A 40,604-nucleotide genomic window follows, 5' to 3' on the forward strand; every position below is an offset into this window, starting at 1 on the left:
GCTGGTGCATCCGCTGGTATAATGTACTCGTATTTAATCGAACAAGCGTTTAGTGGAGACTTACGGGAATTTGCCCAATCTTTCCGCTCACAAAGGGCATAGTTATAGACTCGACGACATTGTTCTAGCCACTCAGCAAAACTGGCGACTTGAGCGGTAGTTGGTTTTAGCTTAAACTCGTAAATCAGATTAAACACTTGCTCGACAATATACAATGTTTGCTAACATTATAATACACTATTAATTGAGGAGAGTCAGAAAAAAATACACTCGCAACTCAAGTGGCTAGGCTGGACGCCTTGCGGCAATTGAGCTTGTCGAAATTCGGTTTCATCCCTCGGATAAATCACGAGGACTTTCACCATCGCTTGTACTGTAACCTTTCGACAGGGCGATAGAGGTACTGATTTGGGTTTCATCCCTCAGATGAATCACGAGAGTTGTAAGATGCGATCGCCGGTTCGCATCTAAAATTAATTAGCCAAACCGATAGCCGAAGCCACGAACGGTAATCAAGTATTCCGGTTGACTGGGGTCTTTTTCTAATTTTTCCCGCAGCCAGCGAATGTGAACATCGACAGTTTTGGTATCTCCCAGAAAATCGGCTCCCCAAACCTGATCAATTAACTGTTCCCGAGACCACACCCGCCGGGGATACCCCATAAACAATTCCAACAGTCGGAATTCCTTGGGTGAGAGATTCACCTCCTCGCCCCGCACCGTGACGCGGCATTCTTCGGGGTAGAGGGTAATGTCCCGTAACTGTAACGTCGGCGTTTGCGGTATGGAATTATAGCGGTGACGACGTAGGAGGGCGCGACACCGGGCGATTAATTCCCGCATACTAAAGGGTTTAGTCAGGTAGTCATCGGCACCGACTTCCAACCCTAAAACCCGATCCGTTTCACTCGCTTTGGCGCTGAGAATCAAGATGGGAATAGAATTCCCTTTATACCGGATCAAGCGACATAGATCGAGTCCGTTCACCTGAGGCAGCATCAAGTCTAGAATCAACAGGCTAAACTGGCACTCCTCGTCATTGGCATCGCCCTCGGACAGAAGGGTTAAAGCGGTACGACCATCAGCAGCCGTCACCACGTCATAACCTTCCTCTTGTAAGGACAACATCAGCATTTCTCGGATGAGAGTCTCGTCTTCTACGACCAGAATGCGGTTGGATTGTGCCAGTTCTGGAGTAGAAGGGCTTTGCGGTAGATCGACAGAAAGCATAAATGGTAAGGAAATTGGGTATCTGAACTTCTAAGCCAAGATATACACCAAAATCATGGTGTTGCAACGATATAGAAATGGAACTCTACGTCTAGAGTGACACAAGATTCGGCTGGTGTGGTTATACCCTATGAATATTTTGCAGACTTAAAACAATTTGGGTAACTTTATTGCCGATTTCCCCATGGTGACCTACACTAAGGATAGTGTAATACATGTCATACGCAAGTATGACAGAATGAGGGGTCTTACAGAAACAAAGCAGGAGGCTGGTAACCCTAGTCCCCCTGCTTTCACTTTTTTAGAAGGGATAATGCTGCTACATTTGATGACCTGGATCGAGGTTGAGGAGTATTTGAAGCGATCGCCAGGGATTATTCTGCCGATTGGTTCAACTGAACAACATGGACCAACGGGATTAATTGGTACTGATGCGATTTGTGCTGAAGCGATCGCCCGAGGGGTAGGTGAAGCGACGAATGCGATCGTTAGTCCCACAATTAGCGTGGGGATGGCGCTGCATCATACAGGGTTTCCTGGTACGATGAGCCTGAAACCTAGTACCTTAATTCATGTCATCCAAGATTATTTAGTCAGCTTAACCCGGGCTGGATTTACCCGATTTTTCTTTATTAATGGTCACGGTGGTAACGTGGCGACGCTGAAGGCAGCATTTTCTGAGAGTTACGCCTATCTCTGGGATCTCCACATTCCCAACAGCGATCAAGTCAGATGTCGCCTTGCTAACTGGTTTACCTGTAAATCGGTTTATCAGTTAGCTAAACAATGGTATGGTGATCAGGAAGGATCTCACGCCACACCCAGCGAAGTTGCTTTAACTCAATACCTTTATCCTGAAGCGATCAAGAATGCCCCTTTAGCCGCTAATGTCGCCTCTGGACATCCAATTTACGGGGCGACAGACTTCCGCCGCCGCTATCCCGATGGGCGCATGGGGTCTAATCCCGCTTTAGCCAAACCGGAACATGGTCAACAATTGTATGAGATGGCGGTGAAGGAAATGAGTCAAGCCTATCTGGAATTTTTGCATACCGAGTAACCTTTCACCCATCAAATCAAAGATACAGATATCAGAGGTTATTCGGGACTACATTAAACGATTACCCCACAATTCCTCTCAACGCTGAATCTCTCATATTACAGCGTGAGCCTCCTTGCGGAAAGAAGGTGACAGTCTGCTAGAGACAGGTTAGACTCTTAATTAAAACACGCCTGCTGGTCAAACCAACAATAGGGCATGGTGTTTCCTCGGTGTATTTGCTACAAGCGAGCAGATTGGGATTGGGGAGAGAGCGATCGCTCGACTCCAGCTCACGATTCATTGAGTGGAAGAGTTATTCCCCAGAGGAAGATGAGAGGCATGAGCGCGATCGACTTTACTGTCGCGATTTGTACCTATAACGGCGCGAATCGTTTAGCAGAGGTTCTGGATAGGTTGCGATCGCAGGAAGGGACAGAGCCTATTTCCTGGGAAATTATTGTCGTTGATAATAATAGCACCGACGATACGGCTAAGGTCGTTCAGGAATACCAAGCCAACTGGTCTGAATCTTATCCCATTCATTATTGCTTTGAACCGAAACAAGGACTAGCATTTGCCCGACGATGCGCCATCCGAGAAGCCAAGGGTACTTTAATCGGTTTTCTGGATGACGATAATTTACCCGACTCGAATTGGGTAGCACAAGCTTATCAGTTTGGACAATCTCACCCAAAAGCTGGGGCGTATGGAGGACAAATCCATGGCAAATTTGAAGTAGAACCCCCGCCAGGTTTTGAGAGAATTGCTCGGTATTTTGCGATCCTGGAAGGAAAAAAGACGTATTGTTATAACGAAAAGTATAAAAATACGCGGAAGAAACTGTTTCCGCCTGGAGCTGGAGTAGTCATTCGCCAGGAAGCTTGGCTAAAAAGTGTTCCCGAACATCAGAGTATTAGTGGGGTATCTGGAAATTCTCTATCAACGAAGTGTGAAGATGTAGAGATGTTATCTTATCTTTTTTATGATGGTTGGGAACTTTGGTTCAATAAGGATATGCATATTTATCATAAAATCCCTAAATCTCGTTTTCAGAAAGATTATTTAATTCGTTTCTTCAAGGGAGTCGGTTTAAGTCGGTATCAGACGCGGATGATCGCCTACAAAAATTGGCAAAAGCCCTTTGTTGTGCCGCTCTATATGGTGAATGACTTAAGAAAAATAATCCGGCATTTTGTTAAGTATAAAACTAGATTGAAAACTGATGTAGTTGCTGCTGGAGAAATGGAGTTGCTCAAAACTATTCTTTTGGGGTATTTCCACTAAACTATACACATTAGTCAGAAGATGAACTGACAATGAATACTTTGAATAGAAGGGATCATAAAGAAATTAGCTTACAAGCCGATCATATCCTAGGTTTTGTAATTGTTAGAAATGAAGTACATCGATTAGCTTTTTTTTTGAAGTACTATCGAGAAAAAGGGATATCAAAGTTTTTAATAGTCGATAATGATTCGGAAGACAATACCCTAAACTATCTGGTGCAACAAGAGGATGTCTATGTTTGGCATACTTGTGAATCGTTTAAAGAAAATAAAAGAACTTGGTTAGAATGGTTACTCAAAAATTATGGTCAAAATCACTGGTGTTTAATCGTTGATGCCGATGAAATACTCTATTATCCCGATTGTGAAACTCGAAGCCTAAACGATTTTTGTCGCCAAATAGAATGGCAAGGCAAAAATGCCGTTCAAGGGATTATGTTAGACATGTATTCGCAGCAACCTGTTCAGGAAGCCTACTATAAGCCTGGAGATGACTTTTTAAAGGTCTGTCCCTATTTTGATAGACAGTATTATCATCACCAGGAAGGAACAATCAGAGATTATTATTGGGGAGGATTGCGACAACGTATCTTTGGCAGTGACGATAAACGAGGCAAGAAGCCCTACTGTTTAACCAAGTTCCCTTTGCTTAAATATAATAATACAATGATATTTTATTCAGAACACGTCACCAAAAACATAAAAGTTTCTTCGACAACGGCGTGTTTGCTACACTTTAAATATTTTTCATTCTTTATCGATTATGTTAAATCAGAAATCCAGCGGAATCAGCACTGGCAAGGAGCAGTCGAATACCAAAAATATGCTCAACTCATTGCCGAAAATAAGCCACTAAACCTGTACGATCCAAAAATTTCCGTGCGGCTGAAAAATAGTCAGCAGTTGATCGATATGGGAATTATAAATCGGGGAGTTATTCTGGAGAAACGGTTAGGATGTGTAAGCTTATTGTTAGAATTATTTTATGACACTAAAATACTAGGACGTGCATTCCTTAAAGTTTTGTCCCCAAAATAGCCTCTGCGGGAGTTATGGTGATCAGGAAAAGTTATTAAATTGACTCAAATGGCTTTTTCTCTTCTCTAAAAATTAGAGTTCAACCACAAATACCAAAGAGTCATCTGTATCTACCCAGATCAAAGTAAAACTGTTTCGTTATTACATAAAAACAAATGCAATTAATGCATCCGGGTCTGAAAGACATTCTGCTCATTGAGCAATACATCAAGACTAAAAAAATAGGGTTTTTATCTATAGAAACCCCTTTACCCCCTTGGTTCAAAAAAATCAGCCAATCAATTCCAAATTACTCTATAGGACTGCAACTTCGCCGCGAGTACCGCCACATTTCAATGGGCATTAGAGCCTTTCGGCTTAAAGATATCGATACAATTTTTATATTTGAAATCTATAACCAACATTTATTAGGAGTTCTGCCTTTACTGGCTTTAACAGGAAAACAGGTATTGATTAGCTTACATGGTAATCAACAATTTGCCATGACTAGCAAAATCAAATTATTCGGATTAGTCTATTTAAAAAGGTATCTGCAACTTTTCAAGAATTTAAAAGTCGTTTTATTTGAAATCGATGATCATGTTATCCCAGATAAATTCCGCTTACCCGCGTCATCCAAGATAATTATCCCTCATCCAATCCTTAGCGAAGTCACGCCCAACCTGAGACTCGGTGAACGCTTGCCTATAGATGCCAAAATTAAGATAGGGGTGGTGGGGATGATTCGACAGGATAAACCTATCTCAAAACTAATTGCCAGATTACAGGAATACATCAGCTCAAATTCTGATCAATGCGAACTAATTATAGGTACACCCTTTGGTCAAAAACCAAACTATTTAGATCAACTGGGAGTAGCCCTCTACGATACCACTAAAGAAGAGGACTATATCCGTGTCTTAAAACAGATTGATATTTTGGTCATTCACTATGACAAAGATCGTTATTACTACCGCACCAGTGGTGTAATTAGCGATGCCGGATCGTGTGGTTGTTATATCATTGCCTCTGATTATCCAGTTATCAATCATCAAGTGAATTTCCCTGTCCAAATTGGTGCAACATTCTCAACTTTTGACGAAATTGGTTCCCTAATTGATCAAGCCATCACTCACATTCGCCAGAAGGGACAGGATAACCACTGGATTTGGCGAGAACAACGTTCCGCAGCAGCGATCGCAAAACTTCTCTTCCCTTAAAATACATAGGGGTTGCTGTAGGGAGTCTGTGGTGGGGGTAGGGAGCAGGGGAAGCTGGGGAAGCTGGGGAAGCTGGGGGTGATGGAGAAGATGAGGAAGATGCGGCTTTTAGGCAAAATTCCCCGTTCTAACATCGTCCTTAAATTGCTGTAGTCTTGTCTCTAGTTCATGGGTAAGACGCTCAACGATGAACTCATCGCTTAAAATAGGTTTGGCTGTTTTGGCAATATCCATAAGTTGTCGGGCTACTCGCTGATTGGGATCACCGCCAATTTGATTAAATACGCTTAATTGTTCCTGTTTTAACCAATCTATCCAGTAATTAATTTCTGGGCGAATACGCAAGCGAGTCGAAGGAGCCTCAGGAAACACAGGATAGAAATCCCAGAGGGGCATAACATACTGAGGTTGGTATTCAATACCTAGAGAAAGACACCAATCTTGCCATTTAAAGGAGTTAATATTGGCACTGGTTTTGATCGGAATCCAAGGCACTCTCAGGGCATCCGCAATGATAGCACCATGCATGGCTTCAGCGAGTAATACCTCAGTTTGGCTAATTGCTGATAAAATGTTTTCAATTGACCAACGCGGATCAATATAGGCGAATCCCAGTTGTTCGCAGATAGCACTCCAGGCTGCACTGGCTGGGGTAGCGTGCTTGAAATGAGGCATAAAAGCAAAGCGCTGGGTTTTAGAATGATTCGCCTGAAATAATCGCCTGACGAGTAAAGCCGCATCGGTAACGGCGACTTCTTTGGCAACACCAAGCGCTTGGGCAGACAGGGGTCCTCTGAGGCAATATATCGTCCAAGAATCATTAATTTTGGGTACAGTTCCATATCCATATCCCACACCCGTTCCGAATACAATGGTTTTCTCTGCCTTGGGTAATTTTCTGTTGAGTAACGTCCCAATTCCTACAAAGAGGGTTCGTTCGTCTTCATCCAGAATGTTGGGTATTAATTGGTTCCAGAGCCAAGGGTTGAGTTCATCGCCAAAATTGGCGTATTCATCGGATTTGTAGTAGTAGAGCTTCATTTTTCATTTTATTGTTATCCCACATTCTGTACGCCCAAAACTCTAAAAGTCGTCTTCCTCTTCCTGATTGGCATCATTTGCCTCATTTGCTGAATTCTGGCGCAATCCTCCTGGTAAAGCAGCAATAATTGCATCCAGTACCCTGGAAACCGGGATCACCTCAATATCCAGATCCGGTAACACTTGACCCTTGGGAACGATCGCGCGTTTAAATCCTAACTTTGCCGCTTCCTTTAACCGTAGTTCCATCTGCGACACCAGCCGCACCTGTCCCCCTAATCCCACTTCGCCAATCATCACCGTGCGCGGATCAACCATGCGATCGCGAAATGACGCCACGACTGCAATGGCAATCCCCAAATCTGCCGCTGGTTCCTCGACGCCCAACCCGCCAGCCGTAGCGACATAAGCATCTAATTTAGACAGGGGAATTCCTACCCGTTTTTCTAATACGGCTAAAATTTGCTGTAATCGACTATAGTCTACCCCTGTAGTTGAACGACGCGGCGACCCATAACTAGCAGGGGACACCAACGCCTGCAACTCGACTAAAATCGGACGAGTGCCTTCACAAGCGACTACCGTCGCCGTACCTGGACTCATTTCATCCCGATTGCCCAAAAATAGTTCTGACGGATTCACCACCTCCTCCAACCCCTTATCCACCATTTCAAAAATCCCGATTTCGTGGGTAGCACCAAACCGATTTTTCACTGATCGCAGCAACCGATGAGACGCAAAGCGATCGCCCTCAAAATACAATACCGTATCCACCAAATGTTCCAGCACCCTCGGTCCTGCGATCGCGCCTTCTTTGGTTACATGTCCGACAATCAGTAAGGTAATATTTGCCCGCTTTGCCACCTGCATCAAGGCTGAGGTACATTCCCGCACTTGCGCCACGGAACCCGGTGCTGAGGTTAACGCGGCGAAGTACAGCGTCTGGATACTGTCAATAACGGCAACTTGGGGTTTAAGTGACTCCAACTCCCGTAATACCTCTTCTAAATCCGTCTCTGCCAATACATACAGATTTGGCTCATGATCCCCAGCGGATTTACCCTGATTCGCGGTTTTCGACTTTGCCGACTTCCCCCGCTTTTTTGCCGCCCCATTACTCGTCGCCTCACTATTATTATCTGCCGCCTCCTGAAGCGGATCAGCACAAACCCCCAGACGAGAGGCTCGCAGTTTCACCTGTTGTCCCGACTCTTCGGCACAAACATAGAGGATACGATGCTCCAGTGCCAGTTGATTTGCCACCTGTAGCAGCAACGTGGATTTGCCAATCCCTGGATCACCGCCAATCAACACCAACGAACCCGGCACAATCCCGCCCCCTAGTACCCGATCCAATTCACTATATCCAGAGGCAAATCGGCTCTGGACATTATTGGAAATTTCTGAGAACTTAAGTGAGGAACGCGGTTGAGCGCGTCCGGAGGTTGGCGATGGAGTCAAGGCGCGGGTATTGGATTGCCAACCCCCACTCCTCAAGTTAGTCGCTGTTGAGAGCATACTCTCCTCTAAGGAGTTATACGTGCCGCAGGAGGAGCATCTGCCGAACCACTGGGAGTGTTCTGCCCCACATTGATTACAAACATAGATGGATTTAGTCTTAGGCATCCTGATCTCAAGGTGCTAGGAATTTTCAATACTTAAACCAATCTTAAAAAGTCGTAAGAAAAGGTCAGACGAAAGCATTATGACTTAAAAAAGCTTCGTATAACGTTATATCTTAGAGATAAGCTACTGATAAATTAACATTTCGTTGACTGTAAATTAGGAGTCTTGAATCAATTGGAAACTCATAAGGAAAAAATTCTGGTTGTCGATGATGAAGCGAGTATCCGCCGGATCTTGGAAACTCGCCTGTCGATGATTGGCTACGATGTCGTCACCGCCGCCGACGGGGAAGAAGCCTTAGACACCTTCCGCACGAGTGAACCTGATTTAGTGGTGTTAGATGTGATGATGCCCAAGCTGGATGGCTACGGCGTCTGTCAAGAGTTGCGAAAGGAATCGGATATCCCCATCATCATGCTAACGGCATTGGGTGATGTTGCCGACAGAATTACTGGCTTAGAGTTGGGCGCGGATGATTATGTGGTCAAGCCCTTCTCTCCCAAAGAGTTAGAAGCCCGGATTCGTTCGGTGTTGCGGCGGGTGGACAAGGTAGGAGCGTCCGGGATTCCCAGTTCTGGGGTAATCCATGTCGCTAGTATCAAAATTGATACAAACAAACGACAGGTATATAAGGGAGACGAACGGATTCGGCTCACGGGGATGGAATTTAGTCTCCTGGAGTTATTAGTCAGTCGCTCTGGAGAACCTTTCTCTCGGTCAGAAATTTTACAGGAGGTGTGGGGGTATACCCCAGAACGCCATGTTGATACCCGCGTTGTCGATGTGCATATTTCCCGACTGCGAGCCAAGCTGGAAGATGATCCCAGCAATCCAGAGTTGATTCTCACCGCACGAGGGACAGGATATTTATTTCAACGGATACTCGAAGATGGGGAGACATAAATTTTGAGTGTTGGGTTTTGAGCGGTGAAGGTTGAGTGTTGTAGCAACCGCTACAACAGTTAGGACAGGCTTGCGTTCATCGAAACAATATAACGCTGTGGAAAGAATGGCTAAACCTGATCAAAATTCTGTGTTGCGACAATTACCGTTTATTGTGGGGGGATTAGGCGGAACGCTATTGTTAATCAATCGCTTGCTGACTCCCCAACTTACGGAATCTCAGGCGCGTTCAGACGCACTGGGAGTTATTCTGAGTGCCATATTGATTTTGACAGGTTTGCTGTGGCAGCAAGTGCAGCCGCGATCGCCAGATGCGGTAGATTTGGTTGGGGAGGAAGGCTTTGAACTGACACCAGAGTTACCGGAGGCGGCAAAAACGGAACTGGCTTGGGCGTCACATTTATTATTAACCAATACCGTGACGCGATCGCTGGTTGTGTTTTATCAGGGAAAAGTGCTACTAAGGCGGGGAGTATTGGGAAAAAAGCCAGAGGTAAAACCCGGTGCTATCCTGAAGCGGGTTCTGGAACAACAAAAACCCATTTACTTGGTTGACTTGAAACTCTATCCCGGACGAATCGAATTTGACTACTTACCAGAAAATACCCAAGGACTCATCTGTCAACCTCTGGGCAATCAGGGTGCTTTAATTTTAGGCGCGAATGCTCCCCGCAGTTACACCAAACAAGATGAGCGCTGGATTGAGGGGCTAGCTGATAAACTAGAAAATACGTTGAGTCAGTCAGTACAGTCGAACGTCAACAGTTAGGATCGTCATTTGTCCTTTGTCTTATGTAAGGGTTTGAGGAACGTTGACCTTAATATATATCGTTAATATCGTTAAGTTTAGATGTCTATCACTTTGCTCTACTGGATATTAATTGCCCTGATGCTCGTGGGTGTAGTGGGTGCTGTAGTCCCTGGTCTTCCCGGTTCTAGCGTAATTGTTGTGGCAATTTTAGTCTGGGGATTTGTCCAAGGGTTAAGTGCGATAAGTTTGGCATTGGGCGTTGCTGTTGGGGTATTACTCCTCAGTGTCGGCATTGATTTTTTAGCCACCTACTGGGGAGCAAAACGGGCAGGGGCGAGCAAGTGGGGGCAAATTGGTGCAATTATTGGCTTAGTCTTGGGGATTTTAGGGCTACTTCCAGCGTTACCTGTGGGAGGTCCTCTGTTAGGAATTTTAATTGGTCCACTGTTGGGAGCGTTTATCGGTGAATTTTTATCTCGCCGTCAGTTGGAATTAGAGCTACGGTTAAAGGCGGCGTTGAAAGCGAGTGTAGGAATTGTAGTCGGTTCGCTGGTGGGGAATGTCATTCAGGGCGCATTGGCGCTGGCGACGGTGATTGTTTTTGTGGTTACCACCTCCCCCCCCTGACAGGTGGAGGTTTTTTACTTTAGGGTGGGGTCAAGACAAGGAGGACAAGGTTGACAAGAGGACAAGGGAGGAAAACCCTACAAAATCTTGTTCGGTCAAGTTAACGTCTAAAAGCTGAAAAGCCTTGTTTTTTGGTGAACATCTTAACAGGGAACAGTAAGGGTTTGAGGGCGATTTACTTGCACTTAATACAGTACCGTTTTCTTTTGTCCGACTACTTATTCAAAACTGGCAAACTTATCCGTCGCCTCAATTAACGCACTACGAATCCCCGGTTCTGTTATAGAATGTCCCGAATCTGCAACCACAACAAACTCAGCTTCTGACCAAACCTGATGCAACTCCCACGCCGATATCATCGGACAAACCACATCATATCGTCCCTGAACAATCACCCCAGGAATATGACGAATCCGATCAATATTTCGCAATAACTGATCCTCTGATTCAAAAAAGCCTTTGTTGATAAAATAATGACACTCAATTCTGGCAAAAGCATCGGCAAAATCACTTTCACTAAACTTTTGCATTAAGTTGGGGTCTTGCAACAGTCTACTGGTACTCGCCTCCCAAACTGACCAAGCCCGCGCAGCTACTTGCCGAATTTTGGGATCAGGACTGGTTAAACGCTGATAATAAGCTGAAATAAAATCATCCCGTTCCGCCTCTGGAATCGGCTTAATGTAGTGTTCCCAAGCATCAGGAAAAATATAGCTAGCCCCCTCCTGATAAAACCAACGCAGTTCCTTTTGTCGCAGCATAAAGATTCCCCGTAGAATCAATCCTCGACAGCGTTCGGGATGGGTTTGACTGTAGGCGAGGGACAGGGTACTCCCCCAACTTCCGCCAAATACCACCCACTGTTCAATCCCCAAATGGAGGCGCAGTTTCTCAATATCGCTGACTAAATCCCAAGTAGTATTCTCTTGCAGTTCCGCATGAGGTGTACTTTTACCACTCCCACGTTGGTCAAACATAACAATTCGCCATTGATTCGGATTAAAATATTGGCGGTAAAAGGGTTGGCTACCTCCCCCAGGTCCACCATGTAACACAACGACCGATTTACCTTCCGGATTCCCTGACTCCTCATAGGAAATCCTGTGTAGGTTACTCACCTGTAGCATTCCTTGGTTATAAGGTTCGATGGGGGGATAGAGTTCGCGCATAATTTTCGATTACAGTAACAAAGGTGGTGGCGCTTTTATCGCCGACGACGAATGGTGGTGCGATCGCCTATAATTCTTTCCTAGTTTTTACTATGCCAAATTCTAGGCAATTGACGACAACGATAGACGCGAAAGCGGGTTATATTTCTATCCAGGACTCTCACTCTGACACCCGAAAGGCTTACTGGCGGCGTATCCCCAGGATTCAGTGGTTGGTGATTCTCACAGTTTTGGGACTGGGTTTGTTTGGCTGTAAGTCCTCTAAATCCCCCGAAAATGACCAGAGTCCCTCACCCCCCGTATCAGAAACACCCGCTGATTTTTCTTTTCCCTTGATTACCCCGAATGTCTCACCCCTTCCTACAGAAACACCAACAGTCTCACCCCTCCCCACGCCCACGATTTCATCTGTGCCCCCAGAGATAGTTGTCTTACCGACTCCTGAACAAGTCCCTAATACACCCTCTGTCTCCCCTGAGATAACTCCTGCGCCCACTCCAGAGGCTTCTAAAGCTGTCCCACCCCCTTTACCCAAACCACCAGGCGTTGATAACCGTAAGCCGACGATTACAAATTTACCCGATGGCAATTATTTTTATGGCGAATCAGCGGAATTTGACCGTCCGGGTAGTCGGTATTTAGTGTTTGTAAAAACTGATAATGTGCTAATTGGACAGGAGTATTTTTTACAAACTGAGCAGAGTCGTTGTTTTAAAGGAATAGTCAATGAAAATACAGTCAAAAATGTTAAAGTCGCTTATCGCCAACCCTCTCTAGAGGCGGAAGATGCACAATGGTCATTTGAAGATATGAAACCGATAAGAATCAGCGATTTTCAGTCGATTAGCTGGGATAAAACTCCTGATTTTGCTAAGAATAATTTACAAGATTGCGTAAAAATTTTTAGTATTTTTAATGAATAATTAAAAATATAAAGATGGTTGATCGCAGAAAGTTAACGGTAAACTGTCATGCATTTAAATTGGGTATTAAGCTGTCATGCATTTAAATTGGGAATGGGTAGCGAGCAAGATGCAAAGCCTGCGGCATGGCTTCGCTAAACGCACTACAAGGATTTCGTCATTATTGACATTAAGGTTTAAATGCCGAACAGCTCGATATCCGTAGGCGTGTCCACACCCTTGTAGCGGTTGCAATACAAGGGAAGCGGCAGATCTGTTGTTAAGAGGGGGATCTAGACCAACCCCGACCGATGATAATCATATACACATTTCGTAATATTTTGTTAACATAGTTAAAAATCATCCTCTAGACCGATCACGTTTTACAGCACCTTCTTGCCAAACGTAGATACAGTATGAACTTCTTCAATCCCACAGAGCCAATTCTTCGTACCAAACAGCACGCACTCGACTACCAAGACCGTCAAGGATTGTTACGCCTGCATTGGCAACTCGGACGGAAGACACTGCTATCAGCCTTTTATACCCGTATCGACCAGGTATTCCTGTTCTGGGGTATAATTTGCGCCATGATTTTTATCACTGCCCAGTTTTTGCCGATTAGCTGGAAACTCCAAGCTGGACTGTGGTCAGGACTTACCCTAATTGGCACCGCAGCGATGGTGGTACTCACCAACTTTTGGGTAAAAGTTGAACGCCTCAATTGGCTACTTTATTTCTGGGGAGTCCTCATGATTGGTGGTGTCATTCTCACCGATTTGAGCATTTTCCTGGGTTGGGGACATTTGTTGATTCGCCTTTGTCACCTATGGTTGGGACTGTGCGCTGTGGGCTATATCGGTACAGGACTAGGGATGCGATCGCGTGCCTTTACTCTCGCAGGTATCATTCATTTACTGGGTATTGCGCTTTTAAACTATGTCGGAGGTTGGCAGTTTCTCACCACGGGTATCGTGATGGCTGCCTCTCTACTGATGTTTGCCGAAACCCAGTGGGATATGCGTCCTCCCATTGAGTACAAGCTGTTAACGCTAGAACAACGACAGTTCAATCAACAGCAGCATCAATTGCGTCAACTTTCTTTGTAGAACCGATAACTATACTCTTTTAGATGGATAGCAAATTGTTGTCCTTTATACCTAACGGTCGATAAACTGAAAGGGTTTAGCCGCTACTATGAGAAATAACAAAGGAATTGCACCGGATTGGGCGTTTTGCTGCTGTGGTCCATTGGTTGCACATCGAAGGAGAGCGACGTCAGATGTGCAAACGGTGCAACTGAATTGCTGAGCTAAGGTGGTGTGAAGTTTTTGTCGCTTCCTTCACTTTGTTACTACCAACGGGAGACGAAACTCTCCATCAGAGCGGTCGAAGGTAGTAGACACCGAATTAGTCAGCTTATCCAATCAAATTCCTTTATAAAAAAACCTAAATAAAAGTTGGTGAAGTAGTTTAACCTATCTTCACCAACTTAATTTTTGGAATGAACCCATGAACAATTACCAAACCGATTTTTTTACCGATTCTTTTACCGATTCTTATCGGAGGTTACCAATCCGCTCTTCTGGGTTCGTGGAAAGGTTCACCACTGAAGGGTTGCACGCCCGTAGACGGATAAGCATCGTCACTGGGACCGAAAATTCTCACAACCGCTTCTGATATATATTGGGTTATTTCTGCAAACAGTTTGGAAATATTCATAACCTTGTCCTCCTCATAGAGTAAATCTCAATCAGATTTAAATTGGGTGTATTGGTATGCAATTCACTTTAGATTATGAGGGATACACCCCAAAAAAACAGTATTTTGCAACATTTATTTGATTATGTTTGCAATACTTTTCCCAAGCTTCAGTCAAATGCCCGATTATTCGCTATTTGTATAAATTTTCGTTTACATCCTTGACATTCTGTAATGATTTGTTGCACTCATGCTGGGAAATCCTGACATTCGCTACGAGAGTTCACCAAACTTAAACGCCTGATCGTATAATGGCACAAGCAGGCTTAACTGCGGCTGCTGCACCGAAGTCTGCCAAACGCTCTACATTGATTAAGGCAAGTCATTGTGACTTGTTAGGTATAGTTATGCAGCCGAAAAATTTGCGCCGACTCCTGCGGGCACTGTCTCGACAGGGGTTGGATGTTCACTACAATCATCCGATCTACTCTGTACGTCTGCAAAATTCTGCCAATGCGCCTGTGGCAGAGGTTTTACTCCCAGAAGGGTTTCCAGTGGAAGCGAAAGCGTTTAAACAGTTGGCGAATCTGGCAAACATTCGTCATCCATCAGGGGGTCATGTTTGTCAGGTTTGCGCTACGCCAGATTTTCACCCCGGTGACGCCGGAGTTGCTATCGGTTCAGTCGTGGAAACGGAAGGGATGATTATTCCCGCTGCTGTTGGTTCTGATATCAACTGTGGGATGCGATTACATCTGGCGGATTTGTCGATTGATGACTTTTTAGAGAAACGCGATCGCTTTGTTGAGTTGATCAAAGGGGATTACTTTTTGGGTACTCGTGATGTCACCATGACAGCCAAAACCAGTCGGGCTTTATTTGAACATGGGATTCCAGGTTGGCTGGATGGGATGCTGGATTTACCAACGGGTAGTTTCGTCAACTCTGAACTGGATCAGTTAGCGGCTGAATGCGATCGCGTTTTCTTGGGTGGTTCCCTGGATGGGTCAATACGGTGGGCACCAGAGGAACTCGTTCCAGAGGAGGGATGGGTGCGAGATGGGGGATTGGGAACCATTGGCGGTGGCAATCATTTTGTGGAAATTCAGATGGTTGAGGCGATTGAAGATCGGGCAAGGGCGTTTGCTTGGGGAGTGCGAGAGGGACAATTGGCATTTATGGTGCATTCCGGTTCTCGGAATGTGGGCAAATTTATTGGGGGACTGTGGCGAACCCGTACTCAAGCGGTTTGGTTACAAGGACATCCTTATCCAGAGTCTCGGCTGTTTTCTCTGTCGGTTCACCGGAACCCTGATTTGGTGCAGGATTATTTGCAAGCCCAAGCAACCGCCGCTAACTATGGTTTTGTCAATCGGCTTGTGTTAGCGGAACTGTTACGGTTACGCTTACGGCAGGTTTATGGGGATATAGAAGCCCCCTTGGTTTATGATTTGCCCCATAATATTACATTGCCTCAAAAGGAATCCACTCAAATTCATCGGTGGATAACTCGCAAAGGCGCTTGTCCAGCTTATGCCGAACAGCCTGTGATTATTCCGGGTTCAATGGGAACACCCTCTTACCTAGTCGTTGGTAAAGGAAATCCCGCCTTTCTCTGGAGTGCATCCCATGGCGCAGGACGGTTGCGATCGCGCTTTGAACTGAGTCGTCGTGGGGCGGGTTACTGTGAGGAAACCTTAGGGTTAACGGGTGTTGATTGCATTACCCTGCGGGAAGAACGGCGGATTGAAGAAGCACCTGCGGCTTATAAGCCCATTCAGCCCATAATTGAGGCACAAGTTAAGGCAAAGATGGTCAGTGTAGTGGCGCGTTTACGACCGATTTTGACGTTTAAGGCGTAATTTGTGGGGGGGAAGTATTCGTGCCAAAAAATTGCTCCGATGCCAAATTTAATTCAGAAGGTATAGGGCTATTTGGGGGCTTGCTACTACAATTGAGCCGATTGCCGATTGCCGATTGCCGATTGCCTAGCGCTACGCGCTATACGTCTGATTTGTTCATGGTTCATGACAATCAACGCTGAACAATACCCATCTGAAACTTATGCCACAGGAAGATCAGCAACTCACTCTCACTCCAGCCGATTACAGCCTATTAACCGATCTCTATGAACTGACCATGGCAGCTTGCTATGTTGGTGAAGGGTTAGAGAATCGACGCGCCAGCTTTGAGTTATTCGTGCGACGTTTGCCTAACGGCTTTGGCTATTTAATTGCTATGGGATTAGCACAGGCGTTAGATTATCTGGAGAAGCTTCAATTCTCCGAATCCCATATAGAAGCGTTGCAAGCAACAGGGCTATTTGATCAAGTCCCAGAACGCTTTTGGTCAGTCCTCAAGTCAGAAGGATTTTCTGGCGATGTTTGGGCTGTACCTGAAGGAACTGCCGTATTTGCCAATGAACCTCTGCTGCGTGTCGAAGCCCCTTTGTGGCAAGCCCAACTCGTCGAAACGTATATTCTCAATACAATTAATTACCAAACCCTGATTGCAACTCGATCAGCGCGGATGCGAGATGTTGCTGGAGAGGATGCCAAGCTGTTGGAATTTGGTACCCGCCGTGCGTTTAGTCCACAAGGCGCAATCTGGGCAGCACGGGCAGCATTAGCCGCTGGATTTGATTCTACCTCAAATGTGGTCGCCGCGCTAAGGTTGAACCAAAAACCCAGTGGCACAATGGCACATTCGCTGGTGATGGCAATTGCTGCTGTATCTGGGAGTGAAGATGAGGCATTTAGTGCATTTCAACGCTATTTTCCCACTGCGCCTCTATTAATTGATACTTATGATACAGTTGTAGCGGCTCAACGTCTGGCAGAACAGGTCAAAGCCAATCAAACAAACGTTGCAGGTGTGCGCTTAGATTCTGGAGATATTGCTGATCTGTCTAAACAAGTGAACTCGCTGCTACCAGAAGCGAAAATCTTTGCCAGTGGTGACATGGATGAATGGGAGATTGCCAAAATTAAACAAGCAGGCGGTATTATTGACGGCTATGGTGTCGGTACGCGATTAGTTACAGGTAAGCCAGTTAATGGAGTGTATAAACTGGTGGAACTGGATGGCATTCCTACGATGAAACAGTCGAGTAGTAAAGAAACCTATCCTGGACGTAAACAAGTTTTCCGCCATTGCGTGGACGGGAAAATTAGCAAAGATCGGCTGGCAATGGTATCTGAATCTCCTCAAGCAAATGAACAACCATTGTTGCAACTCATGGTTCAAACGGGTAAACGGTTAAACCCACCGGAACCATTAGCGGACATTAAAAAACGCACAGCGGCAACTGTGGCAATGATTCCTGATGCAATCCGCCAACTTGATGATCCCCAACCCCTACAAGTAGAGATTTCGGATGAATTACAACAGCTTACTCAACAGACAGAAAAACGATTAGAGCAAGAAGCGACTGATGTCTAAATGTAGGAGGCATATAGCAGCTCAAAGAAAACCGATAACCTGAAAAAATACATTCTGAAATAGGGGTTTGAGTAAAGGCATGCGTGTCAACTTAAGAGGAAACGCAAGCTAAGTGGAATACCACTGACTTTAGAGTTTGTAGTAAGCGATGCGAGCGCTTCTGGCATGCTTCGTGCCTACTACGAACCCAGCTTAAGTCAGTGACATTCAAGGTAAGTGAGCCTTTGAATCTCGCTGCCTTAAAAATAACCCCCCTTAATCCCCCCTTGCTAAGGGGGGAAATCAAAGCCATTTTAGTTCTTCGTTCCCTCCTTACCCCCTTTTTTCTCCCGGTTCCCTCCCCTTGATAAGGGAAGGGTTAGGGTGGGGTTATATCAAGGTATTACTTTCGTTTTAAGCTTAAGTTGACACGGATGGAGTAAAGGGCGACCCGAGCAAATTGAGTGGATACAATTGTTGCTTTGTGCAAGCGGGTCGCCCCTACACGAGGATCAAAGATGACATGCTCTTTCCTTTGAGTAGGTTGGTGAAAATACACCCAACACTCCACCAGCGTGTAAATAGTCCTCAGACCCTTACAATAAGACGTAGCTTGCTTCTTTTCGGGAGCGAGTATGACAAATGACGATAAGATCCGTTAAATTTAATTGTTCCCAACTACTTATCTGTATCCTCCTGCCCAATCTATCATGACGATGCTAACGGACTTGATATGACAACTATTGCCTTATTCGGAACGAGTGCTGATCCACCCACCGCAGCCCATCAAACTATTCTTGAATGGTTGTCCAACCATTACGATAAAGTCGCTGTCTGGGCGTCAGATAATCCGTTTAAGTCTCACCAAACCTCCCTGGAACACCGTAAGCGGATGTTAGAGGTGTTAATTTCCGAAATTGAAACACCGCGAAATAATATTGGTGTGCATGAGGAGTTGAGTCGTAGTAGAACCCTAGAAACGTTAGCCAAAGCCAAGGAAATTTGGGGGGATGGGGTGGATTATACTCTCGTAGTGGGTTCGGATTTAGTCAATCAGATACCTAGTTGGTATCGAATTGAAGAATTACTCAGTCAGGTACAGTTGATGGTTGTACCGCGTCCCGGTTATGACATAGACGAGACAGGTGTAGAACGATTAAGGCAACTTGGCACTCAGGTGGCGATCGCGGATCTGAATGTTCCTGGAGTGTCCTCCACAGCCTATCGTGAAAAAGGAGACCCAGATGTCATAACCCCTTCTGTTCAAGAGTATATCAATCGAGAAAAATTGTACGCTTGATCAACGGTGACTCCGGAACAGGGACGTTCTTAGTTATACTTTTAGGGGGACTGTCACTTTTTTAAGTTCAAAACGTCACAGTTTTGGATAATCATGTCAGAACGCGGCATCAAACCGATCAACCAACCAGCGTTAGCTGACTTCAAAGTCAGTGTTGACACTGTTATTTTCTCGGTCGATACTCAACAAAACCGCGTCTTGGTGCTACTAATCATGCGCCAGGATGAACCTTTTTCCGATCAGTGGAGTTTGCCAGGAACGCTGGTGCGCCAAGGAGAATCCCTAGAAGATGCTGCCCATCGGGTTCTGGTGGAAAAAATTCGGGTGAATAATCTCTACTTAGAACAACTCTACACCTTTGGTGGTCCGCATCGTGATCCCAGAGAATCCCCGAAAAGCTTTGGCGTTCGTTATCTATCCGTTAGTTACTTTGCCTTAGTTCGGTTTGAAGAAGCCCAGTTTATGGCGGAGGGTATGAGTGGTATGGCTTGGTATCCGGTTAAGCAGATCCCTCCCCTAGCCTTCGATCATGGCAAAATTATTGAGTATGGATATCAGCGTTTGCGGAATAAGTTAGAGTATAGTCCTGTCGCGTTTGACGTATTACCCGATGTTTTTACGCTGAGTGATTTGTATCAACTCTATACTACTGTTTTAGGCGAAAACTTCTCAGATTATTCTAACTTCCGCACCCGTTTGTTGAAGTTGGGTTTTTTAGCCGATACGGGTCTAAAAGCCTCACGGGGAGCAGGGCGTCCAGCGTCTTTATACCGCTTTGATGCTGAGGCGTTTGCACCCTTGAAGGATAAGCCGTTAGTTTTTCTTTAAAAATACAGCATTTTATTGTAGTTTATATGTAATTCTCTATTGATAAAGATTATGACGAAATCGACGATTCAGTATACAACCAAACATTTAAAGGAACTGGGTTTATTTATCGAAGTCAGCGGCAGAACGGACAGCGATCGCAGTCGCAAAAAGGCGCTGGAAGAAATTGAACGTCGGATGGATGACCCAGAGGATACTAGCTTAGATGCGAATAGTTTTGCTGATGGGTTAAGCAGTGAAGATTTAATCGTGGTTGGACCCCCATCAGCCGTTGAATCGCCAGACGATGAACCAGAAATCATTCAAGCGGTGAAGGCGATCGCGAATTTAGCCAGCTTACGAGTTAGCTTAGAAGAGATACAACAGCAGGCGTTAGAGTTACGTCCGGTAATTGAGGCGCTCTTTCGCCCTGAACCCCTGACTCCCGAACAAATGCAGCAGGCGACAGATAAGAGTTTTGCCAAAACGTTAATTAAATTTGCCGAAGCGAAAGCTGCACGGGATCAATTTTTACCCGAAGCGCAACAAGCTTGGCAGATTTTAAAACCCGCTTTAGACAATGTTGATACTAATTCTAATCCGGTTCTTTCATCTGTACAAAACTCCAAAATTGATAAGTCATAAGTCATGAATTAATTATTGGGAATTGTAGGGTGCGTTAGGGAAGCGTAACGCACCGCTTCTCAAGGGCTTGAAATGTCTAAAAAAGTTAAACAAGAACAGACATAATCTCACAAACAATCAAATACGTTTGAATTAAAATACCACCAGTTTTTATGCACCTTGAGCATCAAGAGCATGTTGTTTAAGTTCACTCAAGGAAACATATTCTAACGCCGATGCATGAGTAGCCGACAAAACCACAGGAGGTGCAGCACCAGCTTCTAGGGCTTCTTGCCAACGAGATGCACATAGACACCAGCGATCGCCTGGTTTTAAACCGGGAAAATTAAATCCGGGAACGGGTGTACTCAAGTCATTCCCACGCTGTTTGGTAAATTCCAGAAACTCTTCAGTCACTTGAGCGCAAACAACGTGGGCGCCAAAGTCACCAGCACCAGTACTGCATTTGCCATCCCGGTAAAATCCAGTCATGGGAGATGTGCAACAGGTTTCTAGTTCCGTACCCAGGACGTTTTTTGCATTAGCCATGACAGCACCTTTTTTTACAGCCTTTCCATCAGTAGGATACAGAGAGATGCTTGTATCCAGCAAGACCTATATTGGTCATGCGTCATGCGTCATTCGTCAAAGAATCCTCGCACCTTGATCGGGGCGGGTTTAGTTACATCAGGGCGGGAAAAAAATGTGAGCAGTGAAGCCGACCCCTACAAGACCAACCAACGTACTATGCTGGATCTCTTCACCAAAACTGTTTTATCTCTCATCTGCCATCTTGATCACCCACTTGGCAGTAAGATAGGGACAGCAGTTTACCCAGTCGAGTGGTAAAGCAGTATTTAGTCAATCTGGGAGGGTGTTCGATGAGCAATAAACCTGAAAAAAACGTTATCAATGTAGATCCAGTCACGGTTGTGGCGGTTATATCTGCCCTTTTACTCGTGCCACTATTGATATCGGGGTTTATCTTCCAATAATTCTATGAGTTCTCGTCCTTTTCAATCTACCTCCGGTTTGCCCCTTGCTAAAGTCATCAAGCTGGTGGCAATAGTATTTGTGTGCTTATCGCTCTGGGTTGCACCAGCATCCGCCAAGGTTATCCGCTATTTTGATGGCAATTCGACGGATGTCAATGTTCCCGCAGGTATTGCTTTTGATTTAGGTGGCGGGGGGGCTGATGTGGATGAAGCGATTCAGTGGATGATTAATCAGGCGAGAGGTTGCACCGACTGTTCGGCTCAGGTTGATGTGGTGGTGATTCGCTCATCGGGTTCTGCTGGCTATAATGAACCGATTCTGGCGATGAATGGGGTGGATTCGGTAGAAACCTTGGTTATCCGGAGTCGGGATGATGCTAATTCTTCAGACGTTGCAGATACAATTCGCCAAGCTGAGGTGTTATTTTTTGCAGGTGGCGATCAGTGCGACTATACCCGCAATTTTAAGCATACGGCAACAGCAGACGCGATTAAATCAGTTGGCGCTAAAGGCGGTGGGATTGGGGGAACCAGTGCGGGGGCGATGATTCAAAGTGAGTTTATTTATAACGCCTGTTCGGATGCGGTTGATAGTGAATATGCCTTAGATGATCCCTACGAAGATATTCTGTTTAGTTATGACCTGTTCAACTGGTCGCTGATGAAGGGTACGATTATAGACACCCATTTTAGCGATCGCGATCGCATGGGTCGATTGATGACATTTATGGCGCGTCAACTTCGGGATGGAATCACTGATAGTGTCTTGGGGATAGGGATTGATGAGGGAACCTCGCTGGTGGTGAACCGGAATGGTATCGCTCATGTTATGGGAGAGGGCGCGGTGTATTTTGTTTTCGGGGATCATATCCCAGAAGATTGTGAACCCCAAACCCCGCTCACGTTTTCTGATTACAAGATTTGGAAACGGGAAAATGGTGAGGAATTTGATCTGAACAATTTACCCTCCAGGGGGTATCGTCGAGCGAGTGTTCAAGATGGTATTTTACAGAGGGGATAAAAGGGCGATTGGAAATCGCAGCTACACAAACAAAGTCCGCGTAGGCGGACTGAACTAGAAAATGAATAAGGTTTTATGCATTTAAATTGGGTATTAGTAACGAGCAAGATGCTCGCACTACAAGGATGGCGTTATTATTGACATTAAGGTTTAAATACCGAACAGCTTAATACACTCGAATTTGTTATATTGTCTGGGTGCTAACAATCTTGCCTAAAATACTTTTATATCATAAAAATAGATGAGAGTGTGTAGGGGCGACCCGCTTGCTTAAAGAAACAATTGGAGTTTATTCAAATGATTGGGTCGCCCTATATCACATGGAATTAATCATTGTAACGATCCCCGCTTAAATCCTGAACAGTAATTGTTTTTAATCCATCATCTTTCCAAAATACCACTGCATGCCAGTCTCGAAACATTCTTTGTTGGCTAGCGCCATTGAGTGGATAGGCTGGCTCTCGATAAATCCGTACTCCCCACCCCATACTCAACTTTTCCTGTTCAAGCATTTCCAGAATCGCATCCCGACGAGCCAAAAGAACTGTACCACGAGGAGACTGCCAACGTTCTCCTGAACGATTTAAGGTAAAGGCTAGAACTTCTCCGCTAGCGGATAGAAATTGTCCTGCCTTAAAATCCACAATACCCAGTGTTTCTCGGAGTCTTTTAGCTGGCATCCATTCCTCAGTCTCACCGCTTGCAGCTTCCCAATGAAACTGACAGGTAGCTGCCTGGATATCAAATTTTACAGGTTTTCCCGCTATATCTAAAGTGGGGTAATCAATTAATCCTTCTGCTTCCTGAATCCAGGAAGCCCATGCTAATTCACAGGGATCACAATAAGTTTGTACTGAGACGATGTCAGAACAGAACTCATAGAACCTGGGCAATACTCTCAACTGAACATCTTCTTCCAGAAGAGGTAATCCACTTGATGGAAATAAGAAACTCGATATCCACAAGACTGACTCAGCCTGACTATCTGCATGTCGTTCGGTAGCGACTGAACGTAACACCACCCATTCATAATTTCTTGCCCATTCAGGAAGCTGTTCCGAATTGGGGAAAAGTAAAGGTTGAACATCAGGTATAGGAGCCTTCTTGACCCACTCATTTGCTCGATTAACCTGAGTAGTTTCAGATAAATCCGTATCCGGAATCAGTTCTGAAAAATCTAAAAATTGATTTATTGGGGATTGACGAAAGCCTACATCTGAAGCTGGATTGGTTATCTCCGTAAACAGACCTATATCTATTGGAGGCTTCCAGTATTTGTTCCAAGTATACGCATCAAGACGATCAGCTAAAAATCCAGTTAATTCATTAGTAGCTGCCCAAACATATTTTTCAGCCAAAGTGGCAATAGAGCTTCGTGAGCCATGAGTTGCTGGAGTGTATTTGCGAGCTATCGCAATATCTGCACCGATAATTTCACCCGATTTACCACCATTCGGTGTTTTCCTAAAAATATCTTCAGACCAACCCAGTTGATTTGTATAGGCGACAACAAAACCGAAAGTAAAGTTTTTGGGGGTTAACTCTTGAAGATTATACTCAGCAATATAGCGTGACAAAAGAGCCTGTGCTGATGGCGAAAAACCAGACTTTGATTGGGTTTCATCGTGAACTTCAGCTAGTTCTTCCTCTTCAGCTTCGTCCTCAGTCCTTCCCCAGTGTTGTAATAATTCATGTTGTTCTTCATCTGTTGCGGTATCAAACGCTTTTCTTATTCCCTGCCATATTGCTTTTTCTATCAAAAAGTTTTCCACACGTTGGCGAGCTTGAGGTTCAGCAGACTGTCTCAATAAACCTTCGATAAATTTATACAGTATCGTTTTGTCAATATTTTCAATGTTATCAGCCTCTTTCTCTTTTTGTTGTTGGCTATGGTTTCTATGGGTTTTTGAAAGTCTGCTTTCATTAAAGAAACGTTTAATCGCTCTTGACAAAACATACCGATCCAGATTGTAAGTAACTCGTTTCATTATCAAATGTTTATTTACTTCAATAGCTGCTTGTCTATCAATAGGAAGCATTTCTTCAGGATCGACATGAGGGTGGCGAACATAAACTAGCCTGTCTTCATCAACTGGAACCTGACAAATAACACAACGTTCAATCATGCTTTTCGCACTGTGCCGAACAATTACATCATGGGTATAAAGTGGTGCATTTGGAACAAAGAAATTATCAATAATCCAGTTACATAGTGGTAGCCATTCTGCGTTGGGTCGAGTCAAACACGAAGCGCCATAAGCAGCGGAAAGGATATCCTCTCGCATCTGTGGGTCATTGGTTTGGCAAGCGCATTTCAGCAGATTCAGTAACTCATCAGGTTTGTTACTTCCCCAAACAGCAAGTTGTTCTCGAATGCGACGACGGAGGTTATTTTTGACTGTAGTTGTTGCCCAAGCTAATAATAATGGTGCAGCATCCCAGGGATCATCATCCGCTATTTCTAGTTTATCTAGTACCGGAGTTCCAAATCCTTCCCAGGGAGCGCCATGATTAGCAGGCAAGTAGTTAGGTCCCGACCAAAACAGATCGCGCTTGGCTACTTGCATGGGTAATAATGTATCGTGAATAAACTTGGCTCCATAGAAGTAACCAGGTATCCTAAGTCCGGGAATGACTAATCGCTCTAAAACTTTCCTGCAACTGGGCATATTTCGCTGGAAGAGTTCAACCACCCAGTCTTGATAAGCTAATCCTTTTTCTGGAGGCATCATCAAGATTGTTGTTAATCGTAATTCTTCCCGTTTTTGCTCACTTAAATCATTGCTCCACAATCCTGTAGTAAAGAAGTCATAGCCCTCTTTGCCAAGAAGATAGGCAGTAAGTACAATGGTGTTCTCCCGATCCTTTAAGTACGTTGGCATAGTGGGAGTATCTGGGTCAGTTTTTGCATTGTTGTAGGCTTCCCAAGCTAGGAGAAAATCGGTTAAGGTTTCGTAGGCAGGTTCCCACAATAATAGGTCAGGTTCTAATGGATCATCTGATGGCTGTTTTCTAAGTAGCAGCAGTCCATGATTCAGACAGTTATCAAGGATGCTTAACAACTGTGGTTTAGATAGAATACCTGGAGTTTTTTGTACCGCTTCAGCCACTTGTAAAGCCTTTTCCTGAGACAAGGCTTTTCCTTCATTCAAACAAGCTTTAACAATTCCCCGAAGAGTATCACGAACAGGAGTAATTGTGTCAAGCCAACCTTCTGGATCATTCTCTCGAATAGCACGCTCGGTATGCTCAATCTTTTTAAGTATCAGAGTAACCAGTGAGAATTCTTGGAGGGTGACGCTATCAATATGTTGACCTTGGTATAAATCAGCAAAAAGTCGAATAGCTAGGGGAGTCTGTAACGCCCAACGTAAAATTGGAGGACATTCAATTCGATTGACTTTGCAGTAGGATGCAAAAATATCCCTAAGCGGTGCATCAGAACCATTTAACCAAACTTGGCTGATGTCTTTGGGTATCGATAGGCGTCGATAAAGACTGGTGCGGAGTGAACAGATGAAAAGAATCCTGGGATATTGTTTGGCTAAAGGGAGTAGTTCTCCAAGTTTTTCCGCCCAACGTTCTGCTCTAGATGTCTCATCTAAACCATCAATAGCGACTAAGACACGAACAGATTTAAATTCTGAATCATCCGTAATATTAAAAGTGGCTTGAACTTCAGCTTGAATTGCTGCTGTCTTCAATGCATCAAGCACTTGACTTAGATTCCATCCTGACTCACCAACAGCATCAGCTAGCACAGTGTCCCAACTTTGGCTCAGATCAATATCTTTAGCACGAATTAAAATGGCGGGTTTTCCATCTTCTAAGTGCTGACGAACTGCATCAGCTAAGGCATGAGTTTTACCCACTCCCGGCTCACCAATATAGGCAGCAGGTTGCCCTAACTCTTGGAGCTTTTGAGGAGTCACTTCTCGCATCTCCCAACGATCTAAGGCATCCTCAAGCTGCTTGCCAATATCAGATGTTGTTGAGGCGGAACTACCCCACTGTAAGGATACATTATCGTGCGATAACACATCTATGAGCTGCCAAGTATCTGCCGGAGTAATGACTTCATATTCAAGATTGAGCAAAGGAAAACTATTATCTGGTGTCAGCCGTTTTTCGATTTCCTGCTGCTGGGCAATGGCAGATATTAACCAGGCTTCTGTTGCTGTAATCAGAGCTTCTGCATCATCTCGCTGCATAAACTCTGGATACCATCTGAGACGCAGAACCGCTCGATGAGCTTGTTCGAGAAGAATACGGATCTGGCTTACCTCTGATAACCATTTTGGGCGGGAAGCGGGTCCATTGAGTCGCAACTGTAGATCAGATTCTATCTGACCAGAGATCAATCGTGATATGGGGATACTGCTGATTCGATTCCTTGATAAAATTATCCCAGCGATCGCGTTCTGTTTTTGTCTGTCGCTTTTCTGTTTTTGCATCGCTTAAATCTCTAGGAATGGTGACAATGTAGCGGCTTAATCCGCTTCTATTCTCTGAGGCTGTCTTTAGAGACTTTCTAATCTGTTCTATCTGAGAAGACTTCAGAGGTTCTCTAAACCACTTCGCTTGCAATCCGATAACCTGATCATCCTTGAGTTGAGTATATGCCTCAACACCACCATCGCCACCCGCACCATTAACGAACATGACTCGCCTAATTTGACCCGCATACTCCCGATGACACCAGCGCTCAAATAGGGTTCCTGTCAGCGCTTCAAAGGCACGTTCAGGAGCATCACCATGAAGATTAAACCTAGACCAGTCCAAGTTCTTTGTCTCTCAAATTAGCGTCTACTCTCACCATGTTAATCAATCCAGGACTTATACCAAATCTGGGTTAGCTACCCCCTTATAACCCTGAGGCTTCACGGGAAACCACGAAACCGGCGAATCGGGGCGGGTTTAGTTGCATCTGGGTGCAATCGAAGAGATAGTAGTGAAACCCGCCCCTACACATTTACGTGCCATACCTGACGCTTCAGGGCGTTAGGTCAAAATTATGATATGCCGTGAAAAGTCAGCTTTAAGCTGTTCGGCGTTTAAACGCTAATGTCAAGAATAGAAAAATCCTTGCCGTAGTGCGAGCATCTTGCTCGCTACATTGAGCATCTTGCTCGCTACTAATACTTATAACCCAGTCCGCGCAGGCGGACTTTGTTTGTGTAGCAGCGATTTCAATCGCCATAGTTCAAATTAACTCTATACTATGAACCCACGCCAAAAACTGACTCACCATTATTTCGCCCTGGCTGGAATCATTATTCTGGGAACCCTCCTCCGATTTTGGCAGCTTGACTTAAAACCCCTGTGGCTGGATGAAGTTCTCACGGCTTTCTTTAGCTTGGGACGGGAGTATAATGATTTACCATTAGATATAGTATTTCCCTTGTCCACCCTCCAAGAATTCTTCACCCTCCAACCCGAAACTAGCTGTCGAGACATTGCCCAAACCCTTGCCCAACAATCCACGCATCCTCCCTTATTCTTTTGCTTAATGCATTCGTGGCTAAGGTGGATGGGAACCGAATCATTAGCGTGGGCGTTGCGTTCATTTCCTGCCTTAATCGGAGTCGGTGCGATCGCGGCAATTTACTGTCTCAATCGTCTCATCTTTTCGCCCATCGCGGGATTAATCGCTGCTGCGTTAATGGCGGTGTCTCCTTTTGCGGTTTACCTGTCTCAGGAAGCGCGTCACTACACGTTACCCATGTTGCTTATTATTCTGGCATTATTGGCATTAATCCCGATTCAGCAGCGTCTATACCATCAGCAAATGCCTTCCCCGTGGCTATGGTGCGGTTGGGGAATCGTCAACAGTATCGGTTGTTATGTCCATTACTTTTTTCTTCTGGCTGTCATTGCCCAAGTTTTGACCCTAATTTCCGGGATGATTGGGTATCGTCGGCGTCTACCCGGCGGGAGTTGGAGTGTTGTGGCGCTGGTAATGGCGGGAATGGCAGTGAGTTATCTACCGTGGTGGGGTATGCTTTTGGCAGATGTGGGGCGTCCAGAAACCAGTTGGCTACCGCCACCGGATAGTATTACGCCTCTGTTGCAATTACTGGTGGGTTGGTTCCTGATGGTGATTGCTTTACCCGTAGAAAATCAACCTTTGTGGATTGTGATACCCATGGGAGGATTAACGTTGGGATTGGGGAGTTGGATTATTTGGCGGGGAGGCGTGGGAGTGAAACGATTGCTGTGTCAGCCTTCAACCCAGTTAGCTACATTGACGCTATTCGGGTTTACTTTGGCTGTATTACTGCAATTTCTGGCAATTATTTACGGATTAGGTAAGGATATCTCCATTGTCCCCCGTTATAACTTTGTCTATTATCCGGCGATTTGTGCGTTATTAGCCGCGAGTTTAACTGTAAATGTAGAGACGCGCCATGGCGTATCTGGGCTTAGGGGTGCTGAAGTACAGGCAAAATGGGAAATCATCTTACCCTTAGCTATCTCTCTGGTGAGTACAGTTTGTGTGGTGGCGAATTTGGTGTTTCTCAAACCCTATCATCCTCAGCAGGTGGCGCAAAATATGACAATTGAACCGACTGTTCCCTTGATCATGGTGATGGGATATCAGGATCTTCAGGATGTAGGATTAGGATTGAGCTTTGCCTTGGCATTAGAGAACGTATCAGAGGGGGGGAGTCAGGAGGGCGATCGCACAGTAGCATTTTTAAGTCGCCAACAGGGATATGATAAAGTCTGGCAACAGTTATTGGAATTAGCCATACCTTCTGTGTCTCCGTTGAATCTATGGGTCATCGCTCCCGGCTTGAAGCGGCGAGACTATCCCCAAACTCTTGCGATCGCGAACCAAAAAACCTGTATCCTTGATCCGAGTCACCATTACCGGATTGGTATTCCCTATCAGTTATACCGATGTGGTTAAAATTTGGCGTAAGCTACACCAGAAAGGATGTTTTCGGCAACAGTTGCAATGAAAGAAAGTATTATTAAGTCTATTCGAGGACTCGCCGCTCTAATTTTGGCGTTGGTGTTGGTTTGGGTTCCCCTATCCGCCCAAGCAGCCAATCCCTCTGCCCGACAGCTTATTAATGACGGCGCATCTGATCTGAGTACCATGGATTTCTCCGGTCAAAATTTAGCTGAACTGGAGATATCTAAAATGAATCTGACGCAAACGAATTTAAGCAATACCGATTTACGCAGTGTGGTGATAAGTGATTCGACGATGACTGAGGCGAATCTACAAGGTGCAGATTTTTCATACAGCATTGCTTATAAGGTTAACTTCAAAGGAGCTGATCTAAGTGATGCGGTTCTAGAGGAAGCGATTTTGTTAGGTTCTCGCTTGGATGACGTTAAGATTACGGGGGCTGATTTCAGCAATGCAGTTTTAGATCGCTTACAAGTCCAAAATCTCTGTACTAGAGCCAGTGGGGTTAACTCAAAAACGGGGGTAGAGACTCGCGCATCCTTAGGATGTCGGTGAGGTAAGGGAACAGGGAACAGGGAACAGTTTCGACGCCCAGTAATCAGGAAGATTCTGCGATCGCTTTCTCCTTGCTCCCCTGTCCCCAGATCTCCCCATGCAACAGAAGCTACGCATCCTCTGACGCCCCGTGCGCTCTACCCCGACGTACTCAAACACAAAATTCAGGTGACCAGTCTTGATGACCGCGCTCAGGGTAACATTTGAACTGAGATCCTGCCCAAATCATCTGCCATTGTTCATTCGCTTGAGCCGAGGGATTTTTCTGGAACTCAACGCGATATCGGATACCTCTAACCGAATCATCCTTTAATCCAGTTTGAATTAGGGTAACAATTGCCTGATCCGGTTGAGGATAGGAAACATCGACGGTGGGTGAATCCGTGTCAGCGTCGCTAGTACCAAACGCTGAGAGTGCGATCGCCTTGGGATCACTCCCGGTTAAACTCGTCCTATCTGTCTGTTGGGATAGATCAATAGAACGATAGTTTTCCCGGTTAGCTGCTGGCGTCTGAGGCGATGAAAAATTTTGCTGGGGAGTTGAATTACCGGGAGAATCGGGGGATGGCTCAGTCGATGAGGAAGTCGTTTTGTCAGGTGAGGGATTAGCGGCTGTAACTGTCGCTTCTGGGCGATTACTGGTACAAGCCGTCAGCAGGATTACCATACCAGCGAGACTCACCAAAGAAATTTTGCCCGATTTGACCATCCAATCCATCAGCTTTCTATGTAAGCGGCTAATTCTATTGTAGGTTGGTATGGAGAAGCACCCAGATTTAGAGGCGGGTGGGTAATCCCTATTTCCTGTTCCCTGTTCCCTGTTCCCTGTTCCCCATTCCCCGTTCCCTCTTTTCGACCTCTATATATAGTTTGAGAACCCGTCATCAAGCTAAAATGCGATCTGGCAAATGCTATTGTTATTTAACGCCTAGTTCATAGGGAATACCACCTCATGATCCACGAAGTTTTCATGCCCGCCCTTAGCTCCACCATGACCGAAGGTAAAATTGTCTCTTGGGTAAAATCTCCAGGGGACAAAATAGAAAAAGGCGAAACCGTGGTAGTGGTTGAGTCTGACAAGGCGGATATGGATGTGGAGTCGTTCTATGAGGGCTATCTAGCCGTCATTACTGTACCCGCAGGTGAAACCGTACCTGTCGGAGAGGCAATTGCCCTACTAGCCGAAACTCCTGACGAAATTGAGACGGCTAAACAACAAGCCTCCCAATCCAGTTCCGCCTCAGACTCAGCCAGTACTCCGCCTGATCAAACGCCAACAGATCAAACGCCAAAACCTGAATCTGAACCTGCTACTGTTTCAGCCGCTTCCCAAGCGCAAGATACCCCTAGTCGTCGTAATGGACGCACTGTCGCCTCGCCTAGGGCGAAGAAATTAGCGAAAGAGTTGAAGGTTGAACTCGATACATTGACAGGTAGTGGTCCTCACGGACGCATTGTGGCAGAAGATGTGGAAGCCGCTGCTGGCAAAACGACCCAACCCGAACCCGCCGCTGCACCGCAACAGCCAACGCCTGAGCCTGCGACTCAACCGACGGCTACACCAACCACGCCTGTAGCTATACCCCAAGGAGAAGTGGTTCCCTTCAACACCCTGCAAAATGCTGTGGTGCGGAATATGGTGGCAAGTCTTCAGGTGCCATCCTTCCGGGTGGGGTATACCATCACCACTAATGAATTGGATAAGCTGTATAAACAAATTAAGCCTAAGGGCGTAACCATGACTGCCCTATTAGCGAAAGCCGTCGCTGTGACATTGAAACAACATCCAAAGATAAATGCCAGTTATACGGAAAAGGGGATTCAGTATCATGCTGGCATCAATGTGGCTGTTGCTGTGGCTATGGCAGATGGGGGACTGATTACACCAACGCTACAAAAAGCCGATGAGGTGGATATTTATTCCTTGTCTCGCACCTGGAAAGGGTTGGTTGAACGCTCCCGGCGCAAGCAGTTGCAACCGGAGGAATATAGTTCCGGTACGTTTACGATCTCGAATTTGGGGATGTATGGCGTTGACCGATTTGATGCAATTTTACCGCCGGGACAAGGGGCAATCATGGCGATTGGCGCATCACGTCCGCAAGTTGTGGCGACAACGGATGGCATGATGGGTGTGCAGAATCAGATGCAGGTGAATATGACCTGTGATCACCGGATTATTTACGGTGCTGATGCAGCAGCATTCCTGCAAGATTTGGCGAAGTTGATTGAAACCAATCCGCAATCGTTGACGCTGTAATCGGATTTTGTCCTGTAACACACACGATCAAATAGTGGCGAAGGGCGGGTTTTGCCTTTGAGGTTATCGGTAGATAGTCAAATTAAACGGCTAAACCCGCCCCTACAATTGACGGATGAATTTTTGACAGTCAAGGATTCAATTCCAAACAATTTGTAAATCTAAAATAAAGCCAGGTAAGCTGTTCGGCATTTAAACCTTAATATCAATAATGGCGCAATCCTTGTAGTGCGAGCATCTTGCTCGCTACTAATACCCAATTTAAATGCATGACAGCTTAGAACATCTTCTCCCGATAACTGGATAGGATTTTCCAGGATTTCTACGGTTTGCCCTTGGCGGTAAATTTCAACGCGACGAGTTGGTCGATAGAGTAACCAACCCAGTCTGACTTGATTATCCATGTATTCTTGCATTTTAGCTTGGGTTTCTGATAACGTATCGCTGGGTGACATTAACTCCAAAACAAAATCCGGAGCAATGGGTGGAAACTTTTCTTTTTGTTCCTCTGTCAGCGCATCCCATCGTTCTTGTTGAACCCAAGCCACATCGGGAGAACGGTTCGCCCCATTGGGTAGGTGAAAACAGGTGGAAGAGTCGAAGACTTCTCCCAATCCCGTTTGTCGATTCCAAATAACGAAATCAGCGATAATTCCAGCATTTCGTTTTCCCGTTTCTCCGCCTGTGGGGGACACGATGATTAATTCTCCTTTGGCATTGCGTTCAAATTTTACGTCGGGATTGAGTCGGCAAAGATGATAAAATTGCTCTTGATTCAGGTGAACAATTGGATTGAGGTTAATCGTAACGGCTGTCATAAGTAGTTAAGATAGAAAGCAATTGATACAGTTAAAGACTATTTTACGCGATCGCTTAATTTCCCTCGCCATCAACGCTCAGAACTGGTGCAGGTTTTACCATTACACCACCATCTGTCGGGAACCCTTGATGAACATTGGTGTAAACTTAAGGTTGAAAGCTTTACTTAATCAGAGATCCCCCCTAGCCCCCCTTCAAAAGGGGGGAACAAGAAAGGTAGGGTAAGCAAACGATGTCTGAACAGTTCGTCCAAGGTGAAACAATAGCCGCGATCGCAACTGCTGTCGTTCCCCAACAGGGGAGTGTGGGAATTGTGCGGGTGTCGGGCGAAAATGCCTTAGAAATCGCCCGTCAACTATTCCACGCACCAGGGCGTCAAGCTTGGCAGACTCACCGCATTCTCTATGGGTATGTGCGTCATCCTCAAACCCAACAGATCGTGGATGAAGCCCTACTCCTAATTATGCAATCCCCTCGCTCTTATACTCGTGAAGATGTCGTCGAGTTCCATTGTCACGGTGGGATTATGCCTGTGCAGCAGGTGTTGCAACTCTGCTTAGAGTTAGGCGCACGATTAGCCCAACCGGGAGAGTTTACCCTGCGGGCATTTTTAAATGGGCGGTTAGATTTAACCCAAGCTGAAAGTATCGCTGACTTAGTGGGTTCTCGTTCCCCCGCCGCCGCCCAAGCTGCATTGGCGGGAATGCAAGGGAAGCTAGCTGTACCGATTCGCCAACTCCGGGCGACGTGTTTAGATAACTTGGCAGAAATTGAAGCCCGTATCGACTTTGAGGAAGATTTACCGCCCTTAGATGAAGCCGGGATCGTTGCTCAACTGCAACAAGTATTAACGGATATTAAGCAAATTCTCGCCACCGCCGATCGCGGTCAATTATTGCGAACAGGCTTAAACATCGCCATTGTCGGGCGTCCGAATGTGGGTAAATCCAGCTTATTGAACGCCTGGAGTCGCAGCGATCGCGCGATCGTTACTGACTTACCCGGTACAACTCGTGATGTGGTAGAGTCGCAGTTAGTCGTTGGTGGCATCCCCATACAGGTTCTAGATACCGCCGGAATCCGGGAAACCGTGGATCAAGTCGAGAAAATTGGCGTTGAGCGATCGCGCCGTGCGGCTGAGGCGGCTGATTTAATTGTATTGGTGATTGAAGCGACGACAGGGTGGACAACAGAAGACCAAGAAATTTACACCCAAGTCAAACACCGCCCCCTAATTTTAGTGATTAATAAAACCGATCTCACCCCCGCCGATTCTGTCTCCTATCCGGATAGTATTGACCGAGTAATTACAGCCGCCGTCACTAAAAATGAAGGGATTGAGGCATTAGAACAAGGGATTCTGGAAGCCGTACAAACGGGAACCCTGCACGCGGCTGACTTAGATTTAGCGATTAACCAGCGACAAGCCGCCGCCCTAACCCAAGCCAAGATAGCATTGGAACAGGTACAAGAAACTATCGCCCAACAGTTACCCTTAGATTTTTGGACAATTGATTTACGTGGCGCGATTCAAGCCTTAGGTGAAATTACTGGGGAAGAGGTAACGGAATCCGTGCTTGACCGGATTTTTAGTCGCTTTTGTATTGGCAAGTAGGTTTCCTGATGTTACTCGAATTAAGGGGTTTATTAGTAAAGGCTAAAGCCTTTAAACTTTTAATTGAGTTTAACCGGACATGATATAAAGGGCGCAAGGATGATGCCCCTACAGACAGATATTCAGGTATTTTTAGAGCGAGAAAGGAGTAACTATGCCCTTGATAATTTAGTCCGCGCCAGCGGACTTTGTTTGTGTAGGCGTCACTTCCAGTCGCCGGGACAACTGATAGTCACTTTTTTTTCACATTTATCAAGGAACAATAGAGAAGAATCATCATACATGTTGCGACGGTGCTAACAATGAACTCTAACGAGATGAGGAATCAAGCCTCTATTACCAGCCCATCCAGGGAATTGAATCCAAACATCAAAGCCCCTGATCCGATTCCGGTAAATAGCGATATAATAAAAGCTTTACCGAGTCCCCTTGCCCTGCCGTTGCATTTTTCTTTGAGCATTTTGGAACCCAGGAACGAGGAATTAGACCAGCCCATCCAACCCCCAAGCGCCACAGGATGCTTAGGCGAAGATCAATTTGCCCTCGCCTTCCGCTTGTCTCCCAACGCCATGGCAATCAGCACCCTAGCTGATGGACGCTTGTTGGCGGTCAATGATCGGTTACTTCACCTAGTCGGGTATCAAAAAGACGAACTGATTGGCACAAGCACAGTCGAATTAAAGTTTTGGCTGCATCCAGAGGAGCGTACTCGCTTTATCCAGCAATTACAAACTCAGGGAACCATTCACAATTACGAATTTGATTTTCGTCTCAAATCAGGACAGGTAAAAACGGGGTTATTATCAGCAAATATTATTAACTTTAGTGGACAAGACTGCTTACTCAGTATCATTAACGACATCACTGAACGCAAACATGCTGAGGAACAAGTAACACGTCTAGCTAAAATGAGCCAAGCCATTAGTAGTGCGACGGATTTTCAGACTGCATTGGATATCGCCTTACATCAAGTCTGCGAAATTACAGGCTGGAGTTATGGCGAAGTGTGGATTCCCGCGACGGATGGTATGGCATTAGAATGTAGCCCAAGTTGGTATGGTAAACGTACAGATATCGATTCTCCAGACGCCACAAAATTCGACCAATTTCGAGAGTACAGTGCTGCCTTAACCATCTTACCCAATGAAGAATTACCGGGACGAGTATGGCATCGAGTTCAGCCGGAGTGGGTTGATGATTTAGCGACGTTTCCAGATGACCTTTTCCTGAGATTAGACCTCGCGGTTAAATGCGGATTTAACTCAGCATTTGCCGTCCCCATCGTGACACCAACCGCTGCTCAAGAACCCGTTTCAGTCTTAGCCGTGCTGGTATTTTTCATGGCAAAAAAATACCCACCTGACCATCATTTCTTTGAGCTAGTCACGGTTATTTCTAATCAGTTAGGTAGTGTGATGCAGCAGAAGAAAGCGGTCACAGAGATGCAAGCCCTTTTCGCCGCGATGACAGATGTGGTGTTGGTGATTGATGCCTCAGGACGATGCCTAAAAATTGCCCCCACGAATCCCCTGAGTGACTACAAGCCATCAGCCGAAATTGTGGGTAAAACCTTACACGAACAGTTCCCAGTTAAGCAAGCTGATTTTATTCTCCAAGCTATCCAAGAGGCTCTTTTAACTCAGCAAACGGTTAGTATTGACTATCAATTGACCGTTGCCGGACGAGATAGTTGGTTCGCGGCTAACCTATCACCTCTGTCTCATGATAGTGTGATTTGGGCAGCACGGGATATCAGTGAGAGTAAATTACTGGAAAATAAGCTGCGAACGTCGGAAAGTAAAATGCGCCTATTTTTTGAGGCGATGAATGCGATTGTTTTAATTATTGATGTTCAAGACCATACAATCGCAAATATCGAAATAGCGCCGACGAACCCCACCCGATTCTATGACTTTTACATTGACCCAATTAACCAAACAATCGAATATCTTTTTCAAGAGGAAACGGCTCAGGATTGGTTAGATAAGATTCAACAGGCGCTAACCACTCAGCACACGATCTATTTTGATTATAGTCTACAAAGTGAAGACAATACCGTATGGTTTGCCGCCAGTATTTCGGCAATTTCTGACCAATCGATTATTTGGGTGGCGCGTGATATTACCGATCGCAAGCAGGCAGAGGCGGCGTTACAGGTAGAGCAAGAAAAGTCTGAGCAGTTATTACTAAATATCTTACCCGAACTGATTGCCCATCGGCTTAAGCAAGATCAGAGGGCGATTGCAGAACATTTTGATCAGGTGACAATTCTGTTTGCCGATATTGTTGGATTTACACCGTTATCGGCACGTCTACAACCGATTGAATTGGTAAATATGTTGAATCAAATCTTTTCCACATTTGATCAGCTAGCGGATCAGTATGGGTTGGAGAAGATTAAAACCATTGGTGATGCGTATATGGTTGTTGGCGGTTTACCTCGTCCCCTAGACGATCATGCCACAGCGATCGCGCAGATGGCGTTGGATATGCAAGAAGCAATTCATGAATTTCAAAAGCAACAGGGGGAGTCGTTTGAAATTCGCATTGGGATTAACACCGGATCAGTCGTGGCAGGTGTGATTGGTAGGAAAAAATTTATCTATGATTTATGGGGAGATGCGGTTAATGTTGCCTCTCGCATGGAATCATCAGGAGAACCGGGTAAAATTCAAGTTACCGCTACTACATACCAACAGTTACAGCACAAGTTTATCTTTGAACAGCGAGGTGCTGTCAAAGTTAAGGGTAAAGGCGATATGATTACTTATTGGCTGCTGGGTAGGAGTAAATGATGACTGTTTAGCTTATTCATCCTTTCTAATCAGTTGAGCAATAAGAGGGGCAACTGAGACAATCTGCAACTGAGACCAATTCTCAGCGTTAATTGATATTGTATCCGTCGCCAAAATCTGTTGGATACTGTCATGACTAAGCTTCTGGCGGGCGTCTTGAAGAAATAGCCCATGAGTAACAGCAACTGTCATCTCTGGGCGGGCACCCGCATCGAGTAAGGCGTCTACCGTCTTAGCAATTGTACCCCCGGTGGAAATCATATCATCTATGATCAGGCAGGGGCGATCGCGCACTTCTCCCACGATCCGCGTTACCTGGGTTTGAGTCCCGCTTTGTCGTTGCTTATGCACTACAATTACAGAGGTATCAAGGATTTGGGCATACTCCGTCGCCATCGATACCCGTCCCGTATCGGGGGACACCACCACCACATCAGCAGGTAAGCGATCGCGCAGGGTTTCGCCTAAAATTGATACAGCCGATAAACTATCCACAGGAATGCGGAAAAAGCCCTCAATCTGGGGTGCATGTAAATCCAGGGTAATCACGCGATCGATCCCCACAGTCTGCATAATCTCAGCCACCATACTGGCGGTAATCGGTTCGTGACAACCATGGCGTTTATCTGCACGGGCATAGCCAAAGTAGGGAATAATCGCTGTAATTTGCCTCGCTGCTGCCCGACGACAGGCATCTGCAAATGCTAAGAGTTCCATCAGATGGTCGTTAACGGGGGGAGAAGTAGACTGGATGATAAAAACCGACTTCTGCCGCACCGACTCCTGTAATTGTACCGTGACTTCCCCATCTGGGAATTGCTGCGCCGTACAATTTCCCAAGGGTATATTTAAGTCTTGGGCGATCGCTTTCGCTAATCCAGGATTAGCCCTACCTGCAAACAGAATTATATTATTCATCGACCATCTCTATTTCAATCAACTCTTTTATCCTTAGCGCAACCGCGAATATTCTAAATCTGCTAGAAGTTAGATGCATTCTTAACCTGATGCAGGGCGACCCGATAAGATTGATAGGTCGGTTCTGCTATTTTTTACAGCGGGTTCTCCCTACATGTCAAATGTGGCGGTGTCAGATAATTCATGATAAGCGATTCAGGATGACGCCAATACAATTAATGGGTTGATTTTGGACGGTGGTTCATGCCGATTTTTATTTGAATTGGCGATACCTAATACAGGGCGACCCGATAAAATTGATAGGTTGGTTCTGTTCTTTTTTGCAGCGGGTCGCCCCTACATGTCAAATATGATGATGTCAGATAATTCATGATAGGTGATTCAAGGTGACGCCAATACAATTAATGGGTTGATTTTGGGCGGTGGTTCATGCCGATTTTTATTTGAATTGGTGATACCTGATGCAGGGCGACCCGATAAAATTGATGGGTCGGTTCTGTTATTTTTTGCAGCGGGTCGCCCCTACAGTTTAATTAATGCCAATAAAATCGATAGTTGGATTAATTTGTGCGGTAGATCATGTTTATATTTCATTTATTTCCAATATCTAATGCAATGCAACCCGATTGTATCCCTGACTTTTGGCGTGATAGAGTGCCTTATTCGCTCGTTGAATAATTACCTCGATGTTGGCATCGTCTAATTGATAACTAGCTACACCAACTGTTACCGTCATTTGCACCTGTTTATCGCCAATCCCTATAGTAATTTGTTCCAGCCGCTTTCTCAAACGTTCAGCCACACGTATCGCCCCACTACTATCGGTTTCAGGAAGTAATGTGACAAACTCTTCACCGCCAAATCGTCCACAATAATCTGCTTCACGCAATGAACCAACGATGCTTTTTGCTACACCCTTAAGCACTTCATCTCCCATCGTATGTCCATACTCATCATTGATTTGCTTAAAGTTGTCAATGTCAATCATCAGGATAGACATGAAACGTTTGTAACGAGAGGCTCGATTAAATTCTTGATAAGCAACAGTTAAAAAATGGCGGCGATTCCAGAGTCCTGTTAGGGGATCAGTAATCGCTAATTTTCTCAACAAATTCGTTAATTTATCGTGTTCTTTAATCAATCGATTCAATTCTTTTTGAGTCTGCTTCAATTCTAAATGGGTTCGGACACGGGCAAGAATCTCTGCTGGATTAAAGGGGTAAGTAATTGTATCGGCTGTACCCTTCTCAAATGCTTCAATTAAATACTCTTGTTCACGAATCGTCCGCATCAGGATAATTGGACTTGTTGTTAGGGGAGGTGGAGACTTAAGATAGTCGCACAACTCTAATCCACTCATATTGGGCATGGTTAAAGCCATAATAATTAAGTCAGGCTTATCAAGGTGTACACGCTCAATCGCATCCTGTCCGTTGCTGACAACAATCGTTTTGTAGCCTTCGGCTTCTAAAATGACATGCAGAATTTGTAAATTATTGGGATTATCATCAACAATCAAAATTAGGAATTTTTCCGGAAAGAATTTTTTCATTGGTCATTATCCTTCACCCTCGGCTATCTTGATATTTTATCGGAGAGTAAGGCAGAATAGTTAATGGAATTGTGACAATAAATGTTGTTCCTTGCCCAGGGGTTGAATGACAATGGATTTGACCTTTGTGTTTGTCAACAATAATTTGGTGACTAATTGACAAGCCTAACCCTGTGCCATTGCCAACAGGTTTGGTGGTGAAAAATGGGTCAAATATATTGTTGGACTTTGGACAAAAAAACTGCATTTGCGTAAAAGTTACGCAAATGCAGTTTTAACTAAATTAAGAGGAAATAATTTGACGATGACCGAAAATTTTTACTCGTCTTTAACTCCTTTATTTTTCCCAGAGATATCCGGCTCAGTTTCTCCTCCAAAACAAACATCTAAATAACTTGACTGGAGAGAATTAATAACTCTTTCCAATTCGTCGATAAGTCCTCTTCTTGTTACTTTTTCCACAGCATCAATATGAGCCTCACTTCC

At 45.2% G+C, this 40,604-nt stretch carries 33 protein-coding genes and 1 pseudogene; 20 read left to right on the plus strand and 14 right to left on the minus strand.

What is annotated here, in order from left to right; all coding sequences use genetic code 11:
• Together RID53_RS30280 and RID53_RS30285 are read right to left on the minus strand one after the other, a co-directional pair.
• The coding region (locus tag RID53_RS30280; protein ID WP_446391654.1) for a helix-turn-helix domain-containing protein at positions 1 to 197 on the minus strand (197 nt) is incomplete at its 3' end.
• Positions 198 to 477: 280 nt separating this feature from the next.
• Positions 478 to 1,230 carry a response regulator transcription factor gene (locus RID53_RS30285; RefSeq protein ID WP_006102719.1) on the minus strand — a complete coding sequence of 251 codons (753 nt, stop codon included), beginning with the start codon at positions 1,228 to 1,230 and terminating at the stop codon, positions 478 to 480.
• Between the two features lie 313 nt (positions 1,231 to 1,543).
• On the opposite strand from RID53_RS30285, the gene RID53_RS30290 reads away from it, so the two are divergent.
• From RID53_RS30290 to RID53_RS30305, 4 genes are all read left to right on the plus strand, one after another.
• Positions 1,544 to 2,290, plus strand: coding sequence for a creatininase family protein (locus RID53_RS30290; protein WP_446391625.1), 747 nt, complete (start codon positions 1,544 to 1,546; stop codon positions 2,288 to 2,290).
• A 312-nt stretch (positions 2,291 to 2,602) separates the two neighbouring features.
• Positions 2,603 to 3,556 carry a hormogonium polysaccharide biosynthesis glycosyltransferase HpsE gene (gene hpsE, locus RID53_RS30295; RefSeq protein WP_446391655.1) on the plus strand — a complete coding sequence of 318 codons (954 nt, stop codon included), beginning with the start codon at positions 2,603 to 2,605 and terminating at the stop codon, positions 3,554 to 3,556.
• Between the two features lie 32 nt (positions 3,557 to 3,588).
• Positions 3,589 to 4,596 (plus strand): glycosyltransferase family 2 protein, encoded by a 1,008-nt coding sequence (locus tag RID53_RS30300; RefSeq protein WP_446391626.1) that lies wholly within the window; start codon positions 3,589 to 3,591, stop codon positions 4,594 to 4,596.
• Positions 4,597 to 4,751: 155 nt separating this feature from the next.
• Complete coding sequence (locus RID53_RS30305) at positions 4,752 to 5,795, plus strand: glycosyltransferase family 1 protein (protein WP_446391627.1); 1,044 nt, start codon at positions 4,752 to 4,754, stop codon at positions 5,793 to 5,795.
• A gap of 108 nt (positions 5,796 to 5,903) precedes the next feature.
• On the opposite strand, the gene RID53_RS30310 is transcribed toward RID53_RS30305, so the two are convergent.
• Positions 5,904 to 6,836: a polysaccharide pyruvyl transferase family protein gene (locus RID53_RS30310; protein ID WP_446391628.1), complete on the minus strand. Its 933-nt coding sequence runs from the start codon at positions 6,834 to 6,836 to the stop codon at positions 5,904 to 5,906.
• Between the two features lie 42 nt (positions 6,837 to 6,878).
• On the minus strand, positions 6,879 to 8,462 hold the full coding sequence (gene radA / locus RID53_RS30315) for a DNA repair protein RadA (RefSeq protein ID WP_446391629.1): 1,584 nt from the start codon (positions 8,460 to 8,462) through the stop codon (positions 6,879 to 6,881).
• A gap of 174 nt (positions 8,463 to 8,636) precedes the next feature.
• On the opposite strand from radA, the gene rpaB reads away from it, so the two are divergent.
• The 3 genes from rpaB to RID53_RS30330 all read left to right on the plus strand — a co-directional run bounded on the left by rpaB (position 8,637) and on the right by RID53_RS30330 (position 10,743).
• A complete protein-coding gene (gene rpaB, locus RID53_RS30320; protein WP_446391630.1) occupies positions 8,637 to 9,365 on the plus strand; it encodes a response regulator transcription factor RpaB in 729 nt (242 codons plus the stop codon).
• Positions 9,366 to 9,471: 106 nt separating this feature from the next.
• Positions 9,472 to 10,134 carry a cofactor assembly of complex C subunit B gene (locus RID53_RS30325; RefSeq protein ID WP_446391631.1) on the plus strand — a complete coding sequence of 221 codons (663 nt, stop codon included), beginning with the start codon at positions 9,472 to 9,474 and terminating at the stop codon, positions 10,132 to 10,134.
• 81 nt (positions 10,135 to 10,215) lie between these two features.
• The gene (locus tag RID53_RS30330) at positions 10,216 to 10,743 is read left to right on the plus strand and encodes a DUF456 domain-containing protein (RefSeq protein ID WP_446391632.1); all 528 of its coding nucleotides are present in this window, start codon (positions 10,216 to 10,218) and stop codon (positions 10,741 to 10,743) included.
• 218 nt (positions 10,744 to 10,961) lie between these two features.
• Here the strand turns inward: RID53_RS30330 and pip are convergent, their stop codons facing one another.
• Positions 10,962 to 11,912 carry a prolyl aminopeptidase gene (gene pip, locus RID53_RS30335; protein ID WP_446391633.1) on the minus strand — a complete coding sequence of 317 codons (951 nt, stop codon included), beginning with the start codon at positions 11,910 to 11,912 and terminating at the stop codon, positions 10,962 to 10,964.
• A 26-nt stretch (positions 11,913 to 11,938) separates the two neighbouring features.
• Here pip and RID53_RS30340 point away from each other — a divergent pair, with 26 nt between their 5' ends.
• Both RID53_RS30340 and RID53_RS30345 read left to right on the plus strand, forming a co-directional pair.
• Entirely contained in the window at positions 11,939 to 12,835 is an 897-nt protein-coding gene (locus RID53_RS30340) for a hypothetical protein (RefSeq protein WP_446391634.1), read from the plus strand.
• Between the two features lie 395 nt (positions 12,836 to 13,230).
• On the plus strand, positions 13,231 to 13,923 hold the full coding sequence (locus tag RID53_RS30345) for a hypothetical protein (RefSeq protein ID WP_446391635.1): 693 nt from the start codon (positions 13,231 to 13,233) through the stop codon (positions 13,921 to 13,923).
• A gap of 460 nt (positions 13,924 to 14,383) precedes the next feature.
• Here RID53_RS30345 and RID53_RS30350 read toward each other — a convergent pair whose 3' ends face one another.
• Positions 14,384 to 14,536 carry a hypothetical protein gene (locus RID53_RS30350; protein ID WP_446391636.1) on the minus strand — a complete coding sequence of 51 codons (153 nt, stop codon included), beginning with the start codon at positions 14,534 to 14,536 and terminating at the stop codon, positions 14,384 to 14,386.
• A 386-nt stretch (positions 14,537 to 14,922) separates the two neighbouring features.
• On the opposite strand from RID53_RS30350, the gene RID53_RS30355 reads away from it, so the two are divergent.
• From RID53_RS30355 to RID53_RS30375, 5 genes are all read left to right on the plus strand, one after another.
• Entirely contained in the window at positions 14,923 to 16,377 is a 1,455-nt protein-coding gene (locus RID53_RS30355) for an RtcB family protein (protein ID WP_446391656.1), read from the plus strand.
• Between the two features lie 202 nt (positions 16,378 to 16,579).
• Entirely contained in the window at positions 16,580 to 17,956 is a 1,377-nt protein-coding gene (locus RID53_RS30360; protein ID WP_446391637.1) for a nicotinate phosphoribosyltransferase, read from the plus strand.
• Positions 17,957 to 18,668: 712 nt separating this feature from the next.
• Complete coding sequence (locus RID53_RS30365; RefSeq protein WP_446391638.1) at positions 18,669 to 19,235, plus strand: nicotinate-nucleotide adenylyltransferase; 567 nt, start codon at positions 18,669 to 18,671, stop codon at positions 19,233 to 19,235.
• Between the two features lie 93 nt (positions 19,236 to 19,328).
• Positions 19,329 to 20,063 carry an NUDIX hydrolase gene (locus RID53_RS30370; RefSeq protein ID WP_446391639.1) on the plus strand — a complete coding sequence of 245 codons (735 nt, stop codon included), beginning with the start codon at positions 19,329 to 19,331 and terminating at the stop codon, positions 20,061 to 20,063.
• 51 nt (positions 20,064 to 20,114) lie between these two features.
• The gene (locus tag RID53_RS30375; protein ID WP_446391640.1) at positions 20,115 to 20,687 is read left to right on the plus strand and encodes a hypothetical protein; all 573 of its coding nucleotides are present in this window, start codon (positions 20,115 to 20,117) and stop codon (positions 20,685 to 20,687) included.
• Between the two features lie 150 nt (positions 20,688 to 20,837).
• Here RID53_RS30375 and RID53_RS30380 read toward each other — a convergent pair whose 3' ends face one another.
• A complete protein-coding gene (locus RID53_RS30380) occupies positions 20,838 to 21,215 on the minus strand; it encodes a DUF2237 family protein (protein WP_446391641.1) in 378 nt (125 codons plus the stop codon).
• 450 nt (positions 21,216 to 21,665) lie between these two features.
• Here RID53_RS30380 and RID53_RS30385 point away from each other — a divergent pair, with 450 nt between their 5' ends.
• Entirely contained in the window at positions 21,666 to 22,682 is a 1,017-nt protein-coding gene (locus tag RID53_RS30385) for a cyanophycinase (protein WP_446391642.1), read from the plus strand.
• 326 nt (positions 22,683 to 23,008) lie between these two features.
• Here RID53_RS30385 and RID53_RS30390 read toward each other — a convergent pair whose 3' ends face one another.
• Together RID53_RS30390 and RID53_RS30395 are read right to left on the minus strand one after the other, a co-directional pair.
• Positions 23,009 to 27,043: a hypothetical protein gene (locus RID53_RS30390; protein WP_446391643.1), complete on the minus strand. Its 4,035-nt coding sequence runs from the start codon at positions 27,041 to 27,043 to the stop codon at positions 23,009 to 23,011.
• Positions 27,018 to 27,464 (minus strand): hypothetical protein, encoded by a 447-nt coding sequence (locus RID53_RS30395; RefSeq protein WP_446391644.1) that lies wholly within the window; start codon positions 27,462 to 27,464, stop codon positions 27,018 to 27,020. The genes RID53_RS30390 and RID53_RS30395 overlap by 26 nt, the downstream gene beginning before the upstream one ends.
• 439 nt (positions 27,465 to 27,903) lie before the next feature.
• Here RID53_RS30395 and RID53_RS30400 point away from each other — a divergent pair, with 439 nt between their 5' ends.
• Positions 27,904 to 29,595: a glycosyltransferase family 39 protein gene (locus RID53_RS30400; RefSeq protein WP_446391645.1), complete on the plus strand. Its 1,692-nt coding sequence runs from the start codon at positions 27,904 to 27,906 to the stop codon at positions 29,593 to 29,595.
• 48 nt (positions 29,596 to 29,643) lie between these two features.
• Positions 29,644 to 30,159, plus strand: a complete 516-nt coding sequence (locus RID53_RS30405) for a pentapeptide repeat-containing protein (RefSeq protein ID WP_446391646.1) — start codon at positions 29,644 to 29,646, stop codon at positions 30,157 to 30,159.
• Positions 30,160 to 30,310: 151 nt separating this feature from the next.
• On the opposite strand, the gene RID53_RS30410 is transcribed toward RID53_RS30405, so the two are convergent.
• Positions 30,311 to 30,877, minus strand: coding sequence for a hypothetical protein (locus RID53_RS30410; RefSeq protein WP_446391647.1), 567 nt, complete (start codon positions 30,875 to 30,877; stop codon positions 30,311 to 30,313).
• Positions 30,878 to 31,111: 234 nt separating this feature from the next.
• Between RID53_RS30410 and RID53_RS30415 the strand changes: the two genes are divergently transcribed.
• Positions 31,112 to 32,419, plus strand: a complete 1,308-nt coding sequence (locus RID53_RS30415) for a dihydrolipoamide acetyltransferase family protein (protein WP_446391648.1) — start codon at positions 31,112 to 31,114, stop codon at positions 32,417 to 32,419.
• Between the two features lie 161 nt (positions 32,420 to 32,580).
• On the opposite strand, the gene RID53_RS30420 is transcribed toward RID53_RS30415, so the two are convergent.
• Positions 32,581 to 33,237, minus strand: coding sequence for a Uma2 family endonuclease (locus RID53_RS30420; protein WP_446391649.1), 657 nt, complete (start codon positions 33,235 to 33,237; stop codon positions 32,581 to 32,583).
• 233 nt (positions 33,238 to 33,470) lie between these two features.
• Here RID53_RS30420 and mnmE point away from each other — a divergent pair, with 233 nt between their 5' ends.
• Positions 33,471 to 34,853, plus strand: a complete 1,383-nt coding sequence (gene mnmE, locus RID53_RS30425; protein ID WP_446391650.1) for a tRNA uridine-5-carboxymethylaminomethyl(34) synthesis GTPase MnmE — start codon at positions 33,471 to 33,473, stop codon at positions 34,851 to 34,853.
• Positions 34,854 to 35,155: 302 nt separating this feature from the next.
• Positions 35,156 to 37,648 (plus strand): adenylate/guanylate cyclase domain-containing protein, encoded by a 2,493-nt coding sequence (locus tag RID53_RS30430; RefSeq protein WP_446391651.1) that lies wholly within the window; start codon positions 35,156 to 35,158, stop codon positions 37,646 to 37,648.
• Positions 37,649 to 37,660: 12 nt separating this feature from the next.
• Here RID53_RS30430 and RID53_RS30435 read toward each other — a convergent pair whose 3' ends face one another.
• The 3 genes and pseudogenes from RID53_RS30435 to RID53_RS30445 all read right to left on the minus strand — a co-directional run.
• Complete coding sequence (locus tag RID53_RS30435) at positions 37,661 to 38,566, minus strand: ribose-phosphate diphosphokinase (RefSeq protein ID WP_446391652.1); 906 nt, start codon at positions 38,564 to 38,566, stop codon at positions 37,661 to 37,663.
• 607 nt (positions 38,567 to 39,173) lie between these two features.
• Positions 39,174 to 40,118, minus strand: coding sequence for a diguanylate cyclase (locus RID53_RS30440; RefSeq protein WP_446391653.1), 945 nt, complete (start codon positions 40,116 to 40,118; stop codon positions 39,174 to 39,176).
• Positions 40,119 to 40,131: 13 nt separating this feature from the next.
• Positions 40,132 to 40,335, minus strand: a pseudogene (locus RID53_RS30445) (sensor histidine kinase); the annotation flags it as partial.
• Positions 40,336 to 40,604 lie beyond the last annotated feature (269 nt).

Origin of the sequence: Coleofasciculus sp. B1-GNL1-01 (assembly GCF_040220235.1) — a bacterium.
In the GTDB taxonomy this organism is placed as follows: domain Bacteria; phylum Cyanobacteriota; class Cyanobacteriia; order Cyanobacteriales; family Coleofasciculaceae; genus Coleofasciculus.

What these genes read in the sequence shown, in the direction of transcription:
- RID53_RS30285 (WP_006102719.1), bottom strand. Translation starts at nt 1,230, where the DNA reads ATGCTTTCTGTCGATCTACCGCAAAGCCCTTCTACTCCAGAACTGGCA.
- RID53_RS30290 (WP_446391625.1), top strand. Translation starts at nt 1,544, where the DNA reads ATGCTGCTACATTTGATGACCTGGATCGAGGTTGAGGAGTATTTGAAG.
- hpsE (WP_446391655.1), top strand. Translation starts at nt 2,603, where the DNA reads ATGAGAGGCATGAGCGCGATCGACTTTACTGTCGCGATTTGTACCTAT.
- RID53_RS30300 (WP_446391626.1), top strand. Translation starts at nt 3,589, where the DNA reads ATGAATACTTTGAATAGAAGGGATCATAAAGAAATTAGCTTACAAGCC.
- RID53_RS30305 (WP_446391627.1), top strand. Translation starts at nt 4,752, where the DNA reads ATGCAATTAATGCATCCGGGTCTGAAAGACATTCTGCTCATTGAGCAA.
- RID53_RS30310 (WP_446391628.1), bottom strand. Translation starts at nt 6,836, where the DNA reads ATGAAGCTCTACTACTACAAATCCGATGAATACGCCAATTTTGGCGAT.
- radA (WP_446391629.1), bottom strand. Translation starts at nt 8,462, where the DNA reads ATGCCTAAGACTAAATCCATCTATGTTTGTAATCAATGTGGGGCAGAA.
- RID53_RS30325 (WP_446391631.1), top strand. Translation starts at nt 9,472, where the DNA reads ATGGCTAAACCTGATCAAAATTCTGTGTTGCGACAATTACCGTTTATT.
- RID53_RS30330 (WP_446391632.1), top strand. Translation starts at nt 10,216, where the DNA reads ATGTCTATCACTTTGCTCTACTGGATATTAATTGCCCTGATGCTCGTG.
- pip (WP_446391633.1), bottom strand. Translation starts at nt 11,912, where the DNA reads ATGCGCGAACTCTATCCCCCCATCGAACCTTATAACCAAGGAATGCTA.
- RID53_RS30345 (WP_446391635.1), top strand. Translation starts at nt 13,231, where the DNA reads ATGAACTTCTTCAATCCCACAGAGCCAATTCTTCGTACCAAACAGCAC.
- RID53_RS30350 (WP_446391636.1), bottom strand. Translation starts at nt 14,536, where the DNA reads ATGAATATTTCCAAACTGTTTGCAGAAATAACCCAATATATATCAGAA.
- RID53_RS30355 (WP_446391656.1), top strand. Translation starts at nt 14,923, where the DNA reads ATGCAGCCGAAAAATTTGCGCCGACTCCTGCGGGCACTGTCTCGACAG.
- RID53_RS30360 (WP_446391637.1), top strand. Translation starts at nt 16,580, where the DNA reads ATGCCACAGGAAGATCAGCAACTCACTCTCACTCCAGCCGATTACAGC.
- RID53_RS30365 (WP_446391638.1), top strand. Translation starts at nt 18,669, where the DNA reads ATGACAACTATTGCCTTATTCGGAACGAGTGCTGATCCACCCACCGCA.
- RID53_RS30370 (WP_446391639.1), top strand. Translation starts at nt 19,329, where the DNA reads ATGTCAGAACGCGGCATCAAACCGATCAACCAACCAGCGTTAGCTGAC.
- RID53_RS30375 (WP_446391640.1), top strand. Translation starts at nt 20,115, where the DNA reads ATGACGAAATCGACGATTCAGTATACAACCAAACATTTAAAGGAACTG.
- RID53_RS30380 (WP_446391641.1), bottom strand. Translation starts at nt 21,215, where the DNA reads ATGGCTAATGCAAAAAACGTCCTGGGTACGGAACTAGAAACCTGTTGC.
- RID53_RS30385 (WP_446391642.1), top strand. Translation starts at nt 21,666, where the DNA reads ATGAGTTCTCGTCCTTTTCAATCTACCTCCGGTTTGCCCCTTGCTAAA.
- RID53_RS30400 (WP_446391645.1), top strand. Translation starts at nt 27,904, where the DNA reads ATGAACCCACGCCAAAAACTGACTCACCATTATTTCGCCCTGGCTGGA.
- RID53_RS30405 (WP_446391646.1), top strand. Translation starts at nt 29,644, where the DNA reads ATGAAAGAAAGTATTATTAAGTCTATTCGAGGACTCGCCGCTCTAATT.
- RID53_RS30410 (WP_446391647.1), bottom strand. Translation starts at nt 30,877, where the DNA reads ATGGATTGGATGGTCAAATCGGGCAAAATTTCTTTGGTGAGTCTCGCT.
- RID53_RS30415 (WP_446391648.1), top strand. Translation starts at nt 31,112, where the DNA reads ATGATCCACGAAGTTTTCATGCCCGCCCTTAGCTCCACCATGACCGAA.
- RID53_RS30420 (WP_446391649.1), bottom strand. Translation starts at nt 33,237, where the DNA reads ATGACAGCCGTTACGATTAACCTCAATCCAATTGTTCACCTGAATCAA.
- mnmE (WP_446391650.1), top strand. Translation starts at nt 33,471, where the DNA reads ATGTCTGAACAGTTCGTCCAAGGTGAAACAATAGCCGCGATCGCAACT.
- RID53_RS30430 (WP_446391651.1), top strand. Translation starts at nt 35,156, where the DNA reads ATGAACTCTAACGAGATGAGGAATCAAGCCTCTATTACCAGCCCATCC.
- RID53_RS30435 (WP_446391652.1), bottom strand. Translation starts at nt 38,566, where the DNA reads ATGAATAATATAATTCTGTTTGCAGGTAGGGCTAATCCTGGATTAGCG.
- RID53_RS30440 (WP_446391653.1), bottom strand. Translation starts at nt 40,118, where the DNA reads ATGAAAAAATTCTTTCCGGAAAAATTCCTAATTTTGATTGTTGATGAT.